Genomic DNA, 57,450 nt, shown 5'->3' with positions numbered 1-57,450 from the left:
TGGACCCGGAAATCTGCGCACACCGCAGCGCGATCCCGAGCTCCCCGTCCCCGTTCCCGTCGATCCACCCGACGGGCCCGGCGTACCGGCCGCGGTCCATCCCCTCGAGCTGCGAGATCAACGTCGTGGCGTCCAGCCGAGGCGTCCCACCCACCGCAGCCGTCGGATGCACCGCCGAGCCGAGGTGCAGCAACGACACCGACGACCCCAGCGTGCCGATCACGTCGCTGGACAGGTGCGACACGTTCGGCAGCCGCAGAACCGAGGGCCCTTCCACCGACATCGTCGTGCAGAAGGGCCGCAGCGTCTCCGCCAAGGACGTGATCGCGTAGTCGTGCTCCTCGAGGTTCTTCTCCGACGACATCAGCGCCGCGGCCAGTTCCTCGTCGGAGATCCCGTCGTGCGGCCACGTCGTCCCCGCCAGCACTCGCGAGTCCACGACCGACCCGGTCCGGCGCAGCAGCAGTTCGGGCGTGGCGCCCACGAGCCCGTCCACCGCGTACGCCCAGCACTCCGGATACCGCCGCGCCAGCCCCTGCAGCACGAACCGCTGGTCCAGCCGTCGATCGGTCGAGGCCACCAGGTCGTGGGCCAGCACGACCTTGTCCAGCTCACCGCCACGCATCCGGGCAACGGCGGAACGCACCGCCTCGCGGTACTGCGTGACCGGCAGCTGCCCGTTCGAGTACCGAACAGTGGAGGGTCGAGCCAGCGGCAGAACGTCAGGAGTGGTGTCCGCGGCACCGATCGTGGTGATCCACTGCTCGCCGTTGCGGCGGCCCACGACGACCTCGGGGACGATCAGCACCGAGTCGCCCGGCGAGTCCGCGAAGGCCATCGAGACGAACGCCACCGGACCACTGCCCGGTACGCCCAGCGTGTCGTCGACGTCCAACTGAGACACGAACTCCTGCCACCACTTGTCCGCCTGCGCGAACCGGTCCGGGCCGCTGACCTCGAAACGAGCTGCCTCGCCCCAGCCGACCAGACCGGACCCGTCGCGCACCCAGGCGAGCGCGTGCTCCGGGTCTGGCAGCAGTCCGAGCAGGTCACCGGCGGTGTCCCGCCTCGACCGGACGCGGATCCGCTGCCGTGCTCGCGATGTGGGTGCTGAGGTCACGCTCCGACTGTATGGACCTCAACCTGAAAGTGCGGCACCCGCCCGGCTCTAGACTTCTCAGTTGTGGTGGAGGACGCAGTGACCAAGCCGGCCATCGGTGTGCGGGTCCGCCGGGCGGTGGTCCGCACTTTGTTCGTGGTCGGCGGGGTGGTCACGCTCGTTTGCGTGCTGTTGCCGCTCGCCTGCTGGCGCGACGACATGGCCATCGAGCGGCACCTGGGGCAGGCGGTCGCGCAGGTCGACTCCGTGGCCTTCAACAGGACGGTTGTGCGCTACGCCACACCGGACGGCCGCGTGATCATCCCGTCGCAGGGCGTGCTGTACCCGGCGGGTCTCAACGTCGGCGACAACGTGAAGGTCGAGTACGACCAGTCGAACCCGGAACTGACGCGCGTGGCCGGCCGGACCGCCGTCCTGAGCCTGCTGCCCGTCGGCAGCTTTCTCCTCGCCGTCTGGGCCGTCATCGCCGCCGTTGTGACAGTTCTACGCAGATTCGGCACTCAGGTGTAACATCGGGGTATGGCGGATGACCTGGAGCTGCGCTTCGAGCGCACGGTGCAGGCCGACTCGCGCATCGAGCCGCGCGACTGGATGCCCGACGGCTACCGCAAGACCCTGATCAGGCAGATCGCCCAGCACGCGCACTCCGAGATCATCGGGATGCAGCCGGAGGGCAACTGGATCTCGCGCGCGCCCTCGCTGCGGCGCAAGGCGATCCTGCTGGCGAAGGTGCAGGACGAGGCCGGGCACGGCCTGTACCTGTACTCGGCGACCGAGACGCTCGGCGCCGACCGCGAGGACCTGACGACCAAGCTCATCGAGGGCCGCCAGAAGTACTCCTCGATCTTCAACTACCCGACGCTGACGTTCGCCGACGTCGGTGTGATCGGCTGGCTCGTCGACGGCGCCGCGATCTGCAACCAGGTGCCGTTGTGCCGCACGTCCTACGGGCCGTACGCGCGCGCCATGATCCGCATCTGCAAGGAAGAGTCGTTCCACCAGCGTCAGGGCTACGAGCTGCTCATGACGATGATGCGCGGCACCCAGCAGCAGAAGGACATGGTGCAGGACTCGGTGAACCGGTGGTGGTGGCCGGCGCTGATGATGTTCGGCCCGCCGGACTCCGAGTCGACGAACACCGAGCAGTCGATGGCGTGGCGGATCAAGCGCGACACCAACGACGAGCTGCGGCAGAAGTTCGTGAACATGAGCGTGCCGCAGGCCGAGGCGCTCGGCGTCACGTTCCCCGACCCCGAGCTCAAGTGGAACGAAGAGCGCGGGCAGTACGACTTCGGTGCGCCGGACTGGGACGAGTTCTGGCAGGTCGTGAAGGGTGGCGGCGTCTGCAACGAGCAGCGCATCGCCCACCGCCGCAAGGCCCACGAGGACGGCTCCTGGGTCCGCGAGGCCGCGGCCGCACACGCTCAGAAGCACGCACAGAAGGAAGGTGCCGCGTGAGCACGTCTTGGCCGCTGTGGGAAGTGTTCGTGCGGGGCAAGCGCGGCCTGAACCACGTGCACGTCGGTTCGCTGCACGCCCCGGACGCGGAGATGGCGCTGCGCAACGCCCGTGACGTCTACACACGCCGCAACGAGGGCGTGTCGATCTGGGTGGTGCCCGCCGCCTCGATCACGGCTTCCTCGCCGGACGAGAAGGACCCGTTCTTCGCGCCGTCCGGCGACAAGGTCTACCGGCACCCGACGTTCTACTCGATTCCCGAGGACGTGCCGCACCTATGAGCTTCGACAATGCCTACGAGTCGCTGCTCGGACACGAGGACGCGCACTGGGCGTTCGGCACCGGCTTCTCCGAGGCCCTGTCCGGCGTGAACCGCGAGTTCCCGGCCGGGGTCGACCGCGACGATCTCGCGGCGTACTGCCTGATGCTCGGCGACGACGCGTTGATCTTCTCGCAGCGCCTCTCGGAGTGGTGCTCGCGCGCTCCCGAGCTGGAAGAGGACATCGCCCTCGCCAACATCGCGCTCGACCTGCTGGGCCAGGCCCGCATGCTGCTGACGCGCGCCGGCGAGGTGCTCGGCAAGTCGGAAGACGAACTGGCGTACCTGCGCGACGAGCGCGAGTTCCGCAACGTGCACCTGGCCGAGATCGACTGCGGCCCCGGCCCCGGCGGTGACTTCGGCACGACGATCGCGCGCCTGCTGGTGTTCTCGACGTGGCGCCTCGCCCTGTTCTCGCGCCTGCGCGGCTCGGCCGACCCGGTGCTGGCCGCCGTGGCCGAGAAGGGCCTGAAGGAGATCGCGTACCACCGCGACCACGCCGCGCAGTGGACCGTCCGGCTCGGCGACGGCACCGACGAGTCGCATCGCCGCATGCAGGCCGGGCTGGAGCGGGTGTGGCCGTTCGTGGACGAGCTGTTCGCCACGCACGCCGTGGAAGCCCGGCTGGCCGGCGTCGCGGTCGACCCGGCCTCTGTGAGGTCCGAAGTGGACGGTGTGCTCGACGCGGTGCTGAGCGCCGCGGGCCTGCAGCGCCCCGCCGACACGAAGGCCGCGCGCGTCGCGGGCATGGCGGGCCGCGACGGCGTGCACACCGAGGCCATGGGCTTCCTGCTCGCCGAGCTGCAGCACCTGCACCGGTCACTGCCGGGAGCGGTCTGGTGACGACGGCACTGGAGGTCGCGTCGGCCGTGCGGGACCCGGAGCTCCCGGTCCTCACGCTGGCCGACCTCGGCGTGCTGCGCGAGGTGTCCGAAGAGGACGGTCGTGTCGTCGTCACGATCACCCCGACCTACTCCGGTTGCCCCGCGATCGACGAGATGGGCGCCGACCTGCGCCGTTCGTTGCTCTCCGCGGGCTTCGAGGAGGTCGAGGTGCGCCTGTCGCTCTCGCCTGCCTGGACCACGGACTGGATCAGCTCCGAAGGCCGCACGAAGCTGGCTGCGGCGGGCATCGCACCACCGTCCCGCGTGGGTCCTGCCGCTGTGGGACCCGTTCCGCTGAACCTCGTGCCGCCGTCCCGTCAGGTCGCCTGCCCGCAGTGCGGCTCGCTGAACACCTCGGAGATTTCCCGGTTCGGCTCGACCGCGTGCAAGGCCCTGCGCCGCTGCAACGCCTGCTCCGAGCCCTTCGAGCACGTCAAGGAGATCTAGTTGTCGCGCCGCGCTGCCTTCCACAAGCTGACGGTCGCCCGCGTCGACCGCCTCTGCGACGACGCCGTGGCCGTCACCTTCGACGTGCCTTCTGACCTGTCCGAGGACTTCGCCTTCGCTGCGGGCCAGTACCTGACCCTGCGCCAGGGCGACGAACGCCGCTCGTACTCGATCTGCGCCCCGGCCGGTGCCGCACCGCGCATCGGCGTCCGCCGCGTCGACGGCGGCCAGTTCTCCACCTGGCTGGTCGACCGCGTGGCCCCCGGTGACGTGCTCGAAGTCCTGCCGCCGCTGGGCAAGTTCACGCCGACCGGCACCGGCACGCACCACGGCCTGGTGGTCGCGGGCTCCGGCATCACCCCGGCCCTGTCGATCGCCGCGACCGTGCTGGCCACCGGTGCCCGCGTGACGCTGCTGTACGGCAACCGCCGCACCGACACGGTGATGTTCGCCGACGAGCTGGCCGACCTGAAGGACCGCTACCCGGCCACCTTCCAGCTGATCCACGTCCTGTCCCGCGAACCGCGCGACGTCGAGCTCTTCTCCGGTCGCCTGAACGCAGAGAAGCTGACGGCGCTGTTGTCCACCGTCGTCCCGTTCGACGGCATCGACGAGTGGTGGCTCTGCGGCCCGTACGAGATGGTCCAGGACGCCACCGAAGTGCTGCGCGCACGCGGCGTCCCGGCGGACCGCGTCCACCACGAGCTCTTCTACGTGGACGAGCCTCCGCCACCCCCGCGCCGCACCGAGGCCGTGGTGGACTCGGCCGCGACCGTGACGGTGGTGCTGGACGGCAAGTCGACCACGCTGCCGTTGCCCGCCGACGAGCCGATCCTGGACGCCGCCCAGCGAGTTCGCGCCGACCTGCCGTTCGCGTGCAAGGGCGGGGTGTGCGGCACGTGCCGTGCGCTCGTCACCGAAGGCTCGGTGGAGATGCGGCGCAACTACGCGCTCGACGAGTCCGAGGTGGCGGCCGGGTTCGTGCTGACCTGCCAGGCGCTGCCGACCAGCGAGTGCGTGACGGTCGACTTCGACGCCTGAGTTTCCCGACGAACACGCGGTGAACGTGGCACGATCACGGGCCATGGGGGTTGTCGTCCGCTCAGCGCTCTGGGGTGCCGCAACAGGCACCCTGCTCATGGGCGTCCTCACCACCGCCGTCGACCTGGCCTCCACCAGTGACCGCCCGCATTCGGCCTTCGTGACGATCACGGCGATCCTCATCTTCGCCGTGGCGTTCGGCGGCATCCCGGGCGCCGTGATCGGCACAGGCGTCGGTTTCGTCCGCCGCGCGATCCAACAGCCGCGCCAGCCCAGACACCCGGTCCACCCGCCGATCCCGCAGCAGCCCTACGACATGTGGTCCGAACTGGTGGAGCGCTGCGCCGAGTCCACGCGCAGGGTTGCGAATGCCGTCCAGACCGTCCCGAAGTCGGCGGCGAAGGACTGGCTGCAGCGGATCAGCGAGCAGCTCACGAAAGAGCTCGACGACGTCAGGGGAATCGCGCAGCTGGGCAGGGCCCTCGGCGCGGTCGACCGGCAGCACCCGGTGTACCAGCGGCTGCTCCAGGCCGCGCGCGACTTCCAGCAGTTCGAGAACGAGGTCGGCAGGGTCGCGCTGCAGATGTTCGACCACCCGGAGCTGGACGAGGCGCGCACCCACCTCGAGGTGCTCGAGAAGCAGCTGCCTCAGCTGTCCACCTGAAGCGCCGACTGCCACCAGCCCAGCACCTCGTCGGCCGCCTCCGGGGCCGCCACCAGAAGGCCGTCGCCGGGCAGTTGGGCGCCTTCGCCGCGCCTGTCCAACACCACGGCTCCGGACTCCACGGCCAGAGACACCGCACCGGCCACGTCCCACTCGTGATAGCCGTGCAGCACGGCGGCAGCGACGTGACCGAGCGCCACCTGCGCGACGGCAAGACACTTCGAGCCCAGCACGCGCACGCCCGTGCCGGCGATGGCCGCGGTCGAGATGAATTCCCCCATACCGGGCCACGGACCCGTCCGGGTCATCTCCGTGCACACGACCAGGGAGTCGCCCTGACGCTCGGTCAACCGCACCGGCGTGCCGTTCGCGCGCATGCCACGGCCTCGCGCAGCGGCGTAGATCTGGGAGCGGTAGGGGTCGGCCACGACACCCACCACCGGGCCCCAGCGGTCCACCAAAGCCAAGCTGTAGGCGCACCACGGCATGCCCGCGGTGTAGTTCGCGGTGCCGTCCACCGGATCGACCACCCAGCGGAACTCGGAGTCGCCGGGCACGTCCACATCGGAGTTCTCGCAGAACACCGGGATCGAGGGGAACTCGGCCGTGAGCACTCGGCGGGTGTGGCGTTCGAGGGTGCGGTCGGTGTCGGTCACCCAGTCGAACGGTGACTCGTCCGAGTCCGGACGCACGCCGCGCCCGGCGGTGGCCATGATGACGTCCGAGGCGTCGTTCGCCAGGCGACCGGCCACTTCCAGCGCTATTGACACCAGTCCGGGGTCGACTGGGTGCGCCGGACGGGACGACAAGACGGTCATGCTGGCCTAGTTTCACCGCGTCGGGTGACCGGCAACCGACAGCGAGATGACGAATCGACGATCACCTGGCCACGACGTGAGGTGTTCTGACCGCGTCAAATTTCGTGTCACGCGGACTTCACACGCGCACTACAAGGTGTCTTCTGTGCGCGTAGCGATCGTGACCGAGAGCTTCTTGCCCCAGGTGAACGGGGTCACCAACTCCGTTCTCCGCGTGCTGGAACACCTGCGGCGCAACGGCCACCAGGCGATGGTGGTCGCGCCGGGTGCCGGCGCCGAGGAACACCACGGCACGCCCGTCGTCAGAGTGTCCGCTGTCGACGTGCCGATGGTGACCAGCCTGCCGATCGGGGTGCCGACCCCGAAGGTGCTGCACGCGCTGGCTGACTTCCAGCCCGACGTCGTGCACCTCGCGTCGCCGTTCGTGCTGGGTGCGTACGGGCTGAGAGCCGCGCGCAAGATCGACGTGCCGACCGTCGCCGTCTACCAGACCGACGTCGCCGGGTTCGCCGGCAGCTACGGCCTCGGGCTGACCAAGCGGGCGGCGTGGCGGTGGACGAAGCGGCTGCACACGCTGGCCGACCGCACCCTCGCGCCGTCCAGCTCGGCGGTTGAGGCGCTGGAGCAGCACGGGGTGCCGCGCGTGCACCGGTGGGGGCGTGGCGTCGACATCGACCTCTTCCACCCGCGGCCGAAGCACAACGACCAGCTCACCGTGGGCTACGTCGGCCGCCTCGCGCCGGAGAAGCAGGTGCACCGGCTGCGTGAGCTCCACGACCTGCCGGGCGTGCAGCTGCGGATCGTCGGCGACGGACCGGACCGCGAGCAGCTCGAACACGATCTGCCCAACGCCGAGTTCCTCGGGTTCCGCACTGGTGAGGCGCTCGCCGAGGCCTACGCGTCGCTCGACGTCTTCATCCACACCGGCCCGCACGAGACGTTCTGCCAGGCCGTCCAGGAGGCGCTCGCGACCGGCCTGCCGGTGCTCGCGCCGAACGCCGGCGGCCCGCGTGACCTGGTTGCGCACGGCCGGACCGGGTACCTGTTCGAGGACGACCTCGCGCAGTACGTGGACCTGCTGCGCGACCCGCTGCGGCGCAAGCGGTTCGGGCTCGCTGCCCGCAAGTCGGTGCTCACCCGCACCTGGCCGGCGATCTGCGACGAGCTGATGGGTCATTACGCCGCGGTGATCGGACTAGCTCACCAGGCGGCGGCTTGAGGATCGTTCAGCTGGCCAACTTCTACGGACCGAAGTCGGGCGGGCTCCGCACGGCGTTGCACCACCTCGGCACCGGCTACGTGCAGTCGGGCCACGAGGTGGTGCTCGTCGTACCCGGCGACCGCCGTGCCGACGAGGTCCTGCCGGGCGGCGTGCGGCGGATCACCCTGCCCGCCGTGAAGGTCCCGTACACCGGCGGCTACCGCGTCGTGGACCCGTGGCGCGTCAAGGCGCTGATGGAGCACCTCAAGCCAGATCGGCTGGAGGTCTCGGACCGGCTGACGTTGCGCGGCATGGGCAGCTGGGCCGGTGAGCGCGGCATCCCGAACGTCGTGATCTCCCACGAACGCCTCGACCGCCTGCTGCAGTTCGTGCTGCCCGCCGGTCCGGCTGAGCGCGGCGCCGACTGGGCGAACCGCCGCATGGCTGCTTCCTACGACACGGTGGTGTGCACGACGCGTTTCGCGCGCGAGGAGTTCGACCGCATCGGCGCCCGCAACGTCACGCAGGTGCCGCTCGGCGTCGACCTCACCACGTTCACACCCCGGCGCCACTCCGTGGATCTTCGCCGGGAGTTGTTGCAGGGCAAGGAGAGTCTGCTCATCCATTGTGGACGGCTCTCACCCGAGAAGCACGTCGAACGGTCCGTCGACACGCTGGCCGAACTGCACGAGCAGGGCCACTCCGCCCGGCTGGTGATCGCCGGCGACGGCCCGCGCCGCACATCCCTGGAGAAGCGCGCGAACGGCCTGCCGGTGACGTTCCTGGGCTTCGTGAAGTCCCGTCTGGACGTCGCCTCGTTGCTCGCGTCGGCCGACCTCTCCCTCGCCCCCGGCCCGCACGAGACGTTCGGCCTGGCCGCCCTGGAGGCCCTCGCCAGCGGCACCCCGGTAGTGGTCAGCCAGAGCAGCGCGCTGAAGGAGATCGTCCAACCGGCGTGCGGCGCGGCCGTCGACGACCACGCCAAAGCCTTCGCCACCGCTGCTCAGCGACTGCTTTCAAGTGGCTCACGGGAGGCCGCGCGCGCAAGGGCCGAGGAGTACCCGTGGCAGGCGGCGGTGGACGGCATGCTGACCGCACTGCGGGTGCCCTGAAGACGATCTCAGTGGCGCTGACCTAGGCTCATGACCATGTCGCGAGCCGGCTTGGACAAGAACCCCCGCGAGGTCGCCGAGATGTTCGACGGCGTGGCCAAGGGCTACGACCGCACGAACTCGGTCATGACGCTGGGCTTCGACCGCCGCTGGCGGGAGTGGAGCAGGCGCGTCCTCGACGCCCGCCCCGGCGAGAAGATCCTGGACCTCGCCGCCGGCACCGCCGTGTCCACGGTCCAGTACGCCGAGTCCGGCGCCTGGTGCGTGGCCGCCGACTTCTCCGTCGGCATGCTGGCAGGCGGCGCCCACCGCCGCGTCCCGAAGGTGGCCGCAGACGCCCTGCGCCTGCCGTTCAAGGACAACTCCTTCGACGCCGTCACGGTGTCCTTCGGCATCCGCAACTTCAACGACACGGCCCTCGCCCTGCAGGAGATGGCCCGCGTCACGAAGCCCGGCGGCCGCATGGTGATCTGCGAGGTCTCCACCCCGGTGTGGAAGCCGTTCCGCTTCGTCTACATGCGCTACCTGCTCAAACTCCTGCCGCTGATCGCGAAGTTCGTCTCGTCGAACCCCGTCGCCTACTCCTACCTGGCCGAGTCCATGGCCACGTGGCCCGACCAGCGCGCCCTCGCCGAGCTGATCTCCAAGGCCGGCTGGGAGGACGTGGCCTGGTTCAACCTGACCGGCGGCATGGTGGCCCTGCACCGCGCGACCAAGCCGAAGCCGAAGCCGAAGGCTGCCGAGCCGACGCCCTGACCCTCAGCGAACGCCGGTTAGAGTCGCGAACAGAGCTGTGAGCTGTGACCGGTACACGTTAGGGAGTCTGGATGAGCAGGCGCGGGATCAACGAGGACGCCGACGTCATCGTGGTGGGGGCGGGACCGGCGGGCTCGACCGCGGCGACCTACCTGGCCAGGGCGGGCCTCGACGTGTTGCTGCTGGAGAAGAGCTCCTTCCCCAGGGAGAAGGTCTGCGGCGACGGCCTCACCCCGCGCGGCGTCAAGCAGCTGATCGACCTCGGCATCGACACCCGCGAGGACAACGGCTGGCTCCACAACAAGGGGCTGCGGGTCGTCGGCGGCGGCGTCACGATGGAGCTCGACTGGCCGGAGCTGGCCACGTTCCCCAACTACGGCGTGGTCCGGCCGCGGATGGACTTCGACGAGATGCTCGCGAACACGGCCAAGGCGGCCGGCGCGCGCATGCACGAGAACACCACGGTCACCAAGGCCATCATCGAGAACGGCCGGGTCGTCGGCGTCGAGGCCAAGCAGGGACCGGAGAAGAACCCGGTCACGTACCGTGCGCCGATCACGGTGGCGTGCGACGGCGTGTCCGCGAGGCTCGCTCTGAGTGCAGGCCTCCAGAAGGACGACAACAAGCCGATGGGCGTCGCGGTCCGCCGGTACTACGCGAGCCCGCGCACCAAGGACGACTACCTCGAGTCGCACCTCGAACTGTGGGCCCCGGACGGCCAGCTGCTGCCCGGCTACGGCTGGATCTTCGGCATGGGCGACGGCTCAGTCAACGTCGGCCTCGGCATCCTCAGCACGTCAAAGGCGTACGGCACCACGGACTACCGGCAGCTCCTGCGCAGCTGGCTCGACGGCACGCCGGAGGAGTGGGGCTTCCGCGAGGAGAACGCGACGAGCCGCATCGGCGGCGCCGCGCTCCCGATGGGTCTCAACCGCAAGCCGCACTACAAGAACGGTCTCGTCCTGGTGGGCGACGCCGGCGGCATGGTCAACCCGTTCAACGGCGAGGGCATCGGCTACGCCATGGAGTCGGCCAAGATCGCGTCCGAAAGCGTCGTCCAGGCCCTCGCCCGGACCGGCGTCAACCGTGAACACGCGCTGCACGGCTACCCGGTCCGGATCGAACAGGCGCTCGGGAGTTACTACCGGCTCGGCAACGTCTTCTCGAAGCTCATCGGGAACCCGGCGGTCATGCGGACCGCAACGAAGTACGGAATGCCGCGAAAGCGCCTGATGAAACTCGTGCTCAAGCTGCTTGCGGGCCTCTACGACCCCAAGGACGGCGACGCAATGGACCGCCTCATCGTGGCCGCCACGAAGCTCGCGCCGACGGCGTAAATTACTCCGAATAGGTGACGGCACCGGCTCAATACGAGCCGGTGCCGTTTCGCATGTGTCAGCCAAGTTAAACCCCCAGGTCAGACCCTGTGACCTAGGTCATTTACAGGCGTTCTACACTGGCGAGCGACCTTGTGAATCACTTCACAACAGTCTGAAGTAGCTTGTGAACTGTTTCACAAGCGTTTGTTAGGGCCGCCTAACAAACGCGTCGCAGAAGTACACCCATAGGGTGCGCCTCGACCGCGAGGAAAGGACGACGGAGCGTGCTTGACCCTTACCTCCCCCTCGTATTGATGTTCGCGCTCGCCGGGGCGTTCGCACTGTTCTCGGTGACCGCAGCGCCCTACATCGGACCCCGCCGCTACAACAAGGCGAAGCTCGACGCGTACGAGTGCGGCATCGAGCCGAGCCCGCAGCCGGTCGTGGGTGGCGGGCGCATGCCGGTCGCCTACTACCTGACGGCGATGCTCTTCATCTTGTTCGACATCGAAATGGTCTTCCTCTACCCGTTCGCCGTAGCGGCCGACAAGCTCGGCCTGTTCGGGCTGGTGGAGATCGTCCTGTTCGTCGCCACGGTCGGCTTCGCGTACGTCTACGTGTGGCGTCGCGGCGGCCTCGACTGGAACTGAGGAAGTCATGGGTCTCGAGGAGAAGCTCCCGAACGGCATCCTGCTGGTCAGCGTCGAGAAGCTGGTCAACTGGACCCGCAAGTCCTCGCTGTGGCCTGCCACCTTCGGCCTGGCCTGCTGCGCCATCGAGATGATGACGACGGGTGGTCCGCGCTACGACCTCGCCCGCTTCGGCATGGAGGTCTTCCGCGCCTCACCGCGCCAGGCCGACCTGATGATCGTCGCGGGCCGCGTCACCAACAAGATGGCGCCGGTGCTGCGGCAGATCTACGACCAGATGCCCGAGCCGCGCTGGGTGCTGGCCATGGGCGTGTGCGCGTCGACCGGTGGCATGTTCAACAACTACGCGGTGGTGCAGGGCGTCGACCACGTCGTGCCCGTCGACATGTACCTGCCGGGCTGCCCGCCGCGGCCGGAGATGCTGATGGACGCGATCCTCAAGATCCACGCCAAGATCATGGACGAGCCGCTCAACGCCGTGCGCGCCAAGGCACTCGCCGACTCGGGCTACCGCACCGATCTCATCCCGTCGTCCGAGCGTTTTGCGAGGAAGAAGTGACCGAGCCAGGGGGAGAGCACTCCAGCGCCGACCGCGCTGTCGAGGGCCTCGAGAAGACCAACGGGGCAGAGGCGAAAGCGCCGATCTTCGCGGGCAAGGAGCGCAAGGGCCTCTTCGGCGTCTCCGGTTCCGGTGACACGTCGGGCTTCGGCGGCCTGCGCCTGCCCGCCCACGTGGCCGCGCCCGCCGAGCGTCCGTACGGCGGCTGGTTCGACGAGGTCGCCGACGAGCTGTTCGCCGCGATCAGCGACAAGGGCCTGCCCGCCGACACGGTGCAGCAGGTGACGGTCGACCGCGGCGAGATCACCTTCTACCTCAAGCCGGAGACGTTGCTGGAGGTCGCGCGCATCTGCCGCGACACCCCGTCCCTGCGCTTCGAGCTCTGCAGCTCGGTCTCCGGTGTCGACTACGGCGCCGACGTGCCGCAGCGCCTGCACTCGGTCACCCACCTCACGTCGATGACCTACCGCCGCCGCATCCGGCTCGAGGTCGCGGTCGACGTGGAGAACCCGCACGTGCCGAGCCTCGTCGAGGTCTACCCGACGGCGGACTGGCAGGAGCGCGAGAACTGGGACATGTTCGGGATCATCTACGACGGTCACCCCGGACTGACCCGCATCCTCATGCCGGACGACTGGGACGGCCACCCGCAGCGCAAGGACTACCCGCTGGGCGGCATTCCGGTCGAGTACAAGGGCGCGGAGATTCCTCCGCCGGACCAGAGGCGGTCGTACTCATGACCGAGCGACTTTCCGACGTCACCACCGGAACCGACACCAGCGAGGTCGGCCGGCACAGCGCTCCCGAAGAGATCGCCGAGTCGCGCAAGACCACCGAGGGCACCGTCTACACGGTGACCGGCGGCGACTGGGACGAGGTGCTCGCGGACGCCGTCCACGACGAGCGCATCGTCATGAACCTCGGCCCGCAGCACCCGTCGACGCACGGCGTGCTCCGCCTGGTCCTGGAGCTCGAGGGCGAGACCGTCACGCACGCCCGCAGCGTCATCGGCTACCTGCACACGGGTATCGAGAAGAACCTCGAGTACCGGAACTGGGTTCAGGGCGTCACGTTCATCACGCGCACCGACTACCTGGCGCCGCTGCACCACGAGGCCGCGTACTGCATGGCCGTCGAGAAGCTGCTCGGCGTCACGGTGCCGGACAAGGCGCAGGCCATCCGCGTGCTGCTGATGGAGATCAACCGGATCAGCTCGCACCTCGTCGCGCTCGCGACCGGCGGCATGGAGCTCGGTGCCCTGACCGGCATGACCTCCGGCTTCCGCGAGCGCGAGGAAGCCCTGCACCTGCTGGAGCACCTCACCGGTCTGCGCATGAACCACGCGTTCATCCGCCCCGGCGGCCTCGCGCAGGACCTGCCGGACGACGCGGTCGAGAAGATCACCGCGTTCGTCAAGATCATGGAAAAGCGGCTGCCGGACTACGACAAGCTGCTCACCGGCCAGCCGATCTGGCGCAACCGCCTCGCGGGCGTGGGCTACCTGCCCGTCGACGCGTGCCTCGCGCTCGGCATCACCGGCCCGATCCTGCGTTCCGCCGGCCTCGGCTGGGACCTGCGCAAGATCGAGCCGTACTGCGGCTACGAGAACTACAACTTCGACGTGCCGACCTCGAACGCGGCGGACTGCTTCGCGCGGTACCTGCTGCGGCTCGAGGAGATGCACCAGTCGCTGAAGATCATCAAGCAGGTCGTGAAGAGCCTGCCGACCGGTCCGGTGATGGTCGAGGACGCCAAGATCGCGTGGCCCGCGCAGCTCACGATCGGCAGCGACGGCATGGGCAACTCGCTCGAGCACGTCCGCAAGATCATGGGTCAGTCCATGGAGTCCCTGATCCACCACTTCAAGCTGGTGACCGAGGGCTTCAAGGTGCCGTCCGGCCAGGTGTACGTGCCGGTCGAGTCGCCGCGCGGCGAGCTCGGCTACCACGTCGTCTCCGACGGCGGCACCCGCCCGATGCGCGTGCACCTGCGCGAACCCAGCTTCGTGAACCTCCAGTCGATGCCCGCGATGTGCGAAGGCGGCATGGTCGCCGACGTCATCGCGTCCGTCGCCTCGATCGACCCGGTGATGGGTGGTTGCGACCGATGACGCATGCCAAGGAAGAGACCACGTTCGACCAGTCCACTGTGGACCGCGCGCAGGCGATCATCGCCCGCTACCCGCAGTCCCGCAGTGCGCTGCTGCCGATGCTGCACCTGGTGCAGTCGGTCGAGGGCTACGTGAGCCAGGACGGCATCCGGTTCTGCGCCGGACAGCTCGACCTGGCCGAGGCCGAGGTCAGCGCGGTCGCGACGTTCTACACGATGTACAAGCGCCGTCCGTGCGGTGAGCACCTGGTCAGCGTGTGCACGAACACGCTGTGCGCGGCGCTCGGCGGCGACGACATCTACGCCACCCTCAAGAGCCACCTCGGTGTCGGCCACGAGGAGACCGCGGGCGAGCCGGGCACGCCGGGCTCGATCACGCTGGAGCACGCCGAGTGCCTCGCCGCGTGCGACCTCGGTCCGGTGCTGCAGGTGAACTACGAGTTCTACGACAACCAGACGCCGGACAAGGCGCTGGGCCTCGTGAAGGCGTTGCAGTCAGGGGAAAAGCCCGCCCCGACGCGCGGCGCCCCGCTCACCGATTTCAAGCAGGCGGAGCTCCAGCTCGCCGGGTTCTTCGAGGGCAGGGACTCCGACCTCGACGGACCGTCGGCGGCACCGGAAACGCTGCGGGGCGCCCAGATCGCGAAGGACCGCGGCTGGGACGCACCGAAGATGCCGGCCAACGCCGAGTTCCCCGCCCTGCCGGAAAAGAAGTAGGGGGCACCAATGGCAAACCCGCTGACTCCCGTTCTCACCACGCGCTGGACCGAGCCCAAGTCCTGGACCATCGAGACCTACGAGCGCACCGGCGGCTACACCGCCCTGCCCAAGGCGCTCAAGGCCCACCCGGACCAGCTCATCCAGCAGTGCAAGGACTCCGGGCTGCGCGGCCGCGGCGGCGCGGGCTTCCCCACCGGCATGAAGTGGGGCTTCATCCCGCAGGGCGACGGCAAGCCGCACTACCTCGTCATCAACGCCGACGAGGGCGAGCCGGGCACCTGCAAGGACATCCCGCTGATGATGGCGGACCCGCACTCGCTGATCGAGGGCGTGATCATCACGTCGTACGCGATCCGCGCGAACTTCGCGGCGATCTACGTCCGCGGCGAGGTCCTGCACTGCATCCGCCGCCTCAACGCCGCCGTGCGCGAGGCGTACGCCAAGGGCTACCTGGGCAAGGACATCCTCGGCAGCGGCTTCGACCTCGACGTGGTGATCCACGCCGGCGCCGGCGCGTACATCTGCGGTGAGGAAACGGCACTGCTCGACTCGCTGGAGGGCCGTCGTGGCCAGCCGCGGCTCAAGCCTCCGTTCCCCGCGACCTCGGGTCTCTACGCGTCGCCCACCGTGGTGAACAACGTCGAGACGATCGCGTCGGTTCCCTTCATCGTCAACGGCGGCTCGGACTGGTTCCGCGAGATGGGCCGCGACCGCTCGCCCGGTCCGAAGATCTACTCGCTGTCGGGACACGTCACGAACCCCGGCCAGTACGAGGCGCCGATGGGCACCACGCTCCGGCAGCTGCTCGACATGGCCGGTGGCATGAAGGACGGCATCCCGCTGAAGTTCTGGACGCCGGGTGGCTCGTCCACGCCGCTGTTCACCGCGGAGCACCTCGACGTGCCGCTGGACTTCGAGGGTGCCGCCGAGGCCGGCTCGATGCTCGGCACGACGGCGCTGCAGATCTTCAACGAGACCGTGTCCGTGCCGTGGGCCGTCATGAAGTGGACGGAGTTCTACAAGCACGAGTCGTGCGGCAAGTGCACGCCGTGCCGCGAGGGCACCTACTGGCTCGTGCAGATCCTGCAGCGGATGGTGGCGGGCAACGGCACGGCGAGCGACATCGACACGTTGCTCGACGTCTGCGACAACATCCTCGGCCGCTCGTTCTGCGCGCTCGGTGACGGTGCCGTCAGCCCGATCACCAGTGGCATCAAGTACTTCAAGGACGAGTTCCTCGCCCTGTGCGACACGAACTCCAAGGTTCTGGCTGGAGCGAACGCATGACCATCGCCCCTGACAAGCCCACCGCTGAGGTCGCTGTCCCAGAAGGACACGTCAAGCTGATCATCGACGGCGTCGAGGTCATCGCGCCCAAGGGTGAGCTGCTGATCCGCACGGCCGAGCGCCTCGGCACGGTCATCCCGCGCTTCTGCGACCACCCGCTGCTGGAGCCCGCGGGCGCCTGCCGCCAGTGCCTCGTCGAGGTCGAGATGGGCGGCCGGCCGATGCCGAAGCCGCAGGCCTCCTGCACGATGACGGTCGCGGACGGCATGGTCGTGAAGACCCAGCTGACCTCACCGGTCGCGGACAAGGCCCAGCAGGGTGTGATGGAGCTGTTGCTCATCAACCACCCGCTGGACTGCCCGATCTGCGACAAGGGCGGCGAGTGCCCGCTGCAGAACCAGGCCATCGCGCACGGTCGCAGCGACTCCCGCTTCCACGAGCACAAGCGGACGTTCCCGAAGCCGATCAACATCTCCACGCAGGTGTTGCTCGACCGCGAGCGCTGCGTGCTCTGCCAGCGCTGCACGAGGTTCTCCGCGCAGATCGCCGGTGACCCGTTCATCGAGCTGCTGGAGCGCGGTGCGCAGCAGCAGATCGGTACGGCGCAGGAGAAGCCGTTCCAGTCGTACTTCTCCGGCAACACCATCCAGATCTGCCCGGTCGGCGCGCTCACGTCGGCCGCCTACCGCTTCCGCGCCCGGCCGTTCGACCTCGTGTCGACGCCGAGCGTCTGCGAGCACTGCTCCTCCGGTTGTGCCGAGCGCACCGACTGGCGGCGCGGCAAGGTGCAGCGCAAGCTCGCCGGCGACGACCCGCAGGTCAACGAGGAGTGGATCTGCGACAAGGGCCGGTTCGCCTTCCGCTACGCCACGACGGCCGACCGCATCAAGCGGCCGCTGGTGCGCGACGAGGAGACCGGTGAGCTGCGCGAGTCCTCCTGGACCGAGGCGCTGCAGGTCGCGGCGGCCGGTCTGGCGGCGGCCCGTGACGCGAACGGCGTCGGTGTGCTGACCGGCGGCCGCCTGACCGTCGAGGACGCCTACGCGTACTCGAAGTTCGCCCGGATCGCGTTGCGCACCAACGACATCGACTTCCGCGCCCGGCCGCACAGCGCCGAGGAGCTGGAGTTCCTGTCCGGCACCACGGTGTTCACGGACCCGGACAACGGCGTCACCTTCCAGGGCATCGAGAAGGCGCCGGCCGCGTTGCTGGTCGCGTTCGAGCCAGAGGAAGAGGCGCCGATCGTCTTCCTGCGGCTGCGCAAGGCCGCGCGCAAGGGCACCAAGGTCTTCCACCTCGGCCAGTTCACCACCCCGGCCGTGGAGAAGACGCTCGGCACGTTGCTCGCCTGCGTCCCCGGTGCCGAGGCGAACGCGCTGAACGCGTTGCCGGAGCACGCTTCCGACGTCGTCGACCTGCTGGGCAAGCCCGGCGCGGTGATCCTGGTCGGCGAGCGCGCCGCCGAGATCCCCGGCGCGTTCACCGCGGTCGCGAAGCTGGCCGAGCGGACGGGTGCCAAGGTCGCGTGGATCCCGCGCCGTGCCGGTGAGCGCGGTGCGCTCGCGGTCGGTGCCGTGCCGAACCTGCTGCCCGGTGGTCGCCATGTCGCGAACGCCTCCGCGCGCACCGAGGTCGAGCGGACCTGGGGCGTCGAGGAGGGCACGATCCCGGCGACGCCCGGCCGTGACACCACCGGAATTCTCGAGGCCGCCGCGAACGGCGAGCTGTCCGGCCTGGTGGTCGGCGGCGTCGACCCGTTCGACCTGCCCGACCCCGCGCTCGCGGAGAAGGCGTTGGCGCAGGCCGGTTTCATCGTGAGCCTGGAGCTGCGGCCGAGTGCGGTCACCGCGCACGCGCACGTCGTGCTCCCGATCGCTCCGGCGGTCGAGAAAGCCGGCAGCTACCTCAACTGGGAGGGTCGCCGCCGCGAGTTCGGCACGACCCTCGAAGGCACCGGCGCGCTGCCGGACTGCCGCGTGCTCGACACCCTCGCGGTGGAGATGGACGCGGACCTGTTCACGCAGACGCCCGCCGCCTCGGCCGCCGACCTGGCCCGCCTGGGCGAGGGCGCATCGAGCGGTTCCTCGCTCAACGTCGCCGCGCCGCTGCAGAGCCCGGCCGGTGCGGGCAAGGCGGTTCTCGCCACCTGGCACCGCCTGATCGGCAACGGCTCGCTGCAGGTCGACGAGCCGCACCTGGCCGGCACGGCTCGCCCGGTCGTCGCCAAGGTCTCCGAGACCACGGCGCAGCAGTTCGGCCTGGAGTCCGGCGGGTACGTGACGGTCGCGACCGAGCGCGGCGCGATCACGCTGCCGGTAGAGACCGACGACCTGCCCGAGGGCGTCATCTGGCTGCCCACCAACTCGGGTGACGTGACCGTCCGCGCCACGCTCGGCGCGGGCCACGGCTCGATCGTCTCCGTCAGCGGAGGGAAGTCATGACGAAGTACCTCGCAGCGGACATCGGCGACACCGCCAAGCTGCTCGCGGACGACCCGATCTGGCTGATCCTGATCAAGGTCGTCGGGATCTTCGCGTTCCTCGTGGTCATGACCCTGTTCATGATCAACTGGGAGCGCAAGGTCGTCGCGCGGATGCAGCACCGGCCGGGCCCCAACCGCGTGGGCCCCAACGGCTGGCTGCAGTCGCTCGCGGACGGTCTGAAGCTCGCGTTCAAGGAGGACATCCGGCCGGTCCTCGCGGACAAGTGGGTGTTCTTCCTCGCGCCGGTGATCTCCTGCATCCCCGCGTTCCTCGCGTTCTCGGTGATCCCGCTCGCGGGCGAGGTCAACCTGTTCGGCCAGCAGACCGCGCTGCAGCTCGTCGACCTCCCGGTCGGCGTGCTGGTGGTGCTGGCCTGCTCGTCGCTCGGCGTCTACGGCATCGTGTTGTCCGGCTGGGCCTCCGGCTCGCCGTACCCGCTGCTCGGTGCCCTGCGCTCGGCCGCGCAGGTGATCTCCTACGAGATCGCGATGGGCCTGTCGATCGTCGCGGTGATCATGTTCACCGGCTCGCTGTCGACCGGCGACATCGTGAACGCCCAGGCTTCGACGGTGCTCGGCGTGCTGCCCGGCTGGTTCGGCATCCTGCTGTTCCCCAGCTTCGTGATCTACGTGGTGTCGATGGTCGGCGAGACCAACCGCGCGCCGTTCGACCTCCCCGAGGCCGAGTCGGAGCTGGTCGGTGGCTTCCACACCGAGTACAGCTCGCTGAAGTTCGCGCTGTTCTTCCTCGCCGAGTACGTCAACATGGTCACCGTCTCGGCGCTCGCGACCACGCTCTTCCTCGGCGGCTACAAGGCGCCGTGGAGCGGTGAGTTCATGAACACCGGCTGGTGGGGCCTGCTCTGGTTCATCGGCAAGACGCTGTTCTTCCTGTTCCTCTTCATCTGGCTGCGCGGCACGCTGCCCCGCCTGCGCTACGACCAGTTCATGAAGCTGGGTTGGAAGGTGCTGGTCCCGACCAGCCTCGTCTGGATCATGGCCGTCGCGGTCATCCGCACCGGTGCCATCCAGCAGCTCTCCACGGCGCAGCGGCTCATCGCGCTCGGCGTGGTCGTCGGCCTCGTGCTGCTGGTCTCGTTCCTGCTGCCGGACAAGAAGGTCCAGGACACCAAGGGCGTGCCGCTCGCGGGTTCCGGCTTCCCGGTGCCGCCGCTCGACCTCGTCGTTCCGAAGGCCGCGCCCAAGCGCAAGGTCAAGGTGGCGAACATTCCCAAGGACGACCAGGTTCTGGCCGCCGCTCCCACCGCGAAGGAGGCTGAGTAGGGATGTTCGAGTCCCTCAAAGGCTTCGGCGTCACCTTCGGCACCATGTTCAAGAAGGTGGTGACGGAGGAGTACCCCGAGGTCAAGAAGGTGACCGCGCCGCGGTTCCACGGCCGGCACCAGCTGAACCGGCACCCGGACGGGCTGGAGAAGTGCGTCGGCTGCGAGCTGTGCGCGTGGGCCTGCCCCGCGGACGCGATCTTCGTCGAAGGTGGCGACAACACCGAGGACGAGCGCTACTCGCCCGGTGAGCGCTACGGCATGGACTACCAGATCAACTACCTGCGCTGCATCGGCTGCGGCCTGTGCATCGAGGCGTGCCCGACCCGTTCGCTCACGATGACGAACGAGTACGAGCTCGCCGACGACAACCGGCAGGACCTGATCTTCACCAAGGAAGACCTGCTCGCCCCGCTGCTGCCCGGCATGGAGCAGCCGCCGCACCCGATGCGGCTGGGCGAGAACGAGCAGGACTACTACGTGAACGGCCCGCAGCTCGCGAAGGAGGCCCAGCAGTGAGCCTCCTCGTCAGTCTTCTGGCTCAGCAGCCGGAGCCCGTGCAGCGCGCGGTCGACACCGTGACCACCGGCGAGGTGATCGCGTTCTGGGTGCTCGGTCCGCTCGCGCTGGCCGGTGCGCTCGGCATGCTCTTCGCGCGCAACGCGGTCCACTCCGCGCTGTGGCTCGTGCTGACGATGCTCAGCCTCGGTGTGCTGTACATGGTCCAGCAGGCGCCGTTCCTCGGCTTCGTGCAGATCATCGTCTACACCGGCGCGATCATGATGCTGTTCCTGTTCGTGCTCATGATGGTCGGCCGCGACAGTTCGGACTCCGTGGTCGAAGTCATTCGCGGACAACGACTCGCGGCCGCGTTGCTCGGCATCGGGTTCGCCGTCCTGATGGTCGGCTCCGTCGCCCGCGCGCTCACCTCGGTGGAGCCGAAGGGCCTCGCGGAGGCGAACGCCACGAACGGCGGCAACGTCGGCAACATCGGCGTGAAGCTCTTCACCGACTACCTGTTCCCGTTCGAGCTCACCTCGGCGCTGCTGATCGTCGCCGCGCTCGGCGCGATGATCCTGGCCTTCGTCGGCAGGGACGGGAAGCCGTCCAAGAAGACGCAGAAGGAACTCGTCGAGGAGCGCTTCCAGGAGGGCAAGCGGGTCGGGTCCATCCCCGGTCCCGGCGTCTTCGCCACCGCGAACTCGGTGGCCACCCCCGCGCTGCTGCCCGACGGCAGCGTGTCGGAGGAGTCGCTGTTCGAGGTCATCGAGGCGACCGACAAGTCCGCGTTGTCGGAGGACGTCGCCGACGTCGCGGGCACCGGCCACCAGCCGGACCCGCACGCGCTCAAGGGAAGTGAGTCGTGACTCCCACGTACTACCTGCTGCTGTCAGCGCTGCTGTTCAGCATCGGCGCCGTCGGTGTTCTCGTGCGCCGCAACGCCATCGTGGTCTTCATGTGCGTCGAGCTCATGCTCAACGCGGTCAACCTGAGCCTCGTGACGTTCGCACGGATCAACGGCTCGCTCGACGGTCAGGTGATGGCGTTCTTCGTGATGGTCGTCGCCGCGGCGGAGGTCGTCGTCGGCCTCGCGATCATCATGTCCATCTTCCGGACGCGTCGCTCGGCCTCGGTCGACGACTCGAACCTGCTGAAGTACTGAGGGGTCACCGGTGACGGAACCTGTTGCCGCCAGCGGGCTGGCTAGTCTCGCCTGGCTTCTGTTGGCGCTGCCCGCGTTCGGCGCGGTGGTGCTGCTGGTCGGTGGCAAGCGCGCCGACAAGTGGGGTCATCTGCTCGGCTGCGCCACCATCCTCGGCGCGTTCGGCTACGGACTCGCGCTGTTCTTCTCGACGCTCGGCCTGTCGCCGGAAGAGCGGGTGCAGAACCTGCACCTGTTCAACTGGCTCGACGTCAACGCGCTGACCGTCGAGTTCGGACTGCGGCTCGACCCGCTGTCGCTCACGTTCGTGCTGCTGATCACCGGTGTGGGCTCGCTGATCCACATCTACTCGATCGGCTACATGGCACACGAGGAAGGCAGGCGGAAGTTCTTCGCCTACCTCAACCTCTTCGTGTCGGCGATGCTCCTGCTGGTGCTGGGCAACGGTTTCGTGACCCTGTACTTCGGCTGGGAGGGCGTCGGTCTCGCCTCGTACCTGCTGATCGGCTGGTACCAGTACAAGCCTGAGGCGGCGTCGGCGGCCAAGAAGGCCTTCCTGATGAACCGCGTCGGTGACCTCGGTCTGGCCATCGCGATCTTCATGATGTTCAACCGGCTCGGGACCACGCAGTACACCGAGGTCTTCAGCCGGGTCAGCGAGTTCTCGTCCGCCGAGGTCCTCGCGATCACGCTGCTGCTGCTCCTGGGTGCCTGCGGCAAGTCCGGTCAGTTCCCGCTGCAGGCCTGGTTGCCGGACGCCATGGCGGGTCCGACCCCGGTGTCCGCCCTGATCCACGCGGCAACGATGGTGACCGCGGGTGTGTACCTGATCGCCCGCTCGAACCCGCTCTACGACCTCACCGCCGACGGCCGCCTGGTCGTGATGATCATCGGTGCGGTCACGCTGCTGATCGGTTGCATCATCGGTTGCGCCTACGACGACTTCAAGAAAGTCCTGGCGTACTCCACGGTCTCGCAGATCGGCTACATGATCCTCGCGGTGGGCCTCGGCCCGGTGGGTTACGCGCTCGGCATCATGCACCTGCTCACGCACGGCTTCTTCAAGGCAGGGCTCTTCCTCGGTGCCGGTTCGGTCATGCACGGCATGAACGACGAGGGCAACATCCGGCGGATGGGCGGCCTGGCGAAGTTCCTGCCGATCACGTTCGTCACCTGGACGCTCGGCTACCTCGCGCTGATCGGCATCCCGCCGTTCGCCGGCTACTTCTCGAAGGACGCCATCATCGCGGCGGCGTTCACCGGCGAAGGCTGGCGCCCGTGGGTCTTCGGCGGCGTCGCGCTGCTCGGTGCCGCGCTGACCGCGTTCTACATGACGCGCCTGCTGATCCTCGTCTTCCTGGGCAAGCCCCGCTGGAAGGAGCTGAAGTCCGAGGACGGCCGCGACTACCACCCGCACGAGTCCCCGCTCTCGATGACCGTCCCGATGATCATCCTGGCGGTCGGCTCGATCGGCGGCGGCTGGTTCCTCTCCTCCGGCGGACGTCTCGCCGGCTGGCTGGAGCCGTCGCTGGGCGAGCTGAAGGAAGAGCACGGCGTCATCTCGCACGGCATGGTCGGGATCCTGACCGTCGTGCTCGCGGTGGTCGGTGCTGGACTCGCGTTCCTGCTCTTCGCTCGCGGCAAGCAGCCGGTCGAGGCGCCGGCGCGGGTGGCGTGGCCGGTGCGCGCGGCTCGTGCGGACCTCTACGGCAACGCACTGAACGAGGCCCTCTTCGCGCGGCCGGGCACCTGGCTCACCCGCGCGCTGGTGTTCCTCGACCTGAAGGGCGTCGACGGTCTGGTCAACGGCACCGCGGCGCTGCTCGGCGGTAGCTCCGGCCGGTTGCGCAGGCTGCAGACCGGGTTCGTCCGCTCCTACGCACTGTCCATGCTGCTGGGCTCGATCTTCGTGCTCGGGGCGCTCCTGGTGGTGAGGTTCTCGTGAGCTGGGTTCTGATCGCACTGCTGGTCGTGCCGCTGGTCGGCGCGCTGGTGGTGGCGTTCCTGCGCAAGGACGACACGAAGGTCAAGCTCGTCGCACTGGCGTTCTCGCTCGTCGAGCTGGTGCTCGCCGGAATGCTGTGGTTCGCCTACGACCCGGACGGCGACCGCATCCAGCTCAAGTCCGCGGTGGACTGGATCCCGGCGTTCGGCGTGCAGCTGTCGTTCGGCATCGACGGCATCGCACTGGTGATGATCGCGGTCATCGCACTGCTGATCCCGCTGGTGATCGGTGCCGGCTGGACGGAGAAGCTGCCCGCCGGCCGTTCCCAGGGCGGCTACCTCGCGCTGATCCTGGTGCAGACCTCGGTGACGGTCGCGGTGTTCGCGGCCACCGACGTCTTCCTGTTCTACGTGCTGTTCGAGGTCATGCTGATCCCGATGTACTTCCTGATCGGCGGCTACGGCGGCGCGCGCAGGCAGTACGCGGCGGTCAAGTTCTTCCTGTACTCGTTCCTCGGTGGCCTGATCATGCTGGCCTCCGCGATCGGCGCCTACGCGATGGCGTCGGACGAGCTGGGCAAGGGCACGTTCGACTGGGCGACGCTGGTGACGGTCGTGCGCGACGCCGACCCGACGACGCAGACCTGGCTGTTCCTCGGCTTCTTCCTGGCGTTCGCGATCAAGGCGCCGCTCGTGCCGTTCCACACCTGGCTGCCCGACGCGGCGGCCGAGGCGCCCATCGGCGTCACGGTGATCGTCGTCGGCATCCTGGACAAGGTCGGCACGTTCGGCATGCTGCGCTACCTGCTGCCGATGTTCCCGACGGCGTCGAAGAACCTGGCGCCGTACATTCTTGTGCTCGCGGTGGCCGGTGTCCTTTACGGATCGCTGCTCGCCACGGGCCAGCGGGACATGAAGCGGTTCCTCGCGTACGTCTCGATCGCGCACTTCGGCTTCATCGCGCTCGGCATCTTCGCGTTCACGTCGCAGGCCGGCGTGGGCTCGGTGTCGTACATGCTCAACCACTCGATCTCGACCGGCATGCTGATCCTGGTGATCGGCATGGTGATCGCGCGCGGTGGTTCGTCGCAGATCTCCGACTACGGCGGCATGTCGAAGGTGGCGCCGCTGCTCGCCGGCATGCTGCTGATCTCCGGTCTGACCACGCTGTCGCTGCCGGGCACGAACTCGTTCGTCTCCGAGTTCCTGGTGCTGATCGGCTCGTTCCCGACGCAGCCGGTCGCGACGATTCTCGCGACGGTCGGCATGGTGCTCGCGGCGCTCTACGTGCTGTGGCTCTACCAGCGGATGATGACCGGCCCGCTGCGCGGCGACGCCCTCGTGGCGGCTGCCGCTGGTCCGGGCGCTGTCGGCGACCCGGAGAAGAAGACGTCCATCGGCGACCTCAACAAGCGCGAGATCGCAGTGCTGGCGCCGCTCGTTGTCATCGTGCTGGCACTCGGGTTCTACCCGCAGCCGGTGCTCGACGTCATCACCCCGACTGTCGGGGCGACGCTGACCGAGGTCGGCGTGACCGACCCGGTCTCCGTGCAGGAAGGCAAGTGACGTGAACCTTCTCGTCGCTCAGGCGCAGCAGATCGAGGCGCCGGAGATCGATTACGGCGCCATCGCGCCGGTGCTCGTCGTGCTCGGCGCGGCGTGCATCAGCGTGCTGCTGGAAGCGTTGCTGCCCAAGTACCAGCGGTGGGCCGTGCAGCTCGTGCTGTCCCTCGTCACGCTGGTCGGGGCCACCGGCGCGTTGATCCTCTACGCGCAGTCGGACCGTCCCGCCCAGGGTGTGGCGACGCTGGCGGGGGCGATCGCCGTCGACTCGCCCGCGCTCTTCCTGTGGGGCACGTTGCTGGTGCTGGCGTTCGGCTCGGTGTTGCTGATCGCCGACCGCTCGGTGGAGCCGGGTGGGGTGTTCGTGGCCCAGGCCGCGATCCGTCCCGGCACCATCCAGGACCGCGCGCAGGCGACGAAGACCGGCATGCAGACCGAGGTCTTCCCGCTCACGCTGTTCGCGCTCGGCGGCATGATGACGTTCGTCGCGTCGAACGACCTGCTGACGATGTTCATCGCGCTGGAAGTCCTGTCGCTGCCGCTGTACCTGCTGTGCGGCCTGGCTCGCCGCCGTCGCCTGCTCTCGCAGGAAGCGGCCGTGAAGTACTTCCTGCTCGGCGCGTTCGCCTCCGCGTTCTTCCTGTACGGCGTGGCTCTGCTGTACGGCTACGCGGGCTCGGTGAAGCTCTCGGCCATCGCGTCGGCCGCGGCCGGCACGGACCGCTCGGACACGCTGCTGTTCGCGGGCTTCGGCCTGCTGGTGGTGGGTCTGCTGTTCAAGGCGGCGGTCGGCCCGTTCCACGCCTGGACCCCGGACGTGTACCAGGGCGCGCCGACGCCGGTGACGGCGTTCATGGCCGCGTGCACCAAGGTGGCCGCGTTCGGCGGCATCCTGCGCGTGCTCACGGTGGCGTTCGAGAACACGCAGTGGGAGTGGCGCGGCGTCCTGTGGGGCGTGGCGGTCGTGTCGATGGTGATCGGCGCGGTGCTCGGTCTCACGCAGACCGACGTGAAGCGCATGATCGCGTACTCGTCCGTGGCGCACGCGGGCTTCCTGCTGATCGGCTCGATCGCGCTGACCCCGGAGGGCACGGCTCCCGGTGTGAGCGCGACGCTGTTCTACCTGCTGGCGTACGGCTTCACCACGATCGCCGCGTTCGGCATCGTGTCGCTGGTCCGCAACTCGGACGGCGAGGCGACGCACCTGTCGCAGTGGGCGGGTCTCGCGAAGCGGTCGCCGATCGTGGCGGGCGTCTTCACGTTCCTGCTGCTGGCGCTGGCCGGCATTCCGCTGACGTCCGGCTTCATCGGCAAGTTCGTCGTGTTCAGCGCGGCGATCGAGTCGGGCCTGACGCCGCTCGTGGTGATCGCTCTGGTGGCCTCGGCCGTTGCGGCGTTCTTCTACCTGCGGGTGATCGTGCTGATGTACTTCAGCGACCCGGCGCCGGACGGTCCGACCGTCAGCGTGCCCGGTGCGTTCACCACGATCGCGATCACGTTGGGTGCCGTCGTGACCCTGGTGCTCGGGTTGTGGCCCACGTTCGTGCTCGATTGGGCGGGTACCGGCACCTTCCTCAGCTAGGTGTACGTAGTCTGCTGGTGTGACCAGTAGCGAGCATGAGGGACCGGGGTTCGCGTTGGTGGACCCCGTGCTCACCGAGGTAGTCCAGGACGGTCTGGCCGAGGTGGAGCGCATCCTGCGCGACGTCGTGCAGAGCGAGTTCCACCCGGTGACGGAAACCTCGCTTCACCTTGTGGAGGCGGGCGGAAAGCGGATCCGCCCGCTCTTCACACTGCTCGCCTCCCAGTTCGGCACCGACTGGGACCGCGAGAAGGTCATCAAGGCGGCCACTGTGGTCGAGCTCACACACCTCGCCACGCTGTACCACGACGACGTCATGGACGAGGCGACCATGCGGCGCGGCGCGGTCTCCGCGAACGCCAAGTGGGACAACAGCATCGCGATCCTGACGGGTGACTTCCTGTTCGCCCACGCGTCACGGCTGACCGCCGACCTGGGGACGGACGCGGCGCGGATCATCGCGGAGACGTTCTCGGTCCTGGTGACCGGCCAGATGCGCGAGACCGTCGGCCCGCAGCCCGGTGAGGACCCGATCTCCCACTACCTCAAGGTGATCGAGGAGAAGACCGGCGTGCTGATCGCCACCGCGGCGCGGTTCGGCGGCATGTTCTCCGACGCCACCGACGAGCAGACCGACGCATTGCGCCGGTACGCCGAGGTGATCGGTGCGGCGTTCCAGATCTCCGACGACGTCATCGACATCGCCTCGCCGTCGGTCGAGTCCGGCAAGACGCCGGGCACCGACCTGCGCGAGGGCGTGAAGACGCTGCCGATGCTCTACGCGCTGGCGGACTCCTCCGAGACGCGGCTCGCCGAGCTGCTGGCGGGGCCGATCAGCGACGACGAGCTGGTGGACGAGGCTCTTGGGCTGCTGCGCAAGTCCTCCGGCATGGACAAGGCGCGCGAAACCCTCGACGACTACGCGGACCGGGCCCGCACGGAGCTGGGCAAGCTGCCTGAATGCGCAGCGCGGGATGCGTTGGAGGAGCTCGCCACCTACGTCGTGGCGCGTTCGCACTGACGGGGCCTACTCGACCGGCGCGAGCAGCTGCTTGCGCCGGTTCCGCACCGCGTCGACGGTGAAGATCGCCAGGGCCAGCCACACCAGCGCGAACCCGATCCACCTGCTGGGCGGCATGGGTTCGTGCACGACGAACACGCCCCAGATGAACTGCAGGACCGGTGCGAGGTACTGCAGCATGCCCATCGTGGTCAGCGGAATCCGTTGCGCGCCGGCACCGAACAGCAGCAACGGGATCACCGTGACGATGCCGGTGCTGAGGATCATCAACGTGTGGCCGATGCCTTCGGTGGTGAAGGTGTTCGCGCTGCCGAGCACGACGAGGTAGATCACCGCGATCGGGGCGATGACCGCGCTCTCCGCGGTGAGGCTGGAGATGGCGTCCAGCGGCACCTTCTTCTTGAGCAGCCCGTAGATGCCGAACGAGCAGGCCAGGATCAGCGAGATCAGCGGCAGCCTGCCGTAGTCGACGGTGAGCACGATCACAGCCACGACGACCACGCCGATCGCGACGGCCTGAACGAGACGCAATCGTTCCTTGAGGAAGATCATGCCGAGTCCCACGCTCACCAGCGGCGTGATGAAGTAGCCGAGTGCCGACTCGACCACGTGCTGGCTGTTCACGGCGTAGATGTAGGTGCCCCAGTTCACCGTGATCAAGACCGCCGCGGCGGTAACGATGAGCCAGCCTTTTCCTGATAACTCAAGGAAAGGACGCCACCGGCGGAGCAGCACGACGGCGATGGCGAGCGTCACGAACGACCAGACGATCCGGTGTGCGAGCACCTCGACCGGCTGGGCGGGCACGAGGAGTGGCCAGTACGCCGGGAACAGGCCCCAAAGGACGTAGGCGAGTGCGCCGTACGTGACGCCTCGCCCCTGGGTGTGAACTTCTGGCGAACTGAGGGAAGAAGTCGTCAGGGGCGGCACAAAATGCCACTCTACGCTGGCGTTTCCTCCGGATATTTGCGCCGAACGGCGTAGTGACGGAGCATCATCGAAGGCACTGTAGTTTGGCCATGCTCACCCTTCCGAGTGAGTAGGGACCGAGTGTGGTCGTAGAAGGGGCTTACCCGTGAATGTCTTCGGGCAGGTCTGGCTGTGGAGTCTGCTGTCGTTCGTCGCGGGAGTGGGTCTCACCTGGCTGGTGATGGTCCGACCCGCACGCAAGCAGGTCGCCGACCTCGAAGATCAACTTCTCGACGCACGCCGGTCGGCCCCGCCCATTGCGACGGTGGCCCGCGACGACGACTTCGAGGTCGACGAGTGGGACGACGCTCCGCCGCGGTCGTTGAGCGCCGACGTGTTGTCGCCTCCCACGCCTGCGCCGATGCTCGCGCTGCCTGCTCCAGCGCCGTACGTGGAGCCTCCTGCCTACTTCGGTGAGCCCGTCGCACCCGCGACCGAGGAACCCGTTGCTGAAGAGCCTGAGGCCGAAGAAGAGCCTGAGGTTCAGGAGCCGGTCACGCCGGTCCGCCAGTACATGGAGGCGGACGAGGCCCAGCGCCGGTTCGAGGAGCAGCTGGCCGAGCAGAGGGCGCTCGCCGACGACGAGGACGAGGACGATCGCCCGCGTTCCCTGTTCGAGCGTCTCTCCCCGGAGGACGTGCCGGAGGAGACTCCGGCCGAGATGACCACGGTCCTGCCGCGGTCCGGGCTGAGTGCCGCCGACTTCGACGACGAGCCGGAGCTCCCCGCGGAGCAGACGTCGTTCATGCCGACCGTGGCCGAGCCGACCGCCGAGGTCGCGCCGCCCTCGCACGAGCCGACCGCGCCCGCCGAGGTCGACGAGCACGTCGAGGACTTCATCTACCAGCCCCGCGAGGTCTGGGCCGAGCAGGAGCAGGAGGCGTTCCTCGACGAGGCCGCCGAGCAGGAGGACGAGCCCGCCCGGTTCGAGCGGCAGGAACCCGAGCTCACCCAGTCCGAGCAGACGACGTTCATCGCGGTCGAGGAGAGCTCCTGGCCGGCCAGCGACCTGACCGGCGAGTACCCCGGCCTGCGCGACGAGATCTCCGGCCAGCTGGACGGGTTCGTCGAGCCGGAGGCGCCCGCCGAGCAGACCATGGTCGAACCGCTCGACCTGGACGCGCCGCACGTCCGCAACGGCGTCTTCGAGACGACGCTGGCCGAGGAGCCCGGCTTCACCGAGCCCGAACCCGAGCAGGAACCCGCGCACGCCCGGCGCGAACCGCTCGAGCCCGAGGTTTTCAAGCCGGCCGAGCCCGAGGTGCACGAGGAGCCGGTCGGTCGCGCCCAGCCGGTTGGGTACGTCCAGCCCTTCAGTGCGCCCGGTGCACCGGCCCCCGCGCCGTTCTCGGCGTTCGGTGCCCCGCCGGAGACCGAGCTGGAGAGCACCGGCCGTCAGCCCCGCGCCGTCGCTGCCGCGTTCGACCACGCCGTGGAAGCGCCACCGGCTCCGGCCGCGCCCATGGCCGACCACCCGCGCTCGCTCTTCGAACCGCTGCTCGACGCGGACGAGCCGTTGCCGGCGCTCGGCCAGACCCGCCAGCTCCCGGACACGACCAACGACCAGCCGTTCGTGCCGAAGTTCGTGCCGAGCGACGAGCCCCTGCTCGCCGCACCGCCAGAGCCGGAGCCCGAGCCCGTCGAGGTCGACCTGCCGCAGCGGGTGACCGAGGCCGGCCTGCCGATCCGCGAGGCCCGCCGCACCACCCAGCAGCGCCAGCAGAGCTTCTCCGCGTTCGCGGCCTTCGAGCAGCCGAAGCAGGAGGCCCCACCGGCCCCTGCCGCCGCGCTGCCGGCCCGCCCACGCCCGGTCGGCTTCTCACCGTCCACGGGAGGCCGCCCCAACGGCACCGCCGCCGCTGCTGCACCTGGATCGTCGCGCTTCCAGCAGCCGGAGGGCTTCAACCCGCGCTCGCCGTTCGGTCCGGGCTCGGTGCTGCCCAAGTCGGACGGTCTGGCGCCGGCCGCGGACTTCGCGGTGAAGGCGACCCTGACCGGTCGTCGTTACTACACCGAGGGATCCGCGAACTTCGTCGAGACCCGCGCCGACGTGTGGTTCCGGACCGAGGCCGACGCTGAGAAGGCGGGCTTCCGACCGGCTCCCTGATCCTTGGGATGTGAAAAGGCCCGCCAGCAGCGCGCTGGCGGGCCTTTCGCGTTGTTCCGGGTCAGCCGACCACGGTCCAGGTGTCCTTGCCGTGCAACAGCTTGCTGAGGTCGGCGGCCTTCGTGGCCTTGGCCTCGTTGACCTGCGCCCGCGCGCTGTCGTCGTACGTCGGCCTGTCCGCCCTCCGGAACACACCGGTGACGGTGTGCGTGAGGTCCTGCGTCGACAGCCGCGAGAGCGCGAACGACAGGTTCAGGTCCGACGCGTCGTGAATCACGATGTCGCTCGCGTCCACGTCGGCGGACTTGGCGACCGCGAGCCCGAAGCCCTCGCGGATCACGCAGTACTCGCCCTCACGGCCGAAGCGGATCGGCTCGCCGTCGACGACGTTGATGATCCGCCGCTGTGCCTCGTCCGCGTCCTTCAGCACGTCGAACGCGCCGTCGTTGAAGATCGGGCAGTTCTGGTAGATCTCGACGAGCGCCGAACCGCGGTGCTCGGCCGCCTGACGCAGCACCGAGGTCAGACCGGCCTTGTCCGAGTCGAGCGCCCGGCCGACGAACGAGGCTTCCGCGCCCAGTGCCAGCGACACCGGGTTGAACGGGTGGTCCAGCGACCCGAGCGGGGTCGACTTGGTGACCTTGCCTTCCTCGGAGGTCGGCGAGTACTGGCCCTTGGTCAGGCCGTAGATCCGGTTGTTGAACAGCAGGATCTTGAGGTTCACGTTGCGCCGCAACGTGTGGATCAGGTGGTTGCCGCCGATCGACAGCGCGTCACCGTCACCGGTCACCACCCACACGCTCAGGTCCGGCCGGGCCACGGCGAGACCCGTGGCGATGGCCGGCGCACGACCGTGGATGGAGTGCATGCCGTAGGTGTTCATGTAGTACGGGAAGCGGGACGAGCACCCGATGCCCGAGACGAACACGATGTTCTCGCGCTTGAGGCCCAGCGACGGCAGGAACGACTGCATGGTGTTGAGCACGATGTAGTCGCCACAGCCGGGGCACCAGCGGACTTCCTGGTCGGACTTGTAGTCCCTGGCCGTCTGCTTCTCGTCAGTCGTGGGAACTCCGGTCAATCCCGGAATTCCGAGGTCGATCGCTGTCACGCCGACACCCCCTTGATCACGTCAGCGAGCACGTCCTGCAGCTCCTCCGCCTTGAAGGGCAGGCCCTGCACCTTGGTGTACGAGACGGCGTCCACCAGATACTTCGCCCTCAACAGCAACGCCAGCTGGCCCAGGTTCATTTCCGGCACGATCACCTTGTCGTACTTCTTCAGCACTTCGCCCAGGTTCTTCGGGAACGGGTTGAGGTGCCGAAGGTGCGCGTGGGCGACCGGCATACCGAGCTTGCGAACCCGGCGCGCGGCCGCACCGATCGGGCCGTAGGACGAACCCCAGCCCACGACCAGGACCTTCGCCTCGCCGCTCGGGTCGTCGACCTCGACGTCCGGGACCTCGATGCCGTCGATCTTCGCCTGGCGCAGGCGGACCATCCGGTCGTGGTTCTCCGGGTCGTAGGAGATGTTGCCGGTGATGTCCTGCTTCTCCAGACCGCCGATGCGGTGCTGCAGACCAGGAGTACCGGGCACCGCCCACGGACGCGCCAGCGTCTCCGGGTCACGCGAGTACGGCTGGAAGTTCTCCGGGTCGGTCGCGAACTCGACTTGGAGATCGGGCAGCGAGTCGACGTCGGGGATCAGCCACGGCTCGGAACCGTTCGCGACCGCGCCGTCGGAGAGGAACAGCACCGGCGTGCGGTACTTCAAAGCGATCCTGGCGGCGTCCACCACGGCGTCGAAGCAGTCCGACGGCGACTGCGGCGCGACGATCGGCACCGGCGACTCGCCGTTGCGGCCGAACATCGCCTGCAGCAGGTCGGCCTGCTCGGTCTTCGTCGGCAGACCGGTGGACGGGCCACCGCGCTGCACGTCGATGACCAGCAGCGGCAGTTCGGTCATCACCGCGAGGCCGATGGTCTCCGACTTCAGCGCGATGCCGGGACCCGACGTCGACGTGACGCCGAGCGCACCGCCGTAGGACGCGCCGAGGGCGATGCCGATGCCCGCGATCTCGTCCTCGGCCTGCACCGTGGTGATGTCGAAGTTCTTGTGCTTGCTCAGCTCGTGCAGGATGTCCGACGCCGGCGTGATCGGGTACGTGCCGAGCACGACGGGCAGCTTCGAGCGCTGCGCCGCCGCGACGATGCCGTACGCCGTCGCCGTGTTGCCGGTGATCTGGCGGTAGGTGCCGACGTTCAGCTTCGCGGGCGCCACCTCGTACGTGACCGCGAAGGCTTCCGTGGTCTCGCCGTAGTTCCAGCCGGCGCGGAAGGCCAGCACGTTGGCCTCGGCGATGTCGGGCTTCTTCGCGAACTTCTCGCGCAGGAACCGTTCGGTGCCTTCGGTCGGCCGGTGGTACATCCACGAGAGCAGGCCCAGCGCGAACATGTTCTTCGCGCGCTCGGCGTCCTTCTTGCCGAGCCCGGTCTCCTCCAGCGCGCCGATGGTCAGCGTCGCCATGGCGACCTTGTGCACCTGGAACTTGTCGAGCGACTCGTCCTCGAGCGGGTTCGAGTCGTACCCGACCTTCGTCAGGTTGCGCTTGGTGAACTCGTCGGTGTTGACGATGAGGATGCCGCCGTCCGGCAGGTCGACGACGTTCGCCTTGAGGGCAGCCGGGTTCATCGCCACGAGCACGTCCGGCCGGTCGCCCGGCGTCAGGATGTCGTAGTCGGCGAAGTGGAGCTGGAACGACGAGACGCCGGGGAGAGTGCCCTGGGGCGCACGGATCTCGGCGGGGAAGTTGGGCTGCGTGGCGAGGTCGTTGCCGAACGCCGCCGCTTCGGACGTGAACCGGTCTCCGGTGAGCTGCATGCCGTCACCGGAGTCGCCGGCGAAGCGGATCACGACGCGATCCAGCTTGCGGGTCTCAGTGCTCATTCCTACGCCGATACCTCTCTCCAAGGGTGGCTGTGCCCCACCTCGAGGGTAGTCGCCAGGACCGCGTGCCAGACGGGCCGCGTACCACTAGGCGAGACGAACTGTCCCATCTGCCGCACCGGGTCCTTAACTAAACGGTAAGCACAGCACTACCAGCGGATACCCGAATGCGGCACACGTCACCCTCGATACCTGTTACCCAAGGTAACACCTACCTACCGCTGATCCGAGCCTTCATCGCGGCAAGCCTGGCAGCGAACTCTGGAGTGTCGATCGAAGCGACCTGTGGCCGCAGCTCGGTCTCGACCGCTTCCGCGTGGTCGTGCATTTCATCGGTCGCCCGCATCGTGGCCTTGATGGTCCGCACGAGTGCTGCGGGTGCCTCGGCAGACGCCTTGGCCAGCTCTTTTGCCACTGCCAGTGGGTCTTCGGCCGTTGCGTAGACAAGTCCGGTGCTGAGCGCTTGGTCCGCGTCCAAGATCTGCCCGAACAGCGTCATGGCCGTCGCGGTCTGCCGGTTGGTGATCCTCTGCAACATCCACGTCATGCCGCCGCCGGGGTGGATGCCGAGCTGCAGGAACCGCGCGTCGAACCGCGCTTTCGGCCCAGCGATCCTCAGGTCCGCCGCGAGCGCGAGGTTGAGCCCGGCACCCACCGCAGCTCCGTTGACCGCCGCGATCGTGGGGATAGTGGCGTTGGCCACGGCGAGGAACCCGCGATAGATGTTCCTGAGGCCCTCGTCCTTGGAGTTGCCGAGCTGTGTGAGGTCCGCACCCGCGCAGAACGCGGGCGGCGCACCCGTGACGATCAGCGCGTTGGCTTCCTGCTCTGCTTCCGCGACCTTGTCCGCGAGCTGGTTCGAAAGATCGATCGTCAGCGCGTTGCGCCGCTCCGGATCGTTGATCGTGATCACGGCGATGGAGTTGTTGAGCTCCAGCAGAACCTCAGCCATGGCGCGGAGCCTAGGGTGCCGGCGGCCGGTCCAGCAGCCGGGACAGCACCACGGTCGACACGGTCCGGTCGATGATCTCGACGGCCCGCAGCCGTTCCAGCGCAGTCTCCAGGTGGTGGATGTCCGCGGCCCTGAGGTGCACGATCGCGTCCGCCGCCCCCGACACCGTGTAAGCCGCACTGACCTCGGCCATCGGCTCCAACCGGTGCTGGATGTCGTGCGGCGCCACGTTCCCCTTGCAGTGCACCTCCACGAACGCCTCGGTGCCCCACCCGAGCGCCTCCGGATCCACCACCGCCGTGAACCCTCTGAGCACCCCGTTGTCCAGCAGTTTGTCCACCCGCCGCTTCACCGCGGGCGCACTCAACCCCACCTCTTTGCCGATCTCCGCGTAGCTGGATCGCGCGTTGGCCATCAGGCACGAAATGATTCGCTGGTCGATGCTGTCCACACGCAACATTCTGCCCTAGTTAACGCAATGTCGCGGCGTTGATCGATGGTCTGGCCGACCTTTACATTTCGATCCATGACCGTATCCATCTCCGGGCCCGGCGAGCCGATCACGCTCGACATCGCCGCACCCCTAGCGCCGACGCGCATGCCGACGACCCGTCGGTACCTCATGTGCCCGCCGACGTACTTCACGGTGGAGTACGCCATCAACCCGTGGATGGATCCGACTACGCCCACCAGCACCGCGCTGGCAGTGGAGCAGTGGACCGCGCTGAAGGAAACCTACGAACGCCTCGGCCACGAGGTTCAGGTGATCGACCCGGTGCCCGGCCTGCCCGACATGGTCTTCTCGGCCAACAGCGGCACGGTCATCGACGGCCGAGTCCTGGGCTCCCGCTTCCGCGCCGCGCAACGCTCCGCCGAAGCCGACCACTTCCGCCGCTGGTTCCTGACCGCCGGCTACAAGTCCGTGGTCATGCCCACCGCCGTGAACGAGGCCGAGGGCGACTTCACCTGGACCGGCTCGTTGCTGTTGGCCGGCACGGGCTTCCGCACGGACCCTCATGCTCATGGTGAGGCGCAGGAAGTCCTCGGCGTCCCGGTCGTCTCCCTGCAACTGGTGGACCCGCGCTTCTACCACCTCGACGTGGCGCTGTTCATGCTCGACGACCAGTCCCCGTCACCCCTGGTCGCCTACTACCCGGAAGCCTTCTCCCCAGGCTCGCAGCAGGTTCTTCGCCGTCTGTTCCCGGACGCGGTGATCGCCAACGACGACGACGCCGTCTGCCTGGGCCTGAACGCGGTGTCCGACGGCAAGCACGTCGTGATGCCGCTGGAGGCCACCCACCTGGCCGAGCAGGTGGCACGGCGCGGCTTCGAGCCCGTGCTGGTGGACATCTCGGAGCTCCGCAAGTCGGGCGGCGGCCCGAAGTGCTGCACGATGGAACTCCGGGGCTGATCGGTCACTCTTTGTAGTTCTGACTCTGCGCTGGTCGAGGGCTCAAAACGCGTCCTCACCAGCGCAGATCTGTTTCCAGAGTGGAACACCGTCTGTCACTGACCGGCGCTGAACGACGGGCGTTGTCACGCTCCACGGGACAATCACGGGACAGAAAAGGCCCCCGGCGATGATCGCCAGCGGCCTTCTGACCTGCACGAACACTCTACCTCTTACTTGTCCAACGTCCCGTCGATCTTGTCGTTGGACCTGTCTCGCTGACCGTGCAATCTCCGGAAGCTGGTGCAGACCGGGTGCGGTCAGTCACCGAGGAACCACAGATACAGGTGAATCCCGCGCTCGACGACATGACACAACTCCCGCGCCTGCGCGACCCAATCGCCATCACAGGCAGCGGGGAGCCGGTCGAGTTCCGCCAGCAGCAGCGGTATCTGCCGCTCGTTGAACATAGCGTCCCCGTACGGGATCAGAGCCGAGAGCATCGGGAAGCTCGCCGAGTCCAGGTTGGCGAAGTCGGCCGTCCATTCCACGCCAGCCTTGGCGCGAGCCACGACGTTCCCGCTGACACCGCGCACCGCCATATTGATCACCTGGCGAGATTATCCGCGGCGCAGTTGTCGCGTGGCCAGTTGCACATAACGGGCTCTCTGAGCTGCGCGAACGCCCAACGTCTTACTTGTCCAACGTCCCGTCGATCTTGTCGTTGGACCTGTCCCGCTGCCCGTCTAGAACCTTCGCGTACACCTTCAACAGGACGTCGACGGTGTGGCCCGCCCGCTCCGCGACCTCAGCCGCAGGAACGCCTGCCGTGAGCCAGGTCGAGACGGCTGCATGTCGCAGGTCGTACGGGTCTTTGCCGAGCGGTGAGCGGTACTGCTCAGGACTCAGGCCCAGCTTGCGCGCCCGGTCCCACGCATCCGTGTAGACCGTGGCGTTGATCGGTCCGCCGCTGATCGTTCCACGGAACAGCCGTCCGTCATCGGTGACCCCGAACCGCTCGACGTGCGCACGGAGGATCTTCACCAGCTGCGGTGGGATCGGGACTCTGCGGATCGAGCCCTCTGCACGCCGCTTGAGGTTTCGAACCTCCCAGGTCTCGCCCGAGTCGGTGTAGCGAGCGTTTGCGCGTGACGCGGACTTCTCCAACAACAGCTCGCCCCAGCCGGAGTCAGGCAGCTTGCAGTCCTGTTCGCGTAGGCGGTTGACCTCGGCCGGCCGCATCGCGCCGTAGTACATGGTCGCGAAGAAGGCGTACAGGTAGTCGTACTGACCGGTGGTCGTGCCCGCGTAGGTCAGAGCGGCGAGCACCTGACGAGCTTGCTTGGGGTTGAGCACGACGCGGGGGTCAACCTCGCTGTTGCCACGTTCCACGGCGACCTTCGTTCGGGGGATGGGGTTGGTGTCGAGCGCTTCGGTGTCGATGCCGAAGTCCAGAACGTGATGTAGGACGCCTCGCCGGGTGCGGGTGGTCCAGGACGCGGCTGTCTTCCCGCCGAGGTTCCGGGACAAGGCCTGCAACAGCTTCTCGGCCTCGATCTTGTCCGACAGCTCGCGCGCCGGACGCGATACCCGCTCGATCCACCGCGCGGCCTTCTCCTCTTCGGGAGACAGCTCACGCTCTCGCCGGTTGGCTGGAAGCAGGCAGGTCGTGAGGACCCGCCGAAGCAGCTTCTCGTCAGGAGCCGACTTGTCCGGCAGGACGTAGGCCGCGACGGCGACGGCCATCGTGTCGACATGACGCCGACGAGTGTTTGGCGCCGAGGTCTGCCAGTGGTGATCGATGTACGCCTGGACCAGGACGAGCAGCGACTTCGCGTTGCGCTCCCGGTACTCCGACTCAGGCAGGCCGGAAGCGACGTCGAACGGCTCACCACGGCGAGCAGCCTGCATCAGGTCCGAGCGCCGGTTGTCTGCCTGCGTCTTGAGGGTGAACCACTCGGAGTGCTCTTGACCTTCGGTGACCCACCAGACGCCATAAGGCCGCCGTCGCGTCTTCTTGTGCTGAATGGCCCAGAACCGGACCTTGAACGTCGGCTTCATGCGGCCTCACTCCTCCGCTCACCGAGCCAGGCCCGGTAGTCCGACATCGCGATGCGGAGGGACCGTTGGGCAGTTGGAAAGCCACAGGGGCCTTGCCGAGCTGCCGCCACCGGTAGAACGTGTCCGGGCTGATCTTCAGCAGCTTGCAGACCACGGCCACGGTCATCAGGTCTTCGTCTGGGTTAGGCAGCTCGGACATGGCGTTCCCCCTCCTGTTCGTACTTGCTCCTGGCACCGGACCAGACGGTGTCAGCGTCTGCATGATCAAGGCGACGGAAAACAACGCCCAGGGCGGTATCCACACGCAGCTCTTCCGGCGTGAACGCGCGTACTCGACGGCGATCCCTGGCGTGTGCTGATCGGCCCGTGAGGACGTCAGTCGGGTCGGCGAACAACCTGCCCAGTCACTGTTCTGAATAAGTAGCACGCCAAGAACCTATGGATGGCAGTGACAGATGTGCCTCAGGCAGTGGTGTGGACCGCTGCCTGAGGCCATGCCAGGCTTTGGATGTGTTGATATTGGCGTGAGGTGGCGAGCATGGTGACCAAATGGGCGAACGTTCACGTAGCGGATCACTCGTTCGGACTGCTTGATGACGGCGAACTCCCCGTTGAGTCAGGCAGCTGGTCCAACGGCCTCATCAAGGTCATGGACGTTGGAGCGCTCATCTACACCGGCATTGACCGCGGGTATGTGCGCCTGATGCTCGATCTCACCGCACAACCGCCGGCACAAGTCGATGCTGGACCGTGGGATGAGATCGTCGAAGTATCGATCACTTCCGACGAGGGGAACCTCCGTATCGACTCCTTCGAGCAAGGACCACCTGATGATCTACCGCTGCTGAGCACCGAGGGACCCGGCTCCTACCGCGTTCGAGTGCATGCACGGGGGCGTGATCTCAAATACGACATGGTGTCGAACGACCCCGTCGAGCACTACCTACTGATCATCTGGCCCGCTGAAGCGTCGCCTGAGGTGATTCTGAGAGCGACGGATCGCTGCGGTGCGAGCCTCAGGACCTCGGCCGCCAACGACGTAGCTTGGCCGCAATCACAACTAGCGTCGGCCGAAGACCCAGAGGAGCAGCGACGAGCCCGTGCACGCCAAAACATTCTTGACGCTATGAGGCGGTCACCCGACAGCGACTCTTGAGCCGCCGGGGTGTCGCCCAGCCCACGGCCCACGACTTGTCGGCACCAGCTGCGGTGTTCAGAGTTTCTTTTCTTCATCAAGGCGGCCCCCTGTGGGGGCCGCTGGTCGTTCGTGCCCGAGTCCGTCGCGGAGTTCAGCCCCGGACAGTGTTGTCGGCGCCTCCAAGCGGGCCTGGCGGCCCGCGTCGGCGCCGACGAGGCAACCGGGGCTGTCCGCGACGGACAAGGCCACGACCACCGGCCCCCGCAGGGAACCGCGAAAGAGAACGAAGCCGCGGAGCATCATCCCGACACGCCATGATCAACCACGGCCAGCGGCACCGGGTCAAGACTGGGACGCGTGTCTTGACCCGGCACCACTGTCCACAAGATCGGCTTCATGTCGGGATGGTGTCCGGGGAGTGGAGCGCTCAGGTTAGAACGAGCGCCGTGTGGCTGACTTGGTCAAGCTGGTCCTGGCGCTCGGCTGCCGCGCCTATGGACAGCTCGATGCCTTGGGGGGCATCGACCAGCCCACAGGCTTGCCATCGGGGAATCGTATGACCGGCCAGGCGGTTTGTTTGGACCCCGGTGACCTTGTATGACGCTATGTCATGCGTCTACACCGGTCCGCCAAGCACAAGCCGCGTTCTCGGATGAGGCTCGGCGTCCATGTTGCTCTTGTGCTGATGGCCGCAGTGGTATCCGCGGTGGCCATTGGAGTGCTGTTGTGGTGGCTGCTGGGCCGCCCGCCATTACGTCAAGCGGGCAGTTGGACGACCGCTAACAGTTTCGAGTTCGCCAAGATCGTGCTTGCCTTGATCGGTGGTGTAGGCGCGGTGGTGGCGCTGGTGATCGCTTACCGCAAACAGCACCTGGGCGAAGTAGCCGAACAGCGTGAGGACATCAAACTGTTCGCTGAGCGGTTCACCAAGGCATCGGACCAACTTGGCAGCGACAAAGCGCCGGTCCGACTTGCTGGCATGTACGCACTGGAGGACTTGGCGCAGGGCACACCCAGCCAGCGCCAGACCATCGTCAACGTGTTGTGCGCTTACCTCCGCATGCCGTACGACTTACCCACGTCGTCTAAGAACACCACCGCCGGGCTGGTAGCAGAGTCAGACGCTGACGCCCAGCCCCATGCCTCGGCCGAGCACACGCCTTCAGTGACACCGGAAGTCCTGAAACAGGAACTCCAGGTTCGGCTGACAGCCCAGCGCATCCTTGCGGATCATCTACGCCCAGGCCCCAGCCCGAGCCGGCCCTTGACCACCTACTGGGGCAAACCAGGCGCCGAGATAGATATTGATCTGACCGGCGCAACTCTGATCGACTTCAATCTGAGCGACTGCCGGATCGGAACCGGTCGTTTCCAGGAGGCGACATTCAGCGGGCACGCCGGGTTCACAGGGGTGGCGTTCGGCGGGTACGCCGGGTTCGGCGGGGCGACGTTCGGCGGGCACGCCGGGTTCACAGGGGTGGCGTTCGGCGGGCACGCCGGGTTCGGCGGGGCGACGTTCGGCGAGGACGCCGGGTTCCACGGGGCGACGTTCAGCGGGTACGCCGGGTTCGACAAGGCGACGTTTGGTGAGGGCGTCTGGTTCGGCGGGGCGACGTTCAGCGTGGGCGCCTGGTTCACAGGGGCGACGTTCAGCGGGTACGCCGAGTTCGACAAGGCGACGTTCGGCGGGGACGCCAGGTTCGACGAGGCGACGTTCAGCGGGATCACCAGGTTCGGCAAGGCGACGTTCGGCGGGGACGCCAGGTTCGACGAGGCGACGTTCAGCGGGATCACCGGGTTCGGCGGGGCGACGTTCGGCGGGGACGCCGGGTTCGGCAAGGCGACGTTCGGCGGGGACGCCGGGTTCGGCAAGGCGACGTTCGGCGGGGACGCCAGGTTCGACGAGGCGACGTTCGGCGGGGACGCCGGGTTCGACAAGGCGACGTTCAGCGGGTACGCCAGGTTCGACAAGGCGACGTTCAGCGGGGACGCCTGGTTCACAGGGGCGACGTTCACAGGGCTTCCGCTGTTCGATAAAGCACGAGTTCGGCTAGATGTACTTCCGTCGTTGAAGCGGAACTGGCCAAATGGCCTGGTAGTCGTCGAGCCTAGGCGGAACTGGCCAACTGGCCTGGTAGTCGTCGAAGCTGACAGCGAGGAGGCGGCACGGCTGCCCAACCACGAGGGACGATGGGGCTACTTGGAAGCAGTGACGGGTGAAGATCCATCAACTGCGGAGTCACTGGAGTAGTGCCTGGTCAAGAGCTAGCTATACAGCAGCGAAGTACAGCAACCGTACCCGACTAGGGGTGATCGTGAACGGGCCGGTATCGACCATCTGACCTCGGCAAAGACCACGATCGGCTGCACTGCCAGCAGTTCGCATCGAGAAGGTCAAACCGGGAAGAGCCAAGCGTTCCGCTGGTCAGGGCTTCCGGAACATGCGCGGAACAGCGGCATCCGCCCCTGAGGGTCGCGCAGCAAAGCCGCAGTTCAAGCTAGATATCGCAGGCCCGACTGTAGATCCTGCGCAAGGATCACAGCGTAAGCTCTCTCCTCGGTGTACCTGGGGCCACTGCTGTATCCACGAGACCACTAGTGCAGCCTTCGACGCCTACGGTGTAACAGACGTCGACCGATGATCGAGGTCTATCGTGGTTGTGACCATCCCTGCCCGAGTCGTAGCAATCATCCGACCAATCGCGTATGTGCTCGGCGGCCTGATTGCTTTGGTGTTTTATGTATTGGCGATCTGGCATGCCCCAGAGTTTCTGGTGAACCGGGATGTGTTGTCTAGAGTTGCGCCTGAGCAGCGCTTGCAGGCCGAACACAACGCACGCTTGATTGTGATCTCCGTCGGTGGTGCCCTTGTTGTTGGCACTGGACTTCTTTATACGGCGCGAAACTACAGGCTGGCGCATCGCGGGCAGGTTACTGAGCGGTTCACTAAGGCGCTTGAGCGCCTCGGCTCCGAAGAGCTTTACGTGCGCATCGGCGGGGTGCACGCTTTGGAGCACGTGATGCGCGACTCATCAGAGCATCACGGCGATACCGTCGAAGTTTTAGTGGCCTTCATCCGCGATCAAGCTCCTCGCCGAAGCACTGAGTCCGTCCCTGTTACGCAGTGGATGCACCCACCGATCGAACCGGGGGTTGCAGCGCTGCCGGAGGAGCCTGCGGCTGATGTGCAAGCCGCGTTAACGGCACTTGGTAGGCGCCCAGATCGTGCTGGGTGTGAGCGGGCCCAAATCAATCTCTGTGATTTGCACCTAGAAGGCGCGCAACTCAAAGGTGCGCGACTGGCAGGAGTGAATCTGAGCAATACGCAGCTACATAGGGCAGACCTGAGGGCGGTGGAACTTCAGCGGGCGGATTTAAGGGGCACGCAGCTCCTAAGTGCGGATCTGGTGGATGCGCAGCTTCAGCAAGCGGATCTACGGGGTGCGCAACTCCAAGGTGCGCTTCTGGTGGATGCGCAGCTTCAGCACGCGGATCTACGGGGCGCGCGGCTTCAGGGCGCGGTTCTGGTGGAAGCACATCTCTACGGCACAGATCTGGTGGGTGCAGAAATCCAAGGCGAGTCCCTAAGAAGGGCGCGGCTCCGCGGCGCAATGCTGACAGAGGCTCAGTTCCGGGATGCGGTTCGGGTGGCGGCAGCTGAGCTTCAAGGAGAGTCTCTGACGGGGATGCGGCTTCAACGAGCGACTCTGATTGAGGCCCATTTTCAGGGCGTGATTCTGACGAAGACGGAACCCCCGAAACCTGAAGCTGGCTGAACAATCAATAACCATCTATTGGGCACACCTGTTGTGACGAGCGCTCAGTTGGCTCGCTTGATCGAGCTGGTCCTGGCGCTCGGCTGCCGCGCCTATGGACAGCTCGCCGCCGAGGCGCCGACCAGGACCGCAGTCGATCCCAGGCAACGCAGGTGAGCAGACGAGCTATCTGACGCGCTGGTCAGACGCTCTCGGCGGTCTGCGGCAACAGTGTTCGGGGCAGTCACGGGACGCCTGCGTGACCTCGGCGCGTTCGTGCTGGTCAGACATCAGTGTTGTTCTGGAGGAAGTGCCGCACGATGGAACTTCGGAGTTGGCCACCCATGCAACGGCCTCGACGGGTAAGGCAGCGTCTGCCAACGACCACTTTTCGTGAGTCTGCGGACACGGTGAGCCCTCACCGACAGATAGCTAAGGCTCCTCGTCTCCAGTGCCCTCGTGATTCGCGTCTAGTCGACCCGGTATGACGCCATCGAGAGTGAATTTGCGCGAAGGATGCGGCTCATCAAATACGGGCGAAGATGGAGCCGTAGTCGGTGGCTACCCGCCTGATCATGTTCTGATAGTTGAACGTGTCATTTGCCTGGGGTGCGGGCGCACCCTCAATCAGCGTCACGGAACCGCCATCGTTGCGAAAGTCCAGAACGGTGACGCCAATACTGTCAAAGCCGACTTCGGACGATGCCGATCGTCGAGGGATCTCTCTAATCTTCTGCAGCACGGCTTGAGCAACGCGTGGCTGGTCATGCCGCGACACCTCAGGCTCACGTTCGTCGAGCGAAAAGGCGTTGCGTGTAGGTGATATGTACTCGCTGGCGGCGTTGATCTGCACGTATCCGATGGCAAGCGCCTGCTTGGTAGCGCCATGAACGCAGACGTGCGAAGAGTTGAGTTCGTCGTAGAGGCGAGGTAGTGACTTGATGTGTTCGGTCATGCACGCCTTGGCTTCAAGCGCGATGAGTACCGATGAGACTGGTGCAACACGCAGTTCCGGGAGTGAGGACAGGGCGTCTTGCTCGGCTTGCGTGAGTGGGATTTTGAACTTCTCAGCCAGGCCGGAGAAAGAGAGTTTGACTTTCTGGTCCACATCCGCCGGCCTCGCGATGACCAGATCGAGCTTCTTCTTGCGCCCGGTCGCGTAGTCGGTCATCGAGTGGTTCACGCCGAGCACGATCTTGCCCTGCTCGGCGTGCGCTCGTAGGAGCGGCGACTCGATCAGGAGATCGAGCGCGACTCCCCAACAGCCGACCTTGGAGTGGCGATCAGACCTGGGGTGGTACTGCCACTTGTTGCCGTATCGATCTGGTTCGCCGGGATTCTGCAGATACCTGGCGAGGAGGCGCGGCCCAAACATGATCAGCGACGATAGCGGTACGGCCGCATCTAAGCGAGGGTTTCGCCCTATCAGGCTGGTACAGGCTGGGTCTTTGCGCGTGTGTGCTCGACGTAGGCGGCCATGTCTTCCCTGAACCCAGGGTGTCGACCGAGGTTCGTGGTCTGCAACCTGCTCCAGAAGCCGCTCGCGGCCCTGTGCGACAGTGGCGTGCACTCATCGACATTGAGCACGTCTAGTAGATGACTGTATGGCTCTTGTCGAGGGAACTCGCTGATCTTCACCGACCAAGCCTGGTCGCCTTCACCCCAGCCTGCCGAGGACCAACGCTTCTTCGTCGTGTTCTCGGTGAAACGACTCGCGTCGAAGTCGCCAGGGTTGTGGATGCGTTGGGCAATCCACTTCGCTACGCCAACGGTGACAGCGTTACCTACGAGTTTCCATCGAGGTCCGTTGCGACGGTTGTCGTCGACTGCGGGTGCGGTCCAGCCTCGCGCGAATCCTTGGAGTGCCTCGGCGTCCTCGACAGTGGGAACGATGAAGCGAGGACTGCCTGATGCTCTAGGAAGCCACACGGCAGGGGGAGACGGGATCCCAAGCGACGAGCCCCCTTTGAGGGTCGGGGTGGCGTCTTGTGCCCAACCGACTCCGCTGCGCCCTTCCGTCCAATAAAACCCGAACGCATCGTCTTGCAGGTTCGTTCCGTCGATGCCTGGGTGCTCGTCAGAGAACAACACCGAGCGAGGATCGTCGGTACACGACGCGACCAGAACGACGCGCCGGCGTCGCTGCGGAACGCCAGTGAACCGAGAGTCAACTACGCGATATGCCCATCGGTAGCCCAGCGCACCGAGTTCGCTAACGAGGTACGCCATCGCTTCGCCGCGGTCGAGCGTGAGCATGTTGGGCACGTTCTCGATGAGAACCCACGGCATGCGCTGCCGTTGGCGCTTCAAGACCTCAAGCATCTCGAACACATGGGACACCAGTCCAGACTGGGCGCCCTTGATGCCGGCTGTCCTGCCTGCCTGGGAGAGATCCGTACAAGGGAAACCAGCTGCCAGCAGGTCCAGTCCCGCGGGCAGGTCACGAAGCGTCTGAACATCAGGATGCAGGTCAACACCCTCGAAGTGGTGTGCAAGTACCCGCTTGGCCGGTTCCCAGTTCTCACAGAGCAGCACGGTGTCCAGCGCGTCACCGAGAGCTTCGTGGAAGCCTCGCTCGATGCCACCGATTCCCGCGAACAGCCCCGCAACCCTGAAAGAGCTGGGCACGTCGTCTCCTCTCACCCAAGATCGCACCTGACATTACAAGGAACGACTGACAAACTCGAGCCCGAGGCCCTGACCAGCAGTTTCCGGGCGGCAACGCCGACTCTCTTACGCTTGAGCCATGGCAACCGAGTCGTGGGCATCATCGGCTGGGGTGCGGGCCAGCATGCGGTCCAACCGCAGTCGCGACACCAAGCCTGAGTTGGCGTTGCGCTCGGCGGTGCACGCACTTGGACTGCGCTACCGCGTGGCTGCTAGACCGCTCCCGCAGATCCGGCGAACCGCAGACCTGGTCTTCACTCGCGCTAAGGTCGCAGTCTTCCTCGACGGCTGCTTCTGGCACGGATGTCCCGAGCATCACACCAAGGCCGCTACGAACGCCGGCTTCTGGGCCGACAAGGTCAGAGCCAATCGCGACCGTGACCGGGATACAGACAAGCGGTTCCATGAAGCAGGCTGGCACAGCATTCGGGTATGGGAACACCAGGATCCAAAGCAGGCAGCCCTTGAGATCGCCTCGGTCGTTCGGCAGCGACGGCAAGGGACTCCGACTGTGGACTGATCGATCATCTGGCGGCTTGAATCCGCGAACTCTCCCGGAACTGACTGTCCAATTAGGACAAACTTGGGCCGTCTGGGGGCCGTCAAACAACCCTCAGGGACGACAAACGACGCTGACCGACGAACAAGGTTTTCGCTGGTCAGCGTCGTTCTCAGGGCTTTGACCTCAGCCCTGCTTGGTCTCCCAGAAGATCTTGTCGATCTCCATGGCAGGCGTAAGTTGCACGGTCGCAGGGCCGGTCTGGTCGTGGGTCACGGCCCAGAGACGAAGTCTGCCGACCTGTCGACGACAAAGGGCTTGCCAGGGCAGCTTGGTGACCAACCGCGGGAGAGGGCTGCGCGGATGTCGTTGGCGACGTCAGCCGGCCTGATCGGAGCCATAGGGGCGTTGACCCAGTTGCTCGGGTGCGGCTGACCAGTCTTTACGACCAGGACGGTTCCTGCGGAGTCGACCTGTTCGACTGCGTAGTTCAACGGTGTCCAGGCGAGTCCCTGGCAGTACGACGGTTTGTGCCGGATGCGCCACCGGTAGACGATCCCGTCAACGACGATCCGCCGAGAGCCCTTTCGCACCAGAGCCATGTCCGCCCCCACGTCACGCTTGTCCGAGTGCGGAAAGTACACGAAGCGGCGGTGTGGTCGACACCGGTATTCACTGCGTGCGTGCAGCTCACAAGCTTTGGCGCGTCTGCAGTCCCAGCTGTGGAACATGTGTGGAACGCAAACAGCTGATCAAAGGTGGCTGACGCTTTTGTCGCAGGTCAGGATCGTGCGCCTGCGAGTCTGGAAGCTCCGCACGATGGAACTGCGCGGCTAGACCTCGCCCACGCAGTGCCGTTCCGCAGTTCCTGCATGAGGGCCTGATATGCCGGTTGACCTGCTCCGATGCTGCCAACGTCGTCAGCGTGAGCAGGTCACCGTCTGCCGCTTTGCGACCACGGCAATCTCGTGGTGAGCTCAGCTTCGCGTCGACGTCCGATGCTCGGATGGGGTTACACGCCTTGCAATGGCGGGTGTGGCTCCTCGGGCGCTGGCGGAGGCGTGAGCTTGGCGTTGAGTGCCCGAGCTTCCTGGAGTTGGTCTTCCAGAGTGACGATGCGGCAGGCGGCGTCCAGGCCGGTGCCCTGGTCGACCAAGGCGCGGACACGGGCGGCCAGACGCAGCTGGTAGCGGCTGTAGCGACGGTGCCCGCCGGCCGAACGTTGCGGCTCGATGAGTTTCGCCTCGTCCAGGCTGCGCAGGAAGTTCGCCGAGGTGTTGAGCAGTTCCGCGGCCCGGCCCATCGTGTAGGCGGGGTAGTGCTCGTCGTCGAACTTCTCGGCTGGGGTTTGCGGTTCGTTGCCCGCTGCTTCATGACTACCTGGGGTCATCGCGCCTCCGCATCACGAGGGGCCCCGGTGCAGTAGCACCGGGGCCCCAGGGTTGTTGGGTTTCACTTCCACCTAGCCGACCGTGAGATCGACTCTCTCTGTCCGCGTGACCCCTGTCAGTAGCGGGCGTAGCGGGGATCGCGTGTGCGTAACCGAAGACCACCTTCCAATCTGATGGAACTGCGGTACCCGTTCGGCAGAGTTCAGCCGAAGGCGGGCGATCCGATGGTGTGCAACCCTTCCCTTCTCCTCTGATTACTACCTTTTCCTCACGTGGCTGTCGGCGCCGGTCCTCATGCACGTGCCGGCTTCACTTCCACCGACTGCCCTCGGTCACCTGCCTGGAGCACTCGAGTTGCGGCTCTGGCACGCCTGACCGTCTTGCGCTCAATCTCACGGGTAGTTCGTCATCTCCCGTGCCATGTGATCTCTCGTCCAACAGGAAGAAGAGTACCTGGGCTCGACGGAGGATGTCTACCCTCGTCACCATAGATTTTCTGTCTCACCTGACGTGCCTGTGCTCACCTGGCCTTATCCCGGTCCTCCGCTGTCCATGCGCGCTCGGAGCAACAGCAGCGCCACGACGTCAGCGTCGCGACAGACGAGGCCACGACCAGCAACCCCCACAGGGAACTGCAAAAGTGGAACGAAGCTGCGGATCATCATTTGCGATACGCCATGATCGGCCGTGGAAAACGACTACGACCTCTTCGCCGAGGCGTACACGGCCGTGAACGACACCAGCCTCCTCAACGCCTACTACACCCGGCCCGCGATCGTGAACCTGGCCGGCGATGTGACCGGTCGGCGGATTCTGGACGCCGGGTGCGGTTCCGGTCCCGTGTCCGAGGCGCTGCGCGACAAGGGCGCCATCGTGGCCGGCTTCGACCGCAGCGCGAAAATGGTGGAGCAGGCCCGGCAGCGCCTCGGCAACGACACGGACCTGCGGGTCGCCGACATCAGTCAGCCGCTGCCGTACCCCGATGGCGCGTTCGATGACTGCGTCGCCGCCCTGGTCCTGCACTACCTGGAGGACTGGACCGCACCGCTGGCTGAGTTGCGGCGGGTGCTGAAGCCCGGTGGCCGGCTGATCGTGGTCGTCAACCATCCCATCCTCCTCAAGATGGTGCATCGCGAGACTGACTACTTCGCGACCACCAAGTGGTCCGACGAGTACAACTTCAACGGTCAGAAGGCCACGCTCACCTACTGGCACCGGCCGCTGCACGCGATGACCGACGCCTTCACCGCAGCGGGCTTCCGCACGGCCGTCATCAGCGAGCCACCTCCGGCGCCGGAGGCCCATGAACTCTTTCCCGATGAGATGGCGAAATTCCCGTCCGGGGCCTTCCTGAGCTTCGTGTTCTTCGTCTTGGAGGCCGCCTGACTTGGCGAGGTGCAGCTCGCCCAAGGCCCCCGTGGACGACGCCGGGGGCCTTCGTCGTGCACGAGATCACCAAAACGTGAAGGCAAGCTCGGTAGCCGCAATAGCGTGTCGAGTGCGGCCGCTTGGGGAGAGCGGCCCCGACCAGGGGGATGCCGACATGCGTAGACGGACTGTTCTGCAACTACCGCTCGTACTGGGAGTAGCGGCTTCATCGATGGCGGCAGTGGGGCGGACAGCGCTCGCCCAGGTGCCCGCCGACATCCACATCGCGACGATGTCGGCCGAAGAGGTCTGGCACAACATCCGTCGAGCTGACGGCAGCTGGGACGGCTTCGCGGTGCTCGACCGGTCGAGCACCCAGTTCACCAAGAGGAACATGGCCTCCGCGGTGGTGAACGGCGAGGAAGTACTGGCCTACCAGAGCTTTCACAGCCCGCTCGCCATGAAGACGTACATCCGGACCCGCCACGCGGACGGCACCTGGTCGCTCGAGATCCATTCGAGCCTGAGCGCCCGGGACACCGCGCTCGCCGCCGTCGCCGGCGAACTGCACATGGTGCAGCGGAATGTCTCGATCGCCGAGATGGATCACAGGATTCGGCGTGCCGGCGGCGACTGGACGTCGCTCACCTCGGTTCCAATCCCGCCGCGCTCGACCGGAGCATCGCTGACAGGGGCCGGCGCCGAGTGCCGGCTCATGGTGCTGGACGAGGACGGAAAGACCATGCACCCGTACGTTCGACGGGTCGACGGAACGTGGACGTCACCCGGTCCGATCAGCTTCGAGCCGCCGGCCGGCACCGTGCTGACGAACGTCCAGATCGCGCAGGTCGGCACTCAGCTGCACGTGATCGCGTTGACGAGCGGTGGCCTGCTGTTTCACGAGACTCGCGGACCGGACAACACGGGCAGCGGGTTCCGGAACGTCTACGACGAGGTCGGCTACCCCGGTGACGTCGCCAAGTTCTCGGCGACCGCTTCCGGCGAGAGGTTGCACATCGCGATCATCACCAAGACGTCGGACCTGCTCCACACGATCCGGTACGAGACCGGCGCGTGGCAGCGGCTCGGTCATCTCGGCAAGGCTCCTGGGACCAATCCGTTGCCCGACGTGACGATCGCGGGGGCAGGCGTCTGAGTTGGCCACCGTCACGCCTCCAGTGCCCAGCGCACGTACCGCATCTTCGGCACGAACCCGGCCTTCTCGAAGACCTCGGCCGCGTTCTCCGAGTCCACCTGCAGGCTGGCTTGGTCGTAGCCCTGCTCGGCAGCGGCCCGAAGCGCACGAGAGATCAGCGCACTGGCAACGCCGCGCCTGCGGTACTCCGGGCGCGTCCCGACGACCATGAAGTGCGCGTCACGGATCCCGGTGGCCTCCGTGTCGGCCTCCCAGTGCATGGTCACCAACAGCCCCGCCGGCTCACCATCAGCGTCGCGCAGCAGAAAGCTGACCTCTGGCCGGAACGTCTGGTTGGTGATCTTGTTCTGCCAGAGGTCCGCGGGCATCGGCACCGTGCCCCAGTGGTCCGCGTAGGCCTCGTTCCGGACGAAGCGGAAGTCCTCGTCGTTCTGCTCCGACCACGCCTCGATGGGCAGCCCCGCCTGGACCTCGCCCAACGGGTCGAGCGGGTGCTCCATGCGCTGGTAGTAGCGGGCGGGCACGAAACCCCGGGACCGCATCAGTTCGGGCACTCCGGCGATCTTCTCGGCTTTGTGGACGTCGACCGCGAGCCTCAACGTCGGGTGGTGCAACGCGTGCACGACCTTCGCCGCCGAGATCCCGGCCTCCACCAGTGCAGTACCGACTCCACGCCGCCGGTATGACGGATGCACTCCGCCGTCCAGCGTGACCCGGTGGACCTCTTCGGCTGACGGCTTGTGGCGCACCTTCATGTAGCCGACCATCACGTCACCGTCGAAGACCGCGAGACTCGCGCGCTCCAAGTCCGCGTAGGGGTCGATCAGCTCCGTGAGCGTGTCCTCCGCTGTGTAGTACTCGCCGATCTGGTCCGCGGCTTCGATGGCGTTGAGCAGGTCGGCCGACGTCTGGGCGTCCGCGCTGGTGAGCGGCCGCCACGTGAGGGAACGCATGCCGCCGACCGTATTCATGTGCGTACGGGCTGTCTCCCGGGTTTGTCGGCGCCGCATGGTCCGGAACGAATAGCCTCGGGTGAGTGCCCAACATTCTCACGATCGGCTTCGACCCCCACACCATTCCCGGCTTCGACCCAGCCCCCGTCGCCGCAGGCATCGAGCACGGCAGCAGGCTGTTCGCCGAGCTCGGCCTCACCGAGGACCTCCTCCTGATCGACTTCGCCGAGCTGGGCGGCGCGGCGGAGGCCAAGATCGTCGACAAGCTCCGGCAGACGCAGTACGACGCCGTCCTGATCGGCGGCGGCATCCGCAAGGGGACTGGACTGCTCGAGCTCTTCCAGACCGTCGTGAACCTGGTGCACTGGCACCAGCCGGATGCGGCCATCGCCTTCAACGAGAGCCCCTTCGACAGCCCGGACTGGGCGGTCAAGGCGCTGGAACAGCGGCGTCAGTACAACAAGAAGTAGGGCAGGGCGCCGACCAACGGCAGCACCACCCACAGAGCAACAAAGCCGAAGGCGCCCACGGCGATCACCGTCAGCCGCCCCCGCCTGCGCTCGCGGAAGAACTCCACGCCGCCGTACCCGAGGAACGCCAAAGCCCCCGCCACCAGCACCGCAGTAGGCACGGGCGCCTCCTGCCACGCCCAAGCGACGAGCAGCCCGACGGCGAGCACGAACGCGAGCGCGGCGAACTCGATGAACGCCCCGGCTACGTCCTCCTGAGCGTCGGCGTCGCGGACCCACTGCCGGAACGAGTGCCAAGCGCGCGAGGGCAGCGAGAAGAGCCGGCGTTGCCACCACGGGCGCGCGGCTTCAAGGCGCGCCTGAAGCACGGCCTCCCGCGCAGCCCGGAACCGCGCCGATTGATCACCCACAACATCGAGTGAACCACGAGGGCGTCGGCTCCGTACCCCTCTTCGAGACGCAGAAAACGCTGTCCAGCGATCAAGAACCTGCAGGTCAGCGCAACACAACTCAATGCAACTACGAAGCGTGACGGCATCACTCGATCGCGTGGTCGTGGAGGTAACCCATAACGAGAGCCGGGCTCACACCGAACTAACAGACAGCTCCGCCAGTTCGTCAGGAGGCAACGATGAACTTAAGCAGGATGCAATCGGCTCGCTGACTGTCTGTCAGCAACGGATAGTCCAACTCATCGGAAACGTGACGAGAGTCACCCAACGGGCGCTCAAGCTTGCCTGCGCTCGTGACGCGAGGTTACGTTCTCGCCCGCCGATAACGGTTTGGTCACCGGCAGGACACAGGAACCGCAGTACATAGGGTCCAAAGTCCGGCCCGGAATCCCCCGCCGAGCAAGTCTGGTGGCCAAGCTCCCCGACGCAGGAGGCTCCCCCTTGGCCCGGCACAGCAAGGCCGCCGGCCGAACCGTGTACACGGTCGTGCCCAACGCAGAACTGAAGGCCGGCGCGCATCGCGCCGAAGACGACAAGGTCCCGCTCGCTCACCGGGTGAGCGCCATCGTCGTCGCAGCTGGTGTCGCTGCCGGCACCGCAGCCATCGCCAACGCCGCGACCAGCGGCTCCTCGACGGAACTCGCCGCGGGTGCGGCCGAGCTGGGCGCTCTCCCCGACCAGCAGGCCAAGACGATCCAGACGGTGCACGACGTCAACCCCGGCAACCAGGTCGGCCGGCTGCTGCAGTTCCAGCAGATGTACGCGCAGCAGGCGTTCGAGCAGGCCAGCAAGGTCGCCGCGGACGCGCACGCTCAGCGCGAGGCTGCGGCGAAGGCCGAGGCCGAGCGTCAGATCGAGATGCGCAAGCCGGCCAAGCAGCGCGAGATCGAGGGCTGGATCAAGGAAGCCATCAAGGTCCTGCAGGCCAACGGCACGAACATCGACAACAGCAGCATCGACGAGATCTACACGATCATCATCAAGGAGTCGAACGGCAACCCCAACGCCGTCAACAACTGGGACTCCAACGCGCTGCGCGGTACGCCGTCCAAGGGCCTCATGCAGTGCATCGACCCGACGTTCCGCGCTTACAAGCTGGCCGGCTACGACAACATCCTCGCGCCGGTCGACAACATCATCGCGGGCGTGCGCTACACGTACGCGCGCTACGGCGGCTTCCACAACCACCCCGGTCTGGTCAGCATGGGCCTGGGTGGCGGGTACCGGGGGTACTAAAGACGCCAATCGCGCCGTGTCGGGGTGCGTGAAACCTATCGGCGAGCGATGCTGTCAATCAGGTTCACCCACAAGCATGGCGGCCCTAGCGGGTACACGCCCGGTAGTGCTCCCATCGAAGCGATCCCCGAACGCAGGGAGTGGCCGATGAACGAGCAACAGGCACGCGACGACGAGCTGGCGAAGATCCGCTCGGAGGCGACGAACTGGCTGGCCAAGATGGCCAAAGCCCAGCAACGTCCCAAAGTCGAACAGCGGAGGCCTGAGCACGACGCCATGACACCCGCGAAGAAGTAAGGAACAGCGAGCGCCTCGGCTACGGCCGGGGCGCTTCTGCTTTGAAGGCCGACCACAGCAGGTTCAGCGGATGATCCGCCGGATGCTTCGACAGCTCGTCCGTTCGGGCGAAAACGCCCACAAGTCGCTCCAGCGAGTCATCTGAGAGCTCCACGACGCGGAGTCCGCCTCCCTCCCGGAGTTCGTTGTTCGACGCCACCACGCCCAAGCCAGACGTCACGATCATGGCCCCCTGGACGAGGTTCGAGCGCAGCAGCGAGATGCCGTACTGGATCTCGTCGATCTCGGCCGCGATGTCGAGCCCCTGGCGGTAGTCCGGCCCGAACCAGCCCCGCAGGAACTCGGCGATCAGCCCCGCCCCCGGCACGACCAACGGGACCGACCGCAGCTGTGGTACCCGCACGCGGTCGCCGACAACCGTCGTCGGCAGGTTCGTGAGCAACGCGAGCCCGCCGCGCCGCCACTCGATCACGTCGAACTCGGGGCGCTCCCAGCCGGCGCCGGCCCGTGTCACGACGCTGCCGCACACCACGTCGACCTCGCGCGTCTCGAGCTTCGCCCAGATGTCCTTGGTGCGGATGTGCACGACCTTGAGGTCCACGTCGCGCTCGCGGAACTCGTCGGCGACGTGGTGCCACGCCTTCGCGAGCGTGTCCAGCATGTATCGCGTCGTGCCGACGGTGACGGTCGTGCCGAGCTTGCGGCGGCACTCGTGAATTCCGTCGAGCCACTCCGCGAGCGTGTCCCGCGCCAATTCGACGAGCGACTCACCAGTCGGCGTGAACAGCACGTCTTTTCCGCGTCCCTGCTTCACCACCAGCGGTTCGCCGCACAGTTGCTGGAAGTTCCTGTTCAACGTGTCCAGCTGCTTCTGCACGCTCGACTGTTCGCGCCCCAACGCCCGTGCTGCCCGCAGCGCCGAACGGGTCTCGTGAACGGTCAACAGGGTCCTGAGCTGGTCCAGCGTGGTATCCAGGAGAGCGCCGGGCATGTTCAGCAAGCGGTGCAGGGAGGTGCTCGTGGGGAGCACCAACTGGGACGAGCCGGACATCGGAACCCTCTCTGATGTTCTACCGATCAGTTGAACTGAACTTGACCGCATTTCGCAGAGAAATGATCTGCAGATCCTGTTCGCAAATCTCTGGACACTTATGGCGCGGTGTACAAAGCTATCTGCGGCGACCACGCGTGGGAGCCGATTCCGGGGGGAATCATTGGGGGGTGGGGGTCCGCCAGGCGCAAGCTGGTGGGCCCCCAAGTATTACCCTCGCTGGTTGTGACCGTTTCCGAACGCCCGGACAGTGTTGTCTTGAACTGGGGCACCACCTACCGGGTCACCGTCCTCGAACTCGGGCTCGCCTGCTGCGGAGTCGAAGTGATGGCAGCTCTCGACCGCCTTCCCGACCTCGGCGTCACGCCGGTCGACGGCGCGGGCGAGGCGCACGTTCTCGTCGTCTCCGGCACCGTCACGGACGTCATGTTGCCCGCTGTCATCCGCAGTTACGAGGCCATGCCCGAACCGCGCTACGTGATCTCCGTGGGCGCCTGCAGCAACACCGGCGGCCCGTACTGGGACTCCTACAGCGTCACCAAGGGCATCGACCAGGCGCTGCCGGTCCACGTCGCCGTTCCCGGCTGCCCGCCGCGCCCGGAAGCGCTGCTCGAAGGCCTCAAGGCCCTCCACGGGCTGGTGAACACATGACCCCAAAGACCGCGTTCGGTCAGACCATCCACCACGTCGATCTCGCCGACTGGCTGGAAACCGCGACCAAGCACCACAGCAGCGGTTACGTGATGTTCGACTGGCTCGGCGTCGAGGACGCGGGCCGGCCGGGCGCGTCCGGCCAGCGGCACGCGGTGTTCCTGCACGTCATCAACCCGCAGACGCGCGAAGGCGTGATGCTGCGGACCGAGGTCGACGAGGCCGGCCGGCTGCCCAGCGTCGCGCACCTTTGGCAGGGCGCGCGGTGGCACGAGCGCGAGGCCGCCGAGATGTTCGGGATCACCGTGCAGGACGGCGAGCCCGAACACCTGCTGCTGCCCGAGAGCTTCCAGGGCCACCCGCTGCGCAAGGACTTCGTGCTGGCCTCCCGCGTCGTGCGCCCGTGGCCGGGCCGCCTCGAACCGGGCGAGGACAACACCAGCGCCCCGAGCCGCCGCCGCACCGCACCACCTGGCGTGCCGGACCCGTCGTGGGGCCCGCGCCGTGAAGAGGAGCCGTCGTGACGAACCTTCCGCCGCGCACAAGAGGCGTCATCGCGCTGTTGGAGGCCAACTGCACGGTCTGCATGATCTGCGCGCGCGAGTGCCCCGACTGGTGCATCCACATCACGTCGCACACCGAGGTCGAGCAGCAGCCCGGAAGCGCGAGGCCGCGCAGCCGCAACGTGCTCGACCGGTTCGCGATCGACTACGGCCAATGTCTGTACTGCGGCATCTGCGTCGAGGTCTGCCCGTTCGACGCCCTGCACTGGGCGCCGGACTTCGGCTATCCGGGCACGGGCTCGATCGACGGCGACGGCGCCGTGGCGGAACTGGTCCACGAACGCGACGTGCTGGCCACGTGGGTCGAGAAGGTTCCGCCGCCACCACCGCTCGACCCGGCCGCGGAAGCCGCGCCGGAAACGGCGACCGGAACTGGCAGGAGGCCTGGTTCGTTGAGAGGTAGGACGTAAAACCCGGAGGCGGAACCGTGCACAAGCACTTCAACGGGTTGAAGACGGCCGTGCTGCTCGGCGGGATGAGCGCGCTGATCGTGGTGATCAGCGGTCTGTTCGGCCGGACGGCACTGGTCATCGGCCTGGTGTTGGCCTTGGGCGTGAACGCCTACGCGTACTTCAACTCCGACAAGCTCGCCCTGCGTGCCATGCGGGCGATCCCCGTGTCGCAGGTCGAACAGCCCGTGCTCTACGCGATCGTGCGCGAGCTGTCGCAGAAGGCGCGCCAGCCCATGCCGCGGCTCTACCTGAGCCCGACCATCGCACCGAACGCGTTCGCGACGGGCCGCAACCCGCGCAACGCCGCCGTGTGCTGCACCACCGGCATGCTGGACCTGCTGGACGAACGCGAGCTGCGCGCCGTCCTCGGCCACGAACTCGCGCACGTCTACAACCGCGACATCCTGATCAGCTGCGTGGCCGGCGCGCTCGCGGGCGTGATCACGATGCTCGCGAACCTGGCGCTGCTGGCGGGAATCTTCGGCGGCGGCGATGACGACGACGGCCCAGGACCGTTGGGGCTCCTGCTGATCGCGCTGCTCGGCCCGATCGCGGCCACCGTGGTGCGCCTGGCCGTGAGCCGCTCGCGCGAGTTCCAGGCGGACCAGTCCGGTGCCGAGCTCACCGGCGACCCGCTGGCGCTGGCCTCGGCGCTGCGCAAGATCGAGCTGGGGACGCGGGCGGCGCCGCTCGCACCGGAGCCGGAGGTGGTGTCGCAGAGCCACCTGATGATCGCGAACCCGTTCCGCTCGGGGGAACAGTTCGCGAAGTGGTTCTCGACCCACCCGCCGATCGCCGACCGCATCCGCAGGCTCGAGGAGATGGCGCGCCGCTAGCTGTACTTGGTCATGAGGTTGGTGACTGAACGCGGCTGATGGGTGGGTGGCCATCGAGTGCGGTGTGACCGCGTTCAGTGTTGTAGTG

At 67.1% G+C, this 57,450-nt stretch carries 56 protein-coding genes and 1 pseudogene (1 of these 57 only partly in view); 42 read left to right on the top strand and 15 right to left on the bottom strand.

Going from position 1 to position 57,450, the window contains the following annotated elements; all coding sequences use genetic code 11:
* Positions 1-1,120, bottom strand: the 5' portion of a protein-coding gene (locus DI276_RS43155) for an isochorismate synthase (protein WP_112274979.1). Its footprint begins 113 nt before the window's first position; the window shows 1,120 of its 1,233 coding nt (coding positions 1-1,120); its start codon is at positions 1,118-1,120; its stop codon lies beyond the left edge, outside the window.
* Positions 1,121-1,198: 78 nt separating this feature from the next.
* Here DI276_RS43155 and DI276_RS43150 point away from each other — a divergent pair, with 78 nt between their 5' ends.
* The 7 genes from DI276_RS43150 to DI276_RS43120 are packed head-to-tail and all read left to right on the top strand — an operon-like array spanning position 1,199 to position 5,933.
* Positions 1,199-1,630 carry a DUF3592 domain-containing protein gene (locus DI276_RS43150; protein WP_232837312.1) on the top strand — a complete coding sequence of 144 codons (432 nt, stop codon included), beginning with the start codon at positions 1,199-1,201 and terminating at the stop codon, positions 1,628-1,630.
* 9 nt (positions 1,631-1,639) lie between these two features.
* On the top strand, positions 1,640-2,578 hold the full coding sequence (gene paaA, locus DI276_RS43145) for a 1,2-phenylacetyl-CoA epoxidase subunit PaaA (RefSeq protein ID WP_112274975.1): 939 nt from the start codon (positions 1,640-1,642) through the stop codon (positions 2,576-2,578).
* The gene (paaB, locus tag DI276_RS43140; RefSeq protein WP_112274973.1) at positions 2,575-2,859 is read left to right on the top strand and encodes a 1,2-phenylacetyl-CoA epoxidase subunit PaaB; all 285 of its coding nucleotides are present in this window, start codon (positions 2,575-2,577) and stop codon (positions 2,857-2,859) included. The genes paaA and paaB overlap by 4 nt, the downstream gene beginning before the upstream one ends.
* A complete protein-coding gene (paaC, locus tag DI276_RS43135; RefSeq protein ID WP_112274971.1) occupies positions 2,856-3,740 on the top strand; it encodes a 1,2-phenylacetyl-CoA epoxidase subunit PaaC in 885 nt (294 codons plus the stop codon). Before paaB ends, paaC begins: the two co-directional genes overlap by 4 nt.
* The gene (paaD, locus tag DI276_RS43130; RefSeq protein ID WP_112274969.1) at positions 3,737-4,228 is read left to right on the top strand and encodes a 1,2-phenylacetyl-CoA epoxidase subunit PaaD; all 492 of its coding nucleotides are present in this window, start codon (positions 3,737-3,739) and stop codon (positions 4,226-4,228) included. The genes paaC and paaD overlap by 4 nt, the downstream gene beginning before the upstream one ends.
* On the top strand, positions 4,229-5,269 hold the full coding sequence (gene paaE / locus DI276_RS43125; protein WP_112274967.1) for a 1,2-phenylacetyl-CoA epoxidase subunit PaaE: 1,041 nt from the start codon (positions 4,229-4,231) through the stop codon (positions 5,267-5,269).
* 43 nt (positions 5,270-5,312) lie between these two features.
* A complete protein-coding gene (locus DI276_RS43120) occupies positions 5,313-5,933 on the top strand; it encodes a hypothetical protein (protein ID WP_112274965.1) in 621 nt (206 codons plus the stop codon).
* Here DI276_RS43120 and DI276_RS43115 read toward each other — a convergent pair.
* Positions 5,918-6,751, bottom strand: coding sequence for an inositol monophosphatase family protein (locus DI276_RS43115; protein ID WP_112274963.1), 834 nt, complete (start codon positions 6,749-6,751; stop codon positions 5,918-5,920). The two genes, DI276_RS43120 and DI276_RS43115, sit on opposite strands and share 16 nt — an antisense overlap.
* Positions 6,752-6,896: 145 nt before the next feature.
* On the opposite strand from DI276_RS43115, the gene DI276_RS43110 reads away from it, so the two are divergent.
* The 19 genes from DI276_RS43110 (at position 6,897) to DI276_RS43020 (ending at position 28,002) form a co-directional block, all read left to right on the top strand.
* The gene (locus DI276_RS43110) at positions 6,897-7,970 is read left to right on the top strand and encodes a glycosyltransferase family 4 protein (RefSeq protein ID WP_198681263.1); all 1,074 of its coding nucleotides are present in this window, start codon (positions 6,897-6,899) and stop codon (positions 7,968-7,970) included.
* Entirely contained in the window at positions 7,967-9,064 is a 1,098-nt protein-coding gene (locus DI276_RS43105; RefSeq protein WP_112274959.1) for a glycosyltransferase, read from the top strand. The genes DI276_RS43110 and DI276_RS43105 overlap by 4 nt, the downstream gene beginning before the upstream one ends.
* A 36-nt stretch (positions 9,065-9,100) precedes the next feature.
* Positions 9,101-9,820 (top strand): demethylmenaquinone methyltransferase, encoded by a 720-nt coding sequence (locus DI276_RS43100; RefSeq protein WP_112275299.1) that lies wholly within the window; start codon positions 9,101-9,103, stop codon positions 9,818-9,820.
* Between the two features lie 71 nt (positions 9,821-9,891).
* Positions 9,892-11,157 (top strand): geranylgeranyl reductase family protein, encoded by a 1,266-nt coding sequence (locus tag DI276_RS43095; RefSeq protein WP_112274957.1) that lies wholly within the window; start codon positions 9,892-9,894, stop codon positions 11,155-11,157.
* A 266-nt stretch (positions 11,158-11,423) separates the two neighbouring features.
* A complete protein-coding gene (locus tag DI276_RS43090; RefSeq protein WP_030478224.1) occupies positions 11,424-11,789 on the top strand; it encodes an NADH-quinone oxidoreductase subunit A in 366 nt (121 codons plus the stop codon).
* A gap of 7 nt (positions 11,790-11,796) precedes the next feature.
* Entirely contained in the window at positions 11,797-12,348 is a 552-nt protein-coding gene (locus DI276_RS43085; RefSeq protein WP_086666372.1) for a NuoB/complex I 20 kDa subunit family protein, read from the top strand.
* Positions 12,345-13,088, top strand: coding sequence for an NADH-quinone oxidoreductase subunit C (locus DI276_RS43080; RefSeq protein ID WP_112274955.1), 744 nt, complete (start codon positions 12,345-12,347; stop codon positions 13,086-13,088). The genes DI276_RS43085 and DI276_RS43080 overlap by 4 nt, the downstream gene beginning before the upstream one ends.
* Positions 13,085-14,458 carry an NADH-quinone oxidoreductase subunit D gene (locus DI276_RS43075; RefSeq protein WP_112274953.1) on the top strand — a complete coding sequence of 458 codons (1,374 nt, stop codon included), beginning with the start codon at positions 13,085-13,087 and terminating at the stop codon, positions 14,456-14,458. The genes DI276_RS43080 and DI276_RS43075 overlap by 4 nt, the downstream gene beginning before the upstream one ends.
* Positions 14,455-15,174, top strand: a complete 720-nt coding sequence (nuoE, locus tag DI276_RS43070) for an NADH-quinone oxidoreductase subunit NuoE (RefSeq protein WP_112274950.1) — start codon at positions 14,455-14,457, stop codon at positions 15,172-15,174. The genes DI276_RS43075 and nuoE overlap by 4 nt, the downstream gene beginning before the upstream one ends.
* Before the next feature lie 9 nt (positions 15,175-15,183).
* Positions 15,184-16,464: an NADH-quinone oxidoreductase subunit NuoF gene (gene nuoF, locus DI276_RS43065; protein WP_112274948.1), complete on the top strand. Its 1,281-nt coding sequence runs from the start codon at positions 15,184-15,186 to the stop codon at positions 16,462-16,464.
* Positions 16,461-18,905 (top strand): NADH-quinone oxidoreductase subunit G, encoded by a 2,445-nt coding sequence (locus DI276_RS43060; RefSeq protein WP_112274946.1) that lies wholly within the window; start codon positions 16,461-16,463, stop codon positions 18,903-18,905. The genes nuoF and DI276_RS43060 overlap by 4 nt, the downstream gene beginning before the upstream one ends.
* A gap of 20 nt (positions 18,906-18,925) precedes the next feature.
* Positions 18,926-20,230, top strand: a complete 1,305-nt coding sequence (nuoH, locus tag DI276_RS43055; protein ID WP_112275297.1) for an NADH-quinone oxidoreductase subunit NuoH — start codon at positions 18,926-18,928, stop codon at positions 20,228-20,230.
* A gap of 2 nt (positions 20,231-20,232) precedes the next feature.
* A complete protein-coding gene (nuoI, locus tag DI276_RS43050; RefSeq protein ID WP_112274944.1) occupies positions 20,233-20,748 on the top strand; it encodes an NADH-quinone oxidoreductase subunit NuoI in 516 nt (171 codons plus the stop codon).
* Positions 20,745-21,596 (top strand): NADH-quinone oxidoreductase subunit J, encoded by an 852-nt coding sequence (locus DI276_RS43045; protein WP_408610630.1) that lies wholly within the window; start codon positions 20,745-20,747, stop codon positions 21,594-21,596. Before nuoI ends, DI276_RS43045 begins: the two co-directional genes overlap by 4 nt.
* Positions 21,593-21,892: an NADH-quinone oxidoreductase subunit NuoK gene (nuoK, locus tag DI276_RS43040; RefSeq protein WP_030473209.1), complete on the top strand. Its 300-nt coding sequence runs from the start codon at positions 21,593-21,595 to the stop codon at positions 21,890-21,892. The genes DI276_RS43045 and nuoK overlap by 4 nt, the downstream gene beginning before the upstream one ends.
* 10 nt (positions 21,893-21,902) lie before the next feature.
* Positions 21,903-23,837, top strand: a complete 1,935-nt coding sequence (gene nuoL, locus DI276_RS43035; protein WP_198681262.1) for an NADH-quinone oxidoreductase subunit L — start codon at positions 21,903-21,905, stop codon at positions 23,835-23,837.
* Positions 23,834-25,402 (top strand): NADH-quinone oxidoreductase subunit M, encoded by a 1,569-nt coding sequence (locus DI276_RS43030; protein WP_112274942.1) that lies wholly within the window; start codon positions 23,834-23,836, stop codon positions 25,400-25,402. The genes nuoL and DI276_RS43030 overlap by 4 nt, the downstream gene beginning before the upstream one ends.
* 1 nt (position 25,403) lies before the next feature.
* Positions 25,404-26,981 carry an NADH-quinone oxidoreductase subunit NuoN gene (gene nuoN, locus DI276_RS43025; RefSeq protein ID WP_112274940.1) on the top strand — a complete coding sequence of 526 codons (1,578 nt, stop codon included), beginning with the start codon at positions 25,404-25,406 and terminating at the stop codon, positions 26,979-26,981.
* 55 nt (positions 26,982-27,036) lie between these two features.
* The gene (locus tag DI276_RS43020) at positions 27,037-28,002 is read left to right on the top strand and encodes a polyprenyl synthetase family protein (RefSeq protein ID WP_232837338.1); all 966 of its coding nucleotides are present in this window, start codon (positions 27,037-27,039) and stop codon (positions 28,000-28,002) included.
* Between the two features lie 6 nt (positions 28,003-28,008).
* Here the strand turns inward: DI276_RS43020 and rarD are convergent, their stop codons facing one another.
* On the bottom strand, positions 28,009-28,932 hold the full coding sequence (gene rarD / locus DI276_RS43015; protein ID WP_112274936.1) for an EamA family transporter RarD: 924 nt from the start codon (positions 28,930-28,932) through the stop codon (positions 28,009-28,011).
* Positions 28,933-29,077: 145 nt separating this feature from the next.
* Between rarD and DI276_RS43010 the strand changes: the two genes are divergently transcribed.
* Entirely contained in the window at positions 29,078-31,078 is a 2,001-nt protein-coding gene (locus DI276_RS43010) for a sunset domain-containing protein (RefSeq protein ID WP_112274934.1), read from the top strand.
* Positions 31,079-31,139: 61 nt separating this feature from the next.
* Here DI276_RS43010 and DI276_RS43005 read toward each other — a convergent pair whose 3' ends face one another.
* The 4 genes from DI276_RS43005 to DI276_RS42990 all read right to left on the bottom strand — a co-directional run bounded on the left by DI276_RS43005 (position 31,140) and on the right by DI276_RS42990 (position 35,427).
* The gene (locus DI276_RS43005; protein ID WP_112274932.1) at positions 31,140-32,189 is read right to left on the bottom strand and encodes a 2-oxoacid:ferredoxin oxidoreductase subunit beta; all 1,050 of its coding nucleotides are present in this window, start codon (positions 32,187-32,189) and stop codon (positions 31,140-31,142) included.
* A complete protein-coding gene (locus DI276_RS43000) occupies positions 32,186-34,024 on the bottom strand; it encodes a 2-oxoacid:acceptor oxidoreductase subunit alpha (protein ID WP_112274930.1) in 1,839 nt (612 codons plus the stop codon). The genes DI276_RS43005 and DI276_RS43000 overlap by 4 nt, the downstream gene beginning before the upstream one ends.
* A gap of 211 nt (positions 34,025-34,235) precedes the next feature.
* A complete protein-coding gene (locus DI276_RS42995) occupies positions 34,236-34,976 on the bottom strand; it encodes an enoyl-CoA hydratase (RefSeq protein WP_112274928.1) in 741 nt (246 codons plus the stop codon).
* 10 nt (positions 34,977-34,986) lie between these two features.
* Positions 34,987-35,427 (bottom strand): Lrp/AsnC family transcriptional regulator, encoded by a 441-nt coding sequence (locus DI276_RS42990; protein WP_089948968.1) that lies wholly within the window; start codon positions 35,425-35,427, stop codon positions 34,987-34,989.
* Between the two features lie 147 nt (positions 35,428-35,574).
* Here DI276_RS42990 and ddaH point away from each other — a divergent pair, with 147 nt between their 5' ends.
* A complete protein-coding gene (gene ddaH / locus DI276_RS42985) occupies positions 35,575-36,387 on the top strand; it encodes a dimethylargininase (RefSeq protein ID WP_232837337.1) in 813 nt (270 codons plus the stop codon).
* Between the two features lie 299 nt (positions 36,388-36,686).
* Here ddaH and DI276_RS42980 read toward each other — a convergent pair whose 3' ends face one another.
* Complete coding sequence (locus tag DI276_RS42980) at positions 36,687-36,977, bottom strand: hypothetical protein (RefSeq protein ID WP_112274924.1); 291 nt, start codon at positions 36,975-36,977, stop codon at positions 36,687-36,689.
* Positions 36,978-37,059: 82 nt separating this feature from the next.
* Positions 37,060-38,427: a tyrosine-type recombinase/integrase gene (locus tag DI276_RS42975; RefSeq protein WP_112274921.1), complete on the bottom strand. Its 1,368-nt coding sequence runs from the start codon at positions 38,425-38,427 to the stop codon at positions 37,060-37,062.
* Between the two features lie 197 nt (positions 38,428-38,624).
* On the opposite strand from DI276_RS42975, the gene DI276_RS50550 reads away from it, so the two are divergent.
* From DI276_RS50550 to DI276_RS42950, 4 genes are all read left to right on the top strand, one after another.
* Positions 38,625-38,786, top strand: a complete 162-nt coding sequence (locus tag DI276_RS50550; RefSeq protein ID WP_157985319.1) for a hypothetical protein — start codon at positions 38,625-38,627, stop codon at positions 38,784-38,786.
* Positions 38,787-38,965: 179 nt separating this feature from the next.
* A complete protein-coding gene (locus DI276_RS42965) occupies positions 38,966-39,583 on the top strand; it encodes a hypothetical protein (RefSeq protein ID WP_157985318.1) in 618 nt (205 codons plus the stop codon).
* Positions 39,584-40,217: 634 nt separating this feature from the next.
* A complete protein-coding gene (locus tag DI276_RS42955) occupies positions 40,218-41,816 on the top strand; it encodes a pentapeptide repeat-containing protein (protein ID WP_157985317.1) in 1,599 nt (532 codons plus the stop codon).
* 409 nt (positions 41,817-42,225) lie between these two features.
* The gene (locus tag DI276_RS42950) at positions 42,226-43,341 is read left to right on the top strand and encodes a pentapeptide repeat-containing protein (protein ID WP_157985316.1); all 1,116 of its coding nucleotides are present in this window, start codon (positions 42,226-42,228) and stop codon (positions 43,339-43,341) included.
* Positions 43,342-43,846: 505 nt separating this feature from the next.
* On the opposite strand, the gene DI276_RS42945 is transcribed toward DI276_RS42950, so the two are convergent.
* A complete protein-coding gene (locus DI276_RS42945) occupies positions 43,847-44,695 on the bottom strand; it encodes a hypothetical protein (RefSeq protein WP_112274912.1) in 849 nt (282 codons plus the stop codon).
* Between the two features lie 50 nt (positions 44,696-44,745).
* A complete protein-coding gene (locus DI276_RS42940; RefSeq protein ID WP_112274911.1) occupies positions 44,746-45,948 on the bottom strand; it encodes a DNA cytosine methyltransferase in 1,203 nt (400 codons plus the stop codon).
* A gap of 118 nt (positions 45,949-46,066) precedes the next feature.
* Here DI276_RS42940 and DI276_RS42935 point away from each other — a divergent pair, with 118 nt between their 5' ends.
* Positions 46,067-46,507, top strand: coding sequence for a very short patch repair endonuclease (locus tag DI276_RS42935; protein WP_112274910.1), 441 nt, complete (start codon positions 46,067-46,069; stop codon positions 46,505-46,507).
* Positions 46,508-47,498: 991 nt separating this feature from the next.
* Here the strand turns inward: DI276_RS42935 and DI276_RS42925 are convergent.
* Positions 47,499-47,876: a MerR family transcriptional regulator gene (locus DI276_RS42925; RefSeq protein ID WP_112274908.1), complete on the bottom strand. Its 378-nt coding sequence runs from the start codon at positions 47,874-47,876 to the stop codon at positions 47,499-47,501.
* A 688-nt stretch (positions 47,877-48,564) separates the two neighbouring features.
* Here DI276_RS42925 and DI276_RS42920 point away from each other — a divergent pair.
* Positions 48,565-49,263 (top strand): class I SAM-dependent methyltransferase, encoded by a 699-nt coding sequence (locus DI276_RS42920; RefSeq protein ID WP_112274897.1) that lies wholly within the window; start codon positions 48,565-48,567, stop codon positions 49,261-49,263.
* A gap of 214 nt (positions 49,264-49,477) precedes the next feature.
* Positions 49,478-50,401 carry a hypothetical protein gene (locus DI276_RS42915; protein WP_157985315.1) on the top strand — a complete coding sequence of 308 codons (924 nt, stop codon included), beginning with the start codon at positions 49,478-49,480 and terminating at the stop codon, positions 50,399-50,401.
* Between the two features lie 11 nt (positions 50,402-50,412).
* Here DI276_RS42915 and DI276_RS42910 read toward each other — a convergent pair whose 3' ends face one another.
* The gene (locus DI276_RS42910; RefSeq protein ID WP_112274893.1) at positions 50,413-51,354 is read right to left on the bottom strand and encodes a GNAT family N-acetyltransferase; all 942 of its coding nucleotides are present in this window, start codon (positions 51,352-51,354) and stop codon (positions 50,413-50,415) included.
* A gap of 83 nt (positions 51,355-51,437) precedes the next feature.
* Here DI276_RS42910 and DI276_RS42905 point away from each other — a divergent pair, with 83 nt between their 5' ends.
* Entirely contained in the window at positions 51,438-51,824 is a 387-nt protein-coding gene (locus DI276_RS42905) for a hypothetical protein (RefSeq protein WP_112274891.1), read from the top strand.
* Here DI276_RS42905 and DI276_RS42900 read toward each other — a convergent pair.
* Positions 51,806-52,234, bottom strand: a complete 429-nt coding sequence (locus tag DI276_RS42900; RefSeq protein ID WP_112274889.1) for a hypothetical protein — start codon at positions 52,232-52,234, stop codon at positions 51,806-51,808. The two genes, DI276_RS42905 and DI276_RS42900, sit on opposite strands and share 19 nt — an antisense overlap.
* A 927-nt stretch (positions 52,235-53,161) precedes the next feature.
* On the opposite strand from DI276_RS42900, the pseudogene DI276_RS53555 reads away from it, so the two are divergent.
* Positions 53,162-53,512 (top strand): annotated as a pseudogene (locus DI276_RS53555) (transglycosylase SLT domain-containing protein); the annotation flags it as partial.
* A gap of 147 nt (positions 53,513-53,659) precedes the next feature.
* Positions 53,660-53,809, top strand: coding sequence for a hypothetical protein (locus DI276_RS50545; protein ID WP_156094437.1), 150 nt, complete (start codon positions 53,660-53,662; stop codon positions 53,807-53,809).
* A gap of 19 nt (positions 53,810-53,828) precedes the next feature.
* Here DI276_RS50545 and DI276_RS42890 read toward each other — a convergent pair whose 3' ends face one another.
* Positions 53,829-54,860 (bottom strand): LysR family transcriptional regulator, encoded by a 1,032-nt coding sequence (locus tag DI276_RS42890; RefSeq protein ID WP_112274887.1) that lies wholly within the window; start codon positions 54,858-54,860, stop codon positions 53,829-53,831.
* Positions 54,861-55,085: 225 nt separating this feature from the next.
* Here DI276_RS42890 and DI276_RS42885 point away from each other — a divergent pair, with 225 nt between their 5' ends.
* From DI276_RS42885 to htpX, 4 genes are read left to right on the top strand one after another with little or no spacing between them, the layout of a single operon-like run.
* Entirely contained in the window at positions 55,086-55,511 is a 426-nt protein-coding gene (locus DI276_RS42885; protein ID WP_232837310.1) for an NADH-quinone oxidoreductase subunit B, read from the top strand.
* Entirely contained in the window at positions 55,508-56,035 is a 528-nt protein-coding gene (locus DI276_RS42880; protein WP_112274883.1) for an NADH-quinone oxidoreductase subunit C, read from the top strand. Before DI276_RS42885 ends, DI276_RS42880 begins: the two co-directional genes overlap by 4 nt.
* On the top strand, positions 56,032-56,484 hold the full coding sequence (locus DI276_RS42875) for a 4Fe-4S binding protein (RefSeq protein ID WP_112274881.1): 453 nt from the start codon (positions 56,032-56,034) through the stop codon (positions 56,482-56,484). Before DI276_RS42880 ends, DI276_RS42875 begins: the two co-directional genes overlap by 4 nt.
* 17 nt (positions 56,485-56,501) lie before the next feature.
* Positions 56,502-57,362 (top strand): zinc metalloprotease HtpX, encoded by an 861-nt coding sequence (gene htpX / locus DI276_RS42870; RefSeq protein ID WP_112274879.1) that lies wholly within the window; start codon positions 56,502-56,504, stop codon positions 57,360-57,362.
* Positions 57,363-57,450: the final 88 nt, after the last annotated feature.

The sequence above is a fragment of the Lentzea terrae genome (assembly GCF_003265345.1).
Lineage (GTDB): Bacteria > Actinomycetota > Actinomycetes > Mycobacteriales > Pseudonocardiaceae > Lentzea > Lentzea terrae.
This window is presented reverse-complemented; position numbering and strand designations above follow the sequence as displayed.

Coding starts and splice junctions, on each gene's coding strand:
- DI276_RS43075 (WP_112274953.1), top strand. CDS start 13,085: ATGACCGAGCGACTTTCCGACGTCACCACCGGAACCGACACCAGCGAG.
- nuoF (WP_112274948.1), top strand. CDS start 15,184: ATGGCAAACCCGCTGACTCCCGTTCTCACCACGCGCTGGACCGAGCCC.
- nuoE (WP_112274950.1), top strand. CDS start 14,455: ATGACGCATGCCAAGGAAGAGACCACGTTCGACCAGTCCACTGTGGAC.
- DI276_RS43095 (WP_112274957.1), top strand. CDS start 9,892: ATGAGCAGGCGCGGGATCAACGAGGACGCCGACGTCATCGTGGTGGGG.
- DI276_RS42965 (WP_157985318.1), top strand. CDS start 38,966: ATGGTGACCAAATGGGCGAACGTTCACGTAGCGGATCACTCGTTCGGA.
- DI276_RS42995 (WP_112274928.1), bottom strand. CDS start 34,976: ATGGCTGAGGTTCTGCTGGAGCTCAACAACTCCATCGCCGTGATCACG.
- ddaH (WP_232837337.1), top strand. CDS start 35,575: ATGCCGACGACCCGTCGGTACCTCATGTGCCCGCCGACGTACTTCACG.
- DI276_RS43085 (WP_086666372.1), top strand. CDS start 11,797: ATGGGTCTCGAGGAGAAGCTCCCGAACGGCATCCTGCTGGTCAGCGTC.
- DI276_RS42910 (WP_112274893.1), bottom strand. CDS start 51,354: ATGCGTTCCCTCACGTGGCGGCCGCTCACCAGCGCGGACGCCCAGACG.
- DI276_RS42915 (WP_157985315.1), top strand. CDS start 49,478: ATGGCGGCAGTGGGGCGGACAGCGCTCGCCCAGGTGCCCGCCGACATC.
- DI276_RS42975 (WP_112274921.1), bottom strand. CDS start 38,427: ATGAAGCCGACGTTCAAGGTCCGGTTCTGGGCCATTCAGCACAAGAAG.
- DI276_RS42880 (WP_112274883.1), top strand. CDS start 55,508: ATGACCCCAAAGACCGCGTTCGGTCAGACCATCCACCACGTCGATCTC.
- paaA (WP_112274975.1), top strand. CDS start 1,640: ATGGCGGATGACCTGGAGCTGCGCTTCGAGCGCACGGTGCAGGCCGAC.
- DI276_RS43060 (WP_112274946.1), top strand. CDS start 16,461: ATGACCATCGCCCCTGACAAGCCCACCGCTGAGGTCGCTGTCCCAGAA.
- DI276_RS43000 (WP_112274930.1), bottom strand. CDS start 34,024: ATGAGCACTGAGACCCGCAAGCTGGATCGCGTCGTGATCCGCTTCGCC.
- DI276_RS42945 (WP_112274912.1), bottom strand. CDS start 44,695: ATGTTTGGGCCGCGCCTCCTCGCCAGGTATCTGCAGAATCCCGGCGAA.
- DI276_RS42935 (WP_112274910.1), top strand. CDS start 46,067: ATGGCAACCGAGTCGTGGGCATCATCGGCTGGGGTGCGGGCCAGCATG.
- DI276_RS43120 (WP_112274965.1), top strand. CDS start 5,313: ATGGGGGTTGTCGTCCGCTCAGCGCTCTGGGGTGCCGCAACAGGCACC.
- DI276_RS42955 (WP_157985317.1), top strand. CDS start 40,218: ATGAGGCTCGGCGTCCATGTTGCTCTTGTGCTGATGGCCGCAGTGGTA.
- nuoI (WP_112274944.1), top strand. CDS start 20,233: ATGTTCGAGTCCCTCAAAGGCTTCGGCGTCACCTTCGGCACCATGTTC.
- paaC (WP_112274971.1), top strand. CDS start 2,856: ATGAGCTTCGACAATGCCTACGAGTCGCTGCTCGGACACGAGGACGCG.
- DI276_RS50545 (WP_156094437.1), top strand. CDS start 53,660: ATGAACGAGCAACAGGCACGCGACGACGAGCTGGCGAAGATCCGCTCG.
- DI276_RS43115 (WP_112274963.1), bottom strand. CDS start 6,751: ATGACCGTCTTGTCGTCCCGTCCGGCGCACCCAGTCGACCCCGGACTG.
- DI276_RS50550 (WP_157985319.1), top strand. CDS start 38,625: ATGGCGTTCCCCCTCCTGTTCGTACTTGCTCCTGGCACCGGACCAGAC.
- DI276_RS43100 (WP_112275299.1), top strand. CDS start 9,101: ATGTCGCGAGCCGGCTTGGACAAGAACCCCCGCGAGGTCGCCGAGATG.
- DI276_RS42890 (WP_112274887.1), bottom strand. CDS start 54,860: ATGTCCGGCTCGTCCCAGTTGGTGCTCCCCACGAGCACCTCCCTGCAC.
- DI276_RS42925 (WP_112274908.1), bottom strand. CDS start 47,876: ATGACCCCAGGTAGTCATGAAGCAGCGGGCAACGAACCGCAAACCCCA.